The 47,298-nt window shown below is 70.5% G+C and carries 44 protein-coding genes (1 of these 44 cut by a window edge); 21 read left to right on the forward strand and 23 right to left on the reverse strand.

Annotated features, from left to right (window positions below):
* Both ABT130_RS02930 and ABT130_RS02935 read right to left on the reverse strand, forming a co-directional pair.
* Positions 1–2,262: the 5' portion of an ABC transporter permease gene (locus ABT130_RS02930; RefSeq protein ID WP_350952304.1), read on the reverse strand. 81 nt of this gene lie to the left of the window's left edge; the window shows 2,262 of its 2,343 coding nt (coding positions 1–2,262); its start codon is at positions 2,260–2,262; its stop codon lies off the left edge, out of view.
* Positions 2,262–2,993 (reverse strand): ABC transporter ATP-binding protein, encoded by a 732-nt coding sequence (locus tag ABT130_RS02935; protein ID WP_350912926.1) that lies wholly within the window; start codon positions 2,991–2,993, stop codon positions 2,262–2,264. Before ABT130_RS02935 ends, ABT130_RS02930 begins: the two co-directional genes overlap by 1 nt.
* 97 nt (positions 2,994–3,090) lie before the next feature.
* On the opposite strand from ABT130_RS02935, the gene ABT130_RS02940 reads away from it, so the two are divergent.
* Positions 3,091–3,699, forward strand: coding sequence for a response regulator transcription factor (locus tag ABT130_RS02940; protein ID WP_350952306.1), 609 nt, complete (start codon positions 3,091–3,093; stop codon positions 3,697–3,699).
* On the opposite strand, the gene ABT130_RS02945 is transcribed toward ABT130_RS02940, so the two are convergent.
* Both ABT130_RS02945 and ABT130_RS02950 read right to left on the reverse strand, forming a co-directional pair.
* On the reverse strand, positions 3,696–5,744 hold the full coding sequence (locus ABT130_RS02945) for a sensor histidine kinase (protein ID WP_350952308.1): 2,049 nt from the start codon (positions 5,742–5,744) through the stop codon (positions 3,696–3,698). The two genes, ABT130_RS02940 and ABT130_RS02945, sit on opposite strands and share 4 nt — an antisense overlap.
* A gap of 166 nt (positions 5,745–5,910) precedes the next feature.
* Positions 5,911–6,246: an ATP-binding protein gene (locus tag ABT130_RS02950; protein WP_350952376.1), complete on the reverse strand. Its 336-nt coding sequence runs from the start codon at positions 6,244–6,246 to the stop codon at positions 5,911–5,913.
* 66 nt (positions 6,247–6,312) lie between these two features.
* Here ABT130_RS02950 and ABT130_RS02955 point away from each other — a divergent pair, with 66 nt between their 5' ends.
* Entirely contained in the window at positions 6,313–7,797 is a 1,485-nt protein-coding gene (locus tag ABT130_RS02955; RefSeq protein ID WP_350952310.1) for an MFS transporter, read from the forward strand.
* Positions 7,798–7,904: 107 nt separating this feature from the next.
* On the opposite strand, the gene ABT130_RS02960 is transcribed toward ABT130_RS02955, so the two are convergent.
* On the reverse strand, positions 7,905–8,504 hold the full coding sequence (locus ABT130_RS02960) for a TetR/AcrR family transcriptional regulator (RefSeq protein WP_350952312.1): 600 nt from the start codon (positions 8,502–8,504) through the stop codon (positions 7,905–7,907).
* 136 nt (positions 8,505–8,640) lie between these two features.
* Between ABT130_RS02960 and ABT130_RS02965 the strand changes: the two genes are divergently transcribed.
* Positions 8,641–9,462 (forward strand): SDR family NAD(P)-dependent oxidoreductase, encoded by an 822-nt coding sequence (locus tag ABT130_RS02965; protein WP_350952314.1) that lies wholly within the window; start codon positions 8,641–8,643, stop codon positions 9,460–9,462.
* Between the two features lie 385 nt (positions 9,463–9,847).
* Here ABT130_RS02965 and ABT130_RS02970 read toward each other — a convergent pair whose 3' ends face one another.
* Both ABT130_RS02970 and ABT130_RS02975 read right to left on the reverse strand, forming a co-directional pair.
* Positions 9,848–10,345: an ATP-binding protein gene (locus tag ABT130_RS02970; protein ID WP_350952316.1), complete on the reverse strand. Its 498-nt coding sequence runs from the start codon at positions 10,343–10,345 to the stop codon at positions 9,848–9,850.
* A complete protein-coding gene (locus ABT130_RS02975; RefSeq protein ID WP_350952318.1) occupies positions 10,342–10,605 on the reverse strand; it encodes a hypothetical protein in 264 nt (87 codons plus the stop codon). The genes ABT130_RS02970 and ABT130_RS02975 overlap by 4 nt, the downstream gene beginning before the upstream one ends.
* 165 nt (positions 10,606–10,770) lie before the next feature.
* Here ABT130_RS02975 and ABT130_RS02980 point away from each other — a divergent pair, with 165 nt between their 5' ends.
* The 3 genes from ABT130_RS02980 (at position 10,771) to ABT130_RS02990 (ending at position 12,058) form a co-directional block, all read left to right on the forward strand.
* Positions 10,771–11,628 carry a helix-turn-helix domain-containing protein gene (locus tag ABT130_RS02980; RefSeq protein WP_350952319.1) on the forward strand — a complete coding sequence of 286 codons (858 nt, stop codon included), beginning with the start codon at positions 10,771–10,773 and terminating at the stop codon, positions 11,626–11,628.
* Between the two features lie 23 nt (positions 11,629–11,651).
* Positions 11,652–11,849: a DUF397 domain-containing protein gene (locus ABT130_RS02985; protein WP_350952321.1), complete on the forward strand. Its 198-nt coding sequence runs from the start codon at positions 11,652–11,654 to the stop codon at positions 11,847–11,849.
* Positions 11,850–11,944: 95 nt separating this feature from the next.
* Positions 11,945–12,058 (forward strand): DUF397 domain-containing protein, encoded by a 114-nt coding sequence (locus ABT130_RS02990; protein ID WP_350952378.1) that lies wholly within the window; start codon positions 11,945–11,947, stop codon positions 12,056–12,058.
* Between the two features lie 37 nt (positions 12,059–12,095).
* On the opposite strand, the gene ABT130_RS02995 is transcribed toward ABT130_RS02990, so the two are convergent.
* On the reverse strand, positions 12,096–12,647 hold the full coding sequence (locus tag ABT130_RS02995; RefSeq protein WP_350952323.1) for a hypothetical protein: 552 nt from the start codon (positions 12,645–12,647) through the stop codon (positions 12,096–12,098).
* A gap of 650 nt (positions 12,648–13,297) precedes the next feature.
* Between ABT130_RS02995 and ABT130_RS03000 the strand changes: the two genes are divergently transcribed.
* Positions 13,298–14,131, forward strand: coding sequence for an ATP-grasp domain-containing protein (locus ABT130_RS03000; RefSeq protein WP_350952325.1), 834 nt, complete (start codon positions 13,298–13,300; stop codon positions 14,129–14,131).
* A 127-nt stretch (positions 14,132–14,258) separates the two neighbouring features.
* Here ABT130_RS03000 and ABT130_RS03005 read toward each other — a convergent pair whose 3' ends face one another.
* Both ABT130_RS03005 and ABT130_RS03010 read right to left on the reverse strand, forming a co-directional pair.
* A complete protein-coding gene (locus tag ABT130_RS03005) occupies positions 14,259–16,790 on the reverse strand; it encodes a M14 family zinc carboxypeptidase (protein WP_350952327.1) in 2,532 nt (843 codons plus the stop codon).
* Positions 16,791–16,921: 131 nt separating this feature from the next.
* On the reverse strand, positions 16,922–17,683 hold the full coding sequence (locus tag ABT130_RS03010; protein WP_350952329.1) for an SDR family oxidoreductase: 762 nt from the start codon (positions 17,681–17,683) through the stop codon (positions 16,922–16,924).
* 238 nt (positions 17,684–17,921) lie between these two features.
* Between ABT130_RS03010 and ABT130_RS03015 the strand changes: the two genes are divergently transcribed.
* From ABT130_RS03015 to ABT130_RS03035, 5 genes are read left to right on the forward strand one after another with little or no spacing between them, the layout of a single operon-like run.
* The gene (locus ABT130_RS03015) at positions 17,922–19,781 is read left to right on the forward strand and encodes an ABC transporter substrate-binding protein (protein ID WP_350952331.1); all 1,860 of its coding nucleotides are present in this window, start codon (positions 17,922–17,924) and stop codon (positions 19,779–19,781) included.
* 6 nt (positions 19,782–19,787) lie between these two features.
* The gene (locus tag ABT130_RS03020) at positions 19,788–20,822 is read left to right on the forward strand and encodes an ABC transporter permease (protein WP_350952334.1); all 1,035 of its coding nucleotides are present in this window, start codon (positions 19,788–19,790) and stop codon (positions 20,820–20,822) included.
* Positions 20,819–21,700 (forward strand): ABC transporter permease, encoded by an 882-nt coding sequence (locus tag ABT130_RS03025; RefSeq protein WP_350952336.1) that lies wholly within the window; start codon positions 20,819–20,821, stop codon positions 21,698–21,700. Before ABT130_RS03020 ends, ABT130_RS03025 begins: the two co-directional genes overlap by 4 nt.
* Positions 21,697–22,677 carry an ABC transporter ATP-binding protein gene (locus tag ABT130_RS03030; protein WP_350952338.1) on the forward strand — a complete coding sequence of 327 codons (981 nt, stop codon included), beginning with the start codon at positions 21,697–21,699 and terminating at the stop codon, positions 22,675–22,677. The genes ABT130_RS03025 and ABT130_RS03030 overlap by 4 nt, the downstream gene beginning before the upstream one ends.
* Complete coding sequence (locus ABT130_RS03035) at positions 22,674–23,687, forward strand: ABC transporter ATP-binding protein (protein WP_350952340.1); 1,014 nt, start codon at positions 22,674–22,676, stop codon at positions 23,685–23,687. The genes ABT130_RS03030 and ABT130_RS03035 overlap by 4 nt, the downstream gene beginning before the upstream one ends.
* A 136-nt stretch (positions 23,688–23,823) precedes the next feature.
* Here the strand turns inward: ABT130_RS03035 and ABT130_RS03040 are convergent, their stop codons facing one another.
* On the reverse strand, positions 23,824–25,122 hold the full coding sequence (locus tag ABT130_RS03040) for a DUF2252 domain-containing protein (RefSeq protein ID WP_350952342.1): 1,299 nt from the start codon (positions 25,120–25,122) through the stop codon (positions 23,824–23,826).
* Positions 25,123–25,264: 142 nt separating this feature from the next.
* Here ABT130_RS03040 and ABT130_RS03045 point away from each other — a divergent pair, with 142 nt between their 5' ends.
* Positions 25,265–26,038 (forward strand): SDR family oxidoreductase, encoded by a 774-nt coding sequence (locus ABT130_RS03045; RefSeq protein ID WP_350952344.1) that lies wholly within the window; start codon positions 25,265–25,267, stop codon positions 26,036–26,038.
* A gap of 100 nt (positions 26,039–26,138) precedes the next feature.
* Here ABT130_RS03045 and ABT130_RS03050 read toward each other — a convergent pair whose 3' ends face one another.
* Positions 26,139–26,822, reverse strand: coding sequence for a TioE family transcriptional regulator (locus ABT130_RS03050; protein ID WP_350952345.1), 684 nt, complete (start codon positions 26,820–26,822; stop codon positions 26,139–26,141).
* 91 nt (positions 26,823–26,913) lie between these two features.
* Between ABT130_RS03050 and ABT130_RS03055 the strand changes: the two genes are divergently transcribed.
* On the forward strand, positions 26,914–28,071 hold the full coding sequence (locus ABT130_RS03055) for an erythromycin esterase family protein (RefSeq protein ID WP_350952347.1): 1,158 nt from the start codon (positions 26,914–26,916) through the stop codon (positions 28,069–28,071).
* A gap of 339 nt (positions 28,072–28,410) precedes the next feature.
* Entirely contained in the window at positions 28,411–30,978 is a 2,568-nt protein-coding gene (locus ABT130_RS03060; protein ID WP_350952349.1) for a glycosyl hydrolase family 18 protein, read from the forward strand.
* A 37-nt stretch (positions 30,979–31,015) separates the two neighbouring features.
* Here ABT130_RS03060 and ABT130_RS03065 read toward each other — a convergent pair whose 3' ends face one another.
* The 4 genes from ABT130_RS03065 to ABT130_RS03080 form a co-directional block, all read right to left on the reverse strand.
* Positions 31,016–31,312, reverse strand: a complete 297-nt coding sequence (locus ABT130_RS03065) for a hypothetical protein (RefSeq protein ID WP_350952351.1) — start codon at positions 31,310–31,312, stop codon at positions 31,016–31,018.
* Between the two features lie 96 nt (positions 31,313–31,408).
* The gene (locus ABT130_RS03070; RefSeq protein ID WP_350912987.1) at positions 31,409–32,188 is read right to left on the reverse strand and encodes an SDR family oxidoreductase; all 780 of its coding nucleotides are present in this window, start codon (positions 32,186–32,188) and stop codon (positions 31,409–31,411) included.
* Between the two features lie 26 nt (positions 32,189–32,214).
* On the reverse strand, positions 32,215–33,360 hold the full coding sequence (locus ABT130_RS03075; protein WP_350952353.1) for an acyl-CoA dehydrogenase family protein: 1,146 nt from the start codon (positions 33,358–33,360) through the stop codon (positions 32,215–32,217).
* A 23-nt stretch (positions 33,361–33,383) separates the two neighbouring features.
* Entirely contained in the window at positions 33,384–34,031 is a 648-nt protein-coding gene (locus ABT130_RS03080; RefSeq protein WP_350912992.1) for a flavin reductase family protein, read from the reverse strand.
* A gap of 227 nt (positions 34,032–34,258) precedes the next feature.
* On the opposite strand from ABT130_RS03080, the gene ABT130_RS03085 reads away from it, so the two are divergent.
* Complete coding sequence (locus ABT130_RS03085) at positions 34,259–35,416, forward strand: thiolase C-terminal domain-containing protein (protein WP_350952380.1); 1,158 nt, start codon at positions 34,259–34,261, stop codon at positions 35,414–35,416.
* Positions 35,417–35,419: 3 nt separating this feature from the next.
* Entirely contained in the window at positions 35,420–35,806 is a 387-nt protein-coding gene (locus ABT130_RS03090; protein WP_350952355.1) for a Zn-ribbon domain-containing OB-fold protein, read from the forward strand.
* Positions 35,807–35,992: 186 nt separating this feature from the next.
* On the opposite strand, the gene ABT130_RS03095 is transcribed toward ABT130_RS03090, so the two are convergent.
* Positions 35,993–36,346 (reverse strand): hypothetical protein, encoded by a 354-nt coding sequence (locus ABT130_RS03095; RefSeq protein ID WP_350952357.1) that lies wholly within the window; start codon positions 36,344–36,346, stop codon positions 35,993–35,995.
* Positions 36,347–36,482: 136 nt separating this feature from the next.
* Here ABT130_RS03095 and ABT130_RS03100 point away from each other — a divergent pair, with 136 nt between their 5' ends.
* The 3 genes from ABT130_RS03100 (at position 36,483) to ABT130_RS03110 (ending at position 38,885) form a co-directional block, all read left to right on the forward strand.
* Positions 36,483–37,229 (forward strand): GntR family transcriptional regulator, encoded by a 747-nt coding sequence (locus tag ABT130_RS03100; protein ID WP_350912998.1) that lies wholly within the window; start codon positions 36,483–36,485, stop codon positions 37,227–37,229.
* Between the two features lie 332 nt (positions 37,230–37,561).
* Positions 37,562–38,167: a GNAT family N-acetyltransferase gene (locus tag ABT130_RS03105; protein WP_350952359.1), complete on the forward strand. Its 606-nt coding sequence runs from the start codon at positions 37,562–37,564 to the stop codon at positions 38,165–38,167.
* A 43-nt stretch (positions 38,168–38,210) separates the two neighbouring features.
* Positions 38,211–38,885 (forward strand): copper homeostasis protein CutC, encoded by a 675-nt coding sequence (locus ABT130_RS03110; RefSeq protein WP_350952361.1) that lies wholly within the window; start codon positions 38,211–38,213, stop codon positions 38,883–38,885.
* A gap of 63 nt (positions 38,886–38,948) precedes the next feature.
* Here ABT130_RS03110 and ABT130_RS03115 read toward each other — a convergent pair whose 3' ends face one another.
* Positions 38,949–40,136, reverse strand: a complete 1,188-nt coding sequence (locus ABT130_RS03115; RefSeq protein ID WP_350952362.1) for a DUF6986 family protein — start codon at positions 40,134–40,136, stop codon at positions 38,949–38,951.
* 194 nt (positions 40,137–40,330) lie between these two features.
* Here ABT130_RS03115 and ABT130_RS03120 point away from each other — a divergent pair, with 194 nt between their 5' ends.
* Positions 40,331–40,822 (forward strand): hypothetical protein, encoded by a 492-nt coding sequence (locus tag ABT130_RS03120; RefSeq protein ID WP_350913007.1) that lies wholly within the window; start codon positions 40,331–40,333, stop codon positions 40,820–40,822.
* A gap of 59 nt (positions 40,823–40,881) precedes the next feature.
* Here ABT130_RS03120 and ABT130_RS03125 read toward each other — a convergent pair whose 3' ends face one another.
* From ABT130_RS03125 to ABT130_RS03145, 5 genes are all read right to left on the reverse strand, one after another.
* A complete protein-coding gene (locus tag ABT130_RS03125; protein ID WP_350913009.1) occupies positions 40,882–42,210 on the reverse strand; it encodes an FAD-dependent oxidoreductase in 1,329 nt (442 codons plus the stop codon).
* 273 nt (positions 42,211–42,483) lie between these two features.
* Positions 42,484–44,073: an AMP-binding protein gene (locus ABT130_RS03130; RefSeq protein WP_350952363.1), complete on the reverse strand. Its 1,590-nt coding sequence runs from the start codon at positions 44,071–44,073 to the stop codon at positions 42,484–42,486.
* Positions 44,074–44,094: 21 nt separating this feature from the next.
* Positions 44,095–45,243, reverse strand: coding sequence for a class I adenylate-forming enzyme family protein (locus ABT130_RS03135; protein WP_350952364.1), 1,149 nt, complete (start codon positions 45,241–45,243; stop codon positions 44,095–44,097).
* Positions 45,240–46,307, reverse strand: a complete 1,068-nt coding sequence (locus ABT130_RS03140; RefSeq protein ID WP_350913015.1) for an LLM class flavin-dependent oxidoreductase — start codon at positions 46,305–46,307, stop codon at positions 45,240–45,242. Before ABT130_RS03140 ends, ABT130_RS03135 begins: the two co-directional genes overlap by 4 nt.
* Before the next feature lie 119 nt (positions 46,308–46,426).
* The coding region (locus ABT130_RS03145; RefSeq protein ID WP_350952365.1) for an acyl-CoA dehydrogenase family protein at positions 46,427–47,298 on the reverse strand (872 nt) is incomplete at its 5' end.

The following is a 47,298-nucleotide window of genomic DNA, read 5'->3' on the forward strand; positions in this document are numbered from 1 at the left end:
TCCCGTCGCCACCGCGACCACCACCAGGTAGGTGACGGGAGACACCGACGGTACGGCGGAGCCGGTCATGCCCAGGCTGAAGGCCGACAACGTCGCCAGCGCGATCGCCGAGCCGAACACCGTGGCGATCAGCACCGCGGTCAGCGTCTCCAGGCGCAGCATGCGCAGCACCTGGCGCCTGGTGGTGCCCACCAGGCGGAGCAGGGCGAGCTCGCGCGATCGGTCCGAGGTCGACATGGCCAGCGTGTTGACCACGGCGATGGCGGCGAAGGCGATGATCAGGCCCATGGCCACGTAGTTCACCTCGGCGTTGCCCAACTGGATCTCCGTGGCCCGGATCGCCTTGAACCCGTCGAGTTCGGCGCTCCGGCCCGCGACCAGGAGCGACGGCCTCGGGTCGTCCACGTGCTCGGCCACCAGGCCGTGGGCGAGGGTGATGTCGCCGAAGCCCAGGCCGCGCGTATAGACCGCGGCCACCGTCAGCTTGGCCGGAGTGCCGTCGCCGAGGGTGAGCCTGACGGTGTCGCCGGGTTTGACACCCAGTTGGCCGGCGGTCGTGCGGCTCACGGCGAGAGAGTCCTTACTCAGGTTCCTGATCGAGCCCGCGGTCACGCCCAGGTCCATGGTCTGGTCCAGGCCTTCCGGAGTCACGGCCTGCGCGCCGTACTTCGTCAGCCCGATCCGCACCGAGGTGCGCACCACCTCGGTCACCGCCGTCACGCCCGCCACCTTTCTGACCGCCGCGGCCGAGCCACCGGGGATGACGTAGTCGGCCTTGGTGCCCGACTCGGCCTGGACCTGGGCGGCGTTCTGCATGGTGGTCTGGACGAACAGGATCGTGCAGGTCATCGCGACCATGAGCCCCAGAGGCACGATGACCGAGGCCAGGCGCTTGGCACTCGAGCCGAGGTTCTTGGCCGCCAGCCAGCCGCCCACCCGGGAGGTCCGCAGCGGCACGGACAGGACCGCCGTGGCCGTCCTGGCCAGCAGCGGGCCGAGCACCGCCACGGCGATTATCCACAGCAACGCGGTGAACATGGTCACCGGGCTCGAGGCCGCCTCGGTGGTCAGGCCCGACAGGAGCACGGTCAGCACCACGCTGCCGGCCACGATCAGCAGGCCGAGCACCAGCCGGCCCCAGGGCAGCCGCGCGCTCGGCAGAGCCGCGTCGCCCAGCGCCTCGACCGGGCGGATGCGCGTGGTACGGCGGGCCGAGACGCGAGCCGCGGCCCAGGCGGCGCCCACGGTCGCCAGAAGCGCCGCGAAGATCGGGAACGGACTGAGAACCAGGGCCAGATTCTCCGGCATCGCGCCCAGCGCCACGAACCTGGAGCGCAGCCAGAAGCCCAGCCCCAGCCCGGTGAGCGCACCCAGCGTGCCTGCGCCCAGGCTGACCATCAGCGCCTCACCGCCGATCAGCTTGCGGATCTGCCTCGGCGTCGCCGCGACCGCCCGCAGCAGGGCGAGCTCGCGCTGGCGCTGCTGGATCGACAGCGCGAAGGTGCCGACCACCACCAGGATCGCCACCAGCAGCGAGGTGCCGCCCATCGCGCCACCCAAGCTGATCAACTTCACCCGCGACTTCTCCGCGTCGATGAACTCCACGGTGCCACGATCGTCTCCGGTGTAGGCCACCGCGCCCGGCGTGGTCGCGACCGCCATCCGCGGGAAGACGCCGATGGCGCTCACCAGCCCGTCGCGCCCGGCCAGCCTGCGCGCCTCGGCGGTGCTGAAGAAGATCGTGTCCTGGCTCGGCAGGGCCTGCTCGGTGACACCCACGACGGTGTAAGCACCGATTTTCGCTCCCACAGGGATGTCCGCACGGGCGTCCACGACTACCTCGTCGTGGCCTTCCGGCGCCCTGCCCGCCTTGATGGTGAAGGGGGTGAGGGGCGCCGATTCCCAACCGTGCGCGAGGAAGTTCTGGAAGGGAAAGGTCACCTCGGTGACCACCTTGTCCACGCCGGGCGCCTGCTTCAGCCGGTCGGCCACGGTGGCCGGAATCCAGCGGCGTTCGGCCAGCGGCTTGGCCTTGGACTTGGTCTTGCCGTCACCCTTGTCGATCGTCTCGCGGACGAACTGGTCACCGGCCACGATCACCGGGGCGCCCGCGTACCGTTCGGGGGCCACGCGGCCCCGCAGTCCGGTCTCCAGCAGCATGCCGCAGGCCGCGACCAGCGCGGCCGCACAGAACAGGGCCACGAACGCCCCGGCGAAGGCGCCCTTGCGATGGCGCAAGGACTTCAGTGCGAAAGAGAACATCAGACCCACGCCCCCAGGTGCGTCATGCGAACGGCCACCTTGTCGGCGGTCGGCGCGGCCATCGTGTCCACGATCCGACCATCGGCCAGGAACAGGACGGTGTCGGCGTACGACGCCGCCACCGGGTCGTGTGTCACCATCACCACCGTCTGCCCCATCACGGACACCACGTCGCGCAGCAGGCCGAGCACCTCGCGCGCGGTCATCGTGTCCAGCGCGCCCGTCGGCTCGTCGCCGAAGACCACTTCGGGCCTGGTCACCAGCGCCCTGGCGATCGCCACCCGCTGCTGCTGCCCGCCCGACAACTGGGCCGGGCGGTGCGTGGTCCGGCCCTCCAGCCCGACCCGGTTCACAACCTCCGACAGCCAGGCCTGGTCAGGACGGACTCCCGCCAGTCGCAGCGGCAGCGTGATGTTCTCCAGCACGGTCAGCGAGGAGACCAGGTTGAACATCTGAAACACGAATCCGACCCGCTGCCTGCGCAGCTCGGTGAGCCTGGTCTCGTTCATCCCGGCCAGCTCGGTGCCGCCCAGCCGTACGGAACCGGAGCTCGGCACGTCCAGCCCTGCCGCGCAGTGCAGGAACGTGCTCTTGCCCGACCCCGACGGGCCCATCACCGCGGTGAAGGTTCCGCGCGGGATCGCCACCGACACCTCCCGCAGGGCGGCGACAGCGCTCTGGCCCTTCCCGTACACCTTGCTCACCGCGTCCATGCTCACTACATCTGTCATGCCCTCTACTCTGCTGAGCTGTGCTTTCTCCCTCCAGAGAGATCATCACGCGTTCGACATGACATCATCATGATTCGGACACTGGTAGACATTCCTTGTGATCAGAGTCCTTATCGCCGAAGATCAGCACGTCATCCGCGGCGCCCTCGTCGCGCTCCTCGGCCTCGAGGACGACCTGGAGATCGTCGACTCTGTCGACTCCGGTGACGCCGCCGTGCCCTCCGCCCTGGCCCACCGCCCGGACGTGGCCGTCATGGACATCGACATGCCGGGCACCCTGGACGGGCTGGCCGCCGCAGCCGAGCTCCACGCGCGGCTGCCCGGCTGCCGCATCCTGATGCTGACCGGGTACGGCAAGCCTGCCCACCTGCGCAGGGCGCTCGCCGCCCAGGTGGACGGCTTCCTCCTCAAGACCGCCCCACCCGAGGAGCTCGTCGCCGCGATCCGCAAGGTCGCCGCGGGGCAGCGCGTGCTCGACCCCTCCCTCGCCGTCACCGCCTGGGACCTGGCCGACAACCCCCTGACCGCGCGCGAGGCCGACGTGCTGCGCCTGACCGCCTCGGGCGCCGGCGCCACCGACATCGCGGCCCAGCTCTTCCTGAGCGCGGGGACCGTCCGCAACTACCTGACGACGATCACCACCAAACTCAACGCCCGCAACCGCACCGACGCCGTCCGCATCGCCACCGAAGCCGGCTGGATCTAACGGCTACCCACCGCGGCGTCCTCGTACGGAGCCCAGGCCGTCAGCTCGAACCGCCCTTCCCCGTGCGAGGTGGCGAGCCGCCCGCCCAGGGTCTCGAGCCGGGTGGTCAGATTCCCCACCCCCGCCGAACCAGGACGCCCCTTCACCGAGGTCACCCCGTCATTGCGGACGCGCAGCCGTACCCCCTTCCCCTCCGTCGCCGTCGCTATCGCGCAGTGTCGTGCGGAGCTGTGCCTGAGCACATTGGTGACCGCCTCACGCAGCACCGCGCTCAGCACGGTCTCGGCGCCGGAGGCGAGCGTCTCGTGCCCAAGTGACAACGACACCTCAATCCCCGCGGCCGTCAGCACGGAGCGCGCGGACTCCGCCTCGGCGGCGAGCTCCAACTCCAGCTGCCCACCGGACACGGCGCGCAGATCAGCCTTGGCCCGCTCGGCCATCTCCAGAGCCTCGGCGAGCTCCACCCGCGCCCGCGGAGCGTCGAGCCGCCTGGCCAGCTCGCACTTCAGCAAGATTGCCGCCAGGCTGTGCCCGAGCAGGTCGTGCAGGTCGCGGGCGGCGCGCAGCCGTTCTTCGACGACCGCGGTCCTGGCCAGCTCCTCCTTGGCCTCCCGCAACTCCTTCACTACCTGGGCGAGCCTGCTCAGGCTGTAGATGACCAGTCCCGTCACCAGTGTGCTCACCGTGTAGTTGACCACGACGGGTGTCGGCAGCCCGAGCAGGAAGCCGATCACCGCCACGCTGGCCATCACCCCCGCCACCAGGTGCAGCCCCCATGCCCACGGGAAGACGAGCAGCAGTGGCCCGGCCAGGAACCCGGGGATGCCCAGCCAGGCCTGGCCGAACAGCGCTATCGGCGCGTACGTCAGCGCCGCCATGACCAGCAGTCCCACCGTGTGCCGTCCCCTGACCGAGCGCAGTTGCACGAAGACGATCGCCGCCAGCAGGACGAGGCCGGGGATGAGCAGGCTGGAGGGGACCTGGAGCAGTGCCTTGGTGCTGAAGCCCACGAGGATGGCGGTCAGGAGGCTGATCGACAGAGCGTAGGCGTGCTCCTCGTCGTACAGGGTGGCGCTCTCTTCGGCCGGCTGCGGGAGCATGGCCTCGACGACATGGTGGCCCTGGGGTGACAGGCTGGTGGTGAGGGTGCCGCCTGCCTCCGCAAGCCGGGCGGGCAGGTCGCCGAGGAGTTCGTCGCCGGCGTTGGGCACGCCGTCGTTCGTTACACGGAGCCGTACCTGATGGGCGAGGACGCGGGTCTCGATCGCGCAGAAGGTGGCGCCGCCGTGCCGTACGACCTGGGTGACCGACTCCCGCAACACCGCCGCGAGCAGCGCCCCCGGGGGACCGAGCGGTTCGGTGTGGCCGATCTGGATCTCGACGGGGATGCCGGCGGCGCTCAGCATCGCCCGAGCCGTGGTGATCTCGGGCGCCAGCGAGGTGGCGCGGTAGCCGGAAGCCGCGGCCCTGGCCTCGGCCAGGGCCCGGCGCGCGGCGCCGACAACCTCGGCGATGGACTCACGGCTGGGATCCTCGGCCGACAACCCCTGGGTGATCCCTGTCAGGCCCCGGCCAAGACCGTCGTTGAGCTGGGCGGCAATGCGTAGCCGTTCCTCCGACACCGCTGCGGCGGCCAGGGCGAGCCTGGTGGCCTGCACCTCGTCGACCTGCTCGACGAGCCGCGTCAGACCGTAGATGACCAGCGAGATGAGGATCATGGAGATCGTGGAGTCGAGCGATTCACGATCGATGATCGCAGCGCTCACCGCGACGGGGATCGCCAGCGGCCAGAGCCGGGTCAGCAGCAGCGAGCCGCCGAGGAAGCCGAGCAGGCCGACCGACATGTCCAACCAGGCCGTGGCGGCGTAGGCGATCACGGTCTGGGCGGGAAGGAGGCGAGCGGGACGGGAGAGCCGCAGGACGTACGGCAGCTGCATGGCGAACATCGGGCCCGCCAGAAGGATGCCGTAGGGGGCGGCTAACACGTAGACGCTGGAGAACCCGGCGAGCACGGCGATGACGATCCAGCGTGCACGACGCGACACAACAACCCTCCAGAATCATGACGGATCGCTATATCACCACATGGGGGCGATGTTCCTCGCACAGGTGCCCTGGTTTCCGGCAGAACCGCGCCGTCGTGTGTCATCGCCTGGTTGTCGGACAAGACCTTCGCGCTCTTGGGTGTCGCCGTGGTCTCAGCGGCCGCCTTCAGGGGGAGGAAAGGGGACTGTGCCCGAGCTGGAACCAGACCGTTCCGCCGGTTTCGTCGTTCTGGCTGCTGCCCCATGTGCTCGCCAGGAGATTCACCCAGCTCAGGCCGCGCCCAGTGAGGCTGTCGTCGTCGGCCGTCCGGATCGCGGGCACGCTGGTGGCCGAGCCGTCGTCGATCACCTCGATGTGGATCAGGCTGTCGCCCAACCCCACCCGGACCGTCACCAGCCCGCCGGGCCTGGCCGAGTCGCTGTGCAGGACAGCGTTGGTCACCACCTCGCTGACCAGCAGTTCGAGCGTTTCCAGTGTCTCGGCGGTCGCATGGCCGTCCAGGTGTCAAGAAGCTCTCGGCCGCTCCGACTAACCGGCGAAACGTCGAGAGAACAGGGAGTTTCGGATATGCGAGTCAACCGGGCCTGGCTGGGACTGGTCATCCTCATACTGCCGACATTGCTCGTCGCGATAGACACGACGGCGTTGCTCCTCGCGCTCCCACAGCTGGCTGCCGACCTGGGTGCCACCAACGTCCAGCAGCTGTGGATCAGTGACGGCTACGGATTCATGGTGGCCGGCTTCGTCATCACGATGGGTACGCTCGGCGACCGGATCGGCCGCCGACGGCTGCTGATGATCGGCGGGGCGGCGTTCGCGGTGCTGTCGGTCGTGGCCGCCTTCGCGGTCAACCCGCTGATGCTGATCGTCACGCGTGCGCTGCTGGGCATCGCCGGCGCGACCCTGGCGCCGTCCACACTTTCCTTGATCACCAACATGTTCCGCGACGAACGGCGGCGCGGGCAGGCCATCGCGATCTGGGCGACCTGCCAGTTCACCGGTGGCGCGCTCGGACCCGTACTCGCCGGATTCCTGCTTCAGCACTTCTGGTGGGGATCGGTGTTCCTGGTCGCCGTGCCGGCGATGGCGTTGCTGCTGCTCGCCGGGCCGGTCCTGCTGCCGGAGTTCCGCAGCGACCAGGCCGGCCGGCTGGACCTGGCCAGCGTCGGGCTGTCGCTCGTGGCGGTGTTTTTGATGGTCTACGGCTTCAAGCAGCTGACCGTCGAGAGCGTGCCGGTCGTGCCGGCGGTGGCCCTCGTCGTCGGCGCAGCCATCGGATTCCTGTTCGTACGCCGGCAACTGCGGCTGGAGGCGCCGCTGCTGGACCTGCGACTGCTCCGCAACCGCCCGTTCACGGCCGTACTCGTCGGGCTGGCCTTCGCCGGCATCGCCATGGCCGGTACCGGCCTGCTGGTGACCCAGTACCTGCAGAGCGTGCTGGGCTTCTCGCCGTTCGCGTCGGCGGTGCTGTTCGCACCGATGGGCCTGGGCGTGGCGGTCGGCACCATGGCCGCGCCGGTGCTGGGCCGGCGGATGAAGCAGACGACCGCGATCGCCGGTGGGCTGGTGGGGTCGGCGCTGGGCAGCCTGCTGCTGGTCGGCGTCGACGGTGCGAGCGCCCTGCCGCTGGTGATGATCGGCATCACCGTACTGGCGCTGGGCACCGGCCCGCTGTTCGCGCTGGGCACCGGGCTGGTCGTCGGGTCCGTACCACCGGAGCGCGCCGGCTCGGCGGCGTCGATGTCGGAGACCGGCAACTACCTCGGTGGTTCGCTCGGTTTCGCGCTGCTCGGTGTGGTGGCCGCGGTGGTCTACCGCAGCCGGATGGACGGCACGTCCGACTCGCTGGCCGGCGCGGTCGCCGCCAGCCGGCACCTTCCCGCCGACCAGGGCGCGGAACTGCTGCACACCGCGCGGGAGGCGTTCACCGCCGGCCTGCACATGACCGGCGTCGTCGCCGCGGTCATCTTCGCCGGGCTGGCCGTACTGATCCTGACCATGCGCCCGGCAACCCGGACCGTCCCGGCCGCACTATCCACGTCGACTCGCTGAGCAGGCGCGAGACGGAGCTGTTGCGACAGCTCGCGCAGGGCTACTGATCGCGATGGAGGTAGCGGTGCCCGGCCGGAGCCCGCTTCGCTCCTCGCGCGGCCGGGGTCTCAGGGGCGGAACGCCTTGAGGGTGAGGTCCACGAGGGCGTCGGCGTACTCGGGCGTGAGCGGTCCGGAGCGGTGCAGCCAGCGCTGGTAGAGGGGGGCGTAGAGCAGTTCGAGTACCAGGTCGAGATCGGCGTCCGCCGCGATCTGGCCCGCTCGCTGCGCGCTGCGCAGCCGGGCCTTCTTGGCCTCGTCGACGGGGTCGGCCAGCTTCTCGCGGTACTGGGCGGCGAGGTCGGGATCGTTGATGATCTCCGTGTTGAGCGCCCGGATCGGCGCCTCGAAGTCCGGATCGGCGAACTCGGCGACGGTCGCGCGCATGACGACCTTGAGGTCGGCCTCGATGTCGCCGGTGTCGGGCAGCGTCATCCCCTCCCCGTGGGCCCCCTCGCTGAGCGCGAGGAAGGAGTCGAAGACCACGGCTCCCTTGGACCGCCACCACCGGTAGATCGTCTGCTTGCCCACGCCGGCCCGTGCGGCGATGGCCTCGATCGAGACCTTCGTGTACCCCACTTCGGAGACCAGTTCGCGCGCGGCCTCCAGAATCGCCCGCCGCGACCGCTCACTGCGGCGGGCAGGGTTCGGTTTCTTGGCGGTGGACATGCCGCTGAGGATAGCAGATGGACAAGACGAGACGGTCCGTCTTGACATGATGGGGAAGCGGGTGCAGATTAGGGATCGCAACATGACGAGACGTAACGTCTCGTCTTGAGAGGCGATCCAAAGGAGGTGAGGGCCTGTGACGAACGGCCGAGTATGGTTCATCACCGGCGCGTCCCGGGGCCTGGGCAGGGCGTTCACTGAGGCCGCACTGGCCGCGGGAGACCGGGTCGTGGCCGCTGCCCGCAATGTCGATCCACTCGCGGAACTGGCCGAGGAGTATCCGGGCAGCCTCGTACGGCTGCCGCTGGACGTCTCCGACCGCACGGCCGTGCGGGAGGGGGTGGACCGGGCGGTGGCGGCCTTCGGCAGACTCGACATCGTGGTCAACAACGCCGGCGGCCTGCTGTACGGCATGCTGGAGGAGGCCACCGAGGAGCAGATCCGGGCCCATTTCGACGTCAACCTCTTCGGTGCGGTCTGGGTCGCCCAAGCCGTCGTCCCGTATCTGCGGGCGCAGGGTTCCGGGCGCATTCTCCAGGTCACCTCGATGGGCTCCGGCGGCGGTTTCGCCTCAGTCGGGTTCTACGGGGCGGGCAAGGCGGCGCTCGACTCGGTCAGCGAGGCGCTGGCGATGGAGGTCGAGCCCTTCGGCATCAAGGTCACCATCGTCCAGATGGGCGGGTACGACACCGGGCTGTTCACGGTGGGCACCACGACGACACAGGCTCATCCGGCCTACGAGCCCCTGCGGGTCAAGCTGGCCGAGATGTGGGGCGAGGACGCCGGTCCCGCCCCCGGTACGGCCGCTCCCGTCATCATGGAGTTGGTCGACCTGCCGGATCCGCCGCGGCGGCTGATCGTCGGCGGTCACTCCTACGACCTCGTCCAGCAGATGGATCAGGCCCGCACCGAGGAGTACCGCGCCTGGGAACACCTCAGCCGCAAGGCCCCGGGCTGACCGGCGAACGCGAGGTGGCGCCGGCTGGGAATCCCCCGCACCGTGGACACCTCTTGTTCGTGGCCTTCCAGTCGCCGCCGGACGAGGTGGCCGCATTGGTCATGCGCGCTCTGGTCACCTTGTCTTCACCCGCGAGACCGGGCTCCACGATCACGCCTGCGCCCTGTCGGCAGCGATCCGCTGGTATCGCCCGCCGCCGCGCTCGCCTGGCTGACGGCGAGTTACCTCGACTCCGTACGAGGTCAGGTCCTGCGGTGATTCGTTCGATGTAGTCGGCGGCGACCCGCGCATCCGCTTGGGCGAGCAGATCACCGATCGATGAACGACCGGTTGCCGGACAAGACCGGCGCGCTCTTGGGGGTCACCATAGTCGCACCGACTGCCTTCACCGTGCGGGAAGGGGATTGTGTCCTGATGAGAGGGGGCTCTGCCCGAGCTGGAACCAGACCGTTCCGCCGGTTTCGTCGTTCTGGCTGCTGCCCCATGTGCTCGCCAGGAGATTCACCCAGCTCAGGCCGCGCCCAGTGAGGCTGTCGTCGTCGGCCGTCCGGATCGCGGGCACGCTGGTGGCCGAGCCGTCGTCGATCACCTCGATGTGGATCAGGCCGTCGTCCAACCCCACCCGGACCGTCACCAGCCCGCCGGGCCTGGCCGAGTCGCTGTGCAGGACGGCGTTGGTCACCACCTCGCTGACCAGCAGTTCGAGCGTTTCCAGCGTCTCGGCGGTCGCATGGCCGTCCAGGAGTTCCAGCACCCACTTGCGAGCGGCCCCCGCTGACTGCGCGATGCCGGGAAAGTCCCGCTGACCCACGATCCGAAGCCCGTCCCAGCGCTTGACCGCCGCGTCTGCCGCGCTGGGGCCGTCATGTCCCCGCGCGCTCACGCGGTCACCGCCGATGCGATCATGTCGGCCGCGTTGTCGGCCTCGGCCCAGATCCAGTCACGTCGCCAGATTACCGACCACCACGGCCGCCAGACGAAGACCCAGCCACAGGCCCGGCGGGTGACCTGGATCCGGAGCCGAACCCCGGTAGAAGACATGATCTCCAACACCGGCGCCCCGCCGACGGGAACGACCACCGAGGTGGCCACCCCAAGAACCCGCAGGTCCCAGCCAAGCCGTACGAGGTGGATGTACTGCACTTGTTGCGGATCGCGCTCTCGCCCCGGTATCTCCATCACCCCACCGCTTCTGTAGTCATTCGATTACACTCCGATAAGCTACCTCGGGCCGTATGTTCTTGGTAGTTACCTAAGGAAGTTTCCAAAGATAGTTTCCAGACGTAAGACCTCCAGGAAGGTGCGGCCATGGCTGCCGACACAAGTCCCACCGTCCGCAGGCGTCGCCTGGCGTCGGAGCTGCGCCGGTTGCGCGTCGAGCGCGGCCTGTCCATGCAGGAGGTGGCCGAACGTATGGAGCTGACGGCGGCCTCGATCAGCCGGATCGAGACGGGCCGTAGAGGCATCCGGCCGCGTGACCTCCGCGCCTTTCTCGACATGTACGAGGTCCCCGAGGCCGACCGGGATCCGATGCTGGCCCTGTCCAGGGAAGCGCGACAGCGAGGATGGTGGCAGAACTACGGGGACGTGCTGCCTGGCGAGTACGCGACACTCATCGGCCTCGAAGCCGAGGCTACATCCGTCAAGACCTATCAGCAGACGCTGGTCCCCGGTCTGCTGCAGACCGCGGACTACGCGCGGGCGGTTGTCGCGGCCACTCGTCCCGGAGACGCAGCAGAGGAGATCGAACGCAGGGTCTCCGTGCGGATGGAGCGTCAGAAGCGACTCGCGGACGACAACCCGCTGGAACTATCCGTAATTCTCGGGGAGGGCGTGGTGCGTCAGCACGTGGGAACAGCCGAGATCACTGCCAGTCAGCTCAAGCACCTCGCCGAAGCCGGCCGGCAACCCAACATCATGATCCAGATCCTCCCTTACCGGGCCGGCGCGCATCAGGCGATGACCGGATCATTTAACATTGTGGGCTTTCCTGCTCCGAGCGACCTGGACGTCATCTACCTGGAGAACATGTCCAGCGGGCTGTACCTGGAGGACAGCGCTGACGTCCGACGCTACGTCGCGGTGTTCGATTACCTCAGAGCAGCGGCACTCAGTCCGGCGGACACGATGGTTATGCTGATGAACGCGTCAAACAACCTGGTATGAGTGTCCAGCGGAAGGGCCATGCGATGTCCAACCCGGTAGACCTGACCAAAGCCGTGTGGCGAAAGAGTTCGCTCAGCGGAGGCAACGGAGACTGCGTAGAAGTCGCGAACCTGGGCGATGCAGTAGCCGTCCGGGACTCCAAGGACCCCGAGGGACCCAGGCTCGTCTTTGCCCGTAACACCTGGGCGGCATTCGTAGCAGACCTGAAAAACGGCGCGTAGACCGCGGCACCACCAGCCTTCCACATGGCGCAAGAGCAGCCGCAGTGGTGGCAATAGTCGGTGCGTCGGGGGTGGCCGGCAACCTCACCGGCATCGTGGCCGTTCGCGACAGCAAAAACCCACACGGCCCCGCGTTGGTCTTCTCGCCTTGGACTATCCGGAGGGCGGCGCGGCACACGACCTCGGGGCCTGGGCACGCGCAGGCCTGAGGTTTGTGCGTCACACGGCCTGTGCGGGCGGGAGGCCTCAGCCGGCGGTGACCCTGCTGTACTCGTAGAAGGTGCGACCGTTCTCATCCCCCTGGTGCTGGCGGCCGGTCATGACCAGAGGGGCGAACGCCTGCGAGGAGTGGTTGCTCTCCGTCATGGCCGCGGTCCACTGCCGGGAGGTGAGCCGCACCTGACTTCCGCGCCAGTGCAGCGTGCCGACGAGGTACCACGTCAGACCGTTCTCGTCGCCCTGATGCCTCCTGCCGATGAGGACCTGATCGGCAGGGGCGGAGAAGTACGAGTTGCTCTCCTTTATGCCGTAGCTCCAATTTCCGGTCTGCACGGTGACCGCTTCACCGTCGATGCGGATCTGGCCGCACCGGTAGCGGGTCCAGCCGTTCTCGTCCCCCCAGTGGGCGCGGTCGATCAGCACCTCTCCGGCTGAGCAGACGAAGGTGCTGTCCGGTTCCCTGAGGGTGATGGTGGGTCCGAAGATGGTCTCGATTGTCGGAGCCGCAGACGCGGGTGCCGGGGCCAGCGTGGACAGGACGGCCGCCGCCATCGCGACGGTCAGGGCCTTCTTGTACATTTCCATGTCCTCCGGTTCGCGTTCCGCTTCGTCCGATATGCACTGAGAGCGCATGCGCCGACAGCTCACGCCATCAGGTCTGGGGACAAGATTGCGGGCGGCACTGAAGATCGTCTTGGCGCTGACTTGCGGGTTTCTGGGAACGATCCGGCTTCCGTTCCTCACGGCATCGACCCTGCGCTGTGTCGGAGAGACACGCGTCAGCTACGGCGACCGGCTTTGAGTGGTCTCGTCGCGAGAGCTTCAGCATCGGACAGCCCACTGAGCGGTCGGGGAGTGAGCGACTACGGTTCGCACGCCGCACGGCGGGGTGGAAGGCGCGGAGGTGGGTGGGTGCTCCGGCCGGCGTATGAAAGCCCGCAACCGCCGCGCCCGAGCAGGCCGGAGGCCTGAAACACCGGGGATCGACTGAGACGGCCGGCCGGAGCACCCACCCACCGGAGCGCGGACATCGGATCCGCCATAGAGGCGTGAGCCGTGAGAACGCGACCGAGACAGCCGGAGCGCGCACCCGACCCGCCCGTAAGCCGTGCAGCATGAGCCGAGCTGACCCCTGAGAACACGACCCGCAGAGACCGGCCTGCGGTCGAAAACGCGACTATAGGTAAGGTGCCTTATGTCTAATTGGTGATGACATAAAGGGATACCTCATGGGCGTTTCTGCGGCGTACGTGACCTTCGCGGACCCGGACAAGCTCGACGACGAGAAGGGAATCGTCGTCGCGGCCTGGGCCGAGGTGGGAATCACCGGCCACATCGTGCGCTGGGACGATCCCGAAGTCGACTGGGCCGGGTTCGACGCCGTCGTGGTCCGTACCCCCTGGGACTATGTGACGAGGCGGACGGAGTTCCTCGACTGGGCCCGTCACGTCGAGTCCGTCACCCGGTTGTTCAACCCGGCCGCCGTGCTGGAACGCAACACCGACAAGGTCTATCTGAAAGACCTGAAGGCGCCGATCATCCCCACCTCCTGGGTCGCGCCGGGCGAGACCGCGAACCTCCCGCTCCTCGACGAGTACGTGGTCAAGCCGTCGATCTCGGCCGGAGCCCGCGACACGATCAGGACCGCGGACCGCGAACAGGCCGAGGAACACGCCGCCAAGCTGGCCGCCAACGGGCGGACCGCGATGATCCAGCCGTACCTGGACATGGTCGAGGGCGAGGGGGAGACCTCGATGCTCTACTTCGGCGGCAGGTTCAGCCACGCCGTCCGGCGCAACCCGATGCTGACCGAGAGTGCCACCAAGCCGGGGCAGGGCAACGACCACGGGGAGCTTCGCACCCCCGATCCCGACCAGTTCGCCCTGGCCGAGCAGGTGCTCGGCGAGTTTCCCGAACTGCTCTACGCCCGGGTGGACCTGGTCCGGCTGGCCGACGGCAGCCCGGCCCTCATCGAGATCGAGCTCACCGAGCCCTACCTGTTCCTGAGCTACGCGCCCGGCGCCGCCGCCAACCTGGCGACCGCCCTGGCCAAGGCGATCTGACGGCTCTCGGAGAACAAAGAACAAGCCTGCGGAAAACAAGCCCGCAGAGAACAGGCCCGTAAAGCAGGCCTACAAAGACGCACCGGAAACGGCGCGCGCCCCGCGAAGGGACGCGCGCCGTACCGGATTACTGCGGCAGCACCACCGCGAGCGGAGAGACTCCCGCGGCACGCAGCGCGTCGGGGACCTTCCGCGCCCAGGGGTGCTCGTGCGTGTCGAGACCCTCGGGGTTGGCCACGACGAACCGGACCGCGCCGCCGGAAGCGGCCTGCTCGGTCCAGGTGGCGCCGAAGCCGTTCAGCGCCGCGGCGGCCTTGTCACGCTCGGAGGCGGGAACCGTGACCCGGAGCGGTGACTCGTGCTCCGGGATGGCCGCGGCGGCCTGCGAGGCGTCCGGGGCCGGGGCGAGCGTCCGCGCCCGCGCCGAGGCGGACGGCAGGTCGGCGGTGATCGCGTTGGCGACGATCTTCGCCGTGCCGTCGCTGAAGGCACGGAAGTTCGGCTCGGCGGCGAACAGCACCGCGTGGCCGGTGCCCACCGGCTCGTCGACCACCGCCGCCGTTCCGGCGAGCTCCTCGGCGCCCAGCGCGAAACCGGACAGGAACCAGTCGGGCGAGTCGGCGGCCGGGTAGGAGGTCACCACGTGCGAGGGGTTCGAGGCCCGCATGACCAGGTCGTACGCGTAGAACTGCATGACGCTCGACCCGACGTCCTTGCTCAGCGGCCCCTGGGCCACGTTCGTCCGGAGGAGCGTGCCGGGGATGTCCGAGGTCGGCTCGGTCAGCGTCACGCTGGAGACACCGGCCAGGGCGGCCAGCCGGGCGCCGCCCGCCCAGCCGACGTAGCGCCCGCCGCCGCCGACCCAGTCGCGCAGCGCCGCGCGCCCGGCCTCGCCGAGGGCGTTGTTCGCCGAGTTGGACGAACCGTCCGGCACGAGCAGCACGTCCAGCCCGCCCAGCTTGCCCGCGGCGACGTCGGCCGGCGTGAGCACCTGGTAGGACAGCTTCCAGTCGCGGTCCAGACGGTGGCGGAGCCAGCCGGAGGACTCGGCCGCGTTCTGCGCGGTGCCACCGGACAGCTGCAGGACTCCGATCTTGCGGGAGGTGGTGACCTTGACCGAGGGGGCGTCCACCGCCTGCACCGGCGTCGCGGCGGGCAGCAGCACCTGGCCGGAGGAGCCGCCGGAGACGTTGCCGAGCAGCGGCAGGCTCCACGCGGTCACGTCGTAGAAGTAGGGGAACGGGGTGTAGGTGTCCTCGTTCAGCATGGACTGGACCCAGTGCTTCTGCGCCTGGGCCAGCGGGATCCAGTAGGTGCCCTTGGGCAGCGTGGTCTTCGCCTCGGGCCTGCCGTACGCCTTGAAGTCCTTGACCGTCAGCGGCGTGGCCAGCTTGTACACCTGGACGTCCATCCGCTGGAGCCGCCGCACGACGAGGTCGGTCTCCGCCTTCTTGGCCGGGTCGTCGGCGCGCAGGAAGTAGTGGCGCACCTTCCGGTCGGGCACCTGGGTGATGACCTCGTGGCCCGGGTTGTAGACCTGGTTCGGCTCCAGGTGGCCTTCGGTCCCCTGCTTGAGGGCGTCGGCGTACATGCCGTGCCAGGTGGTGAGGATCTCGGTCTTCTTGGCCGCCGCCGCCGAGAGCGAGACCCACTGGGTGAGCCACTGCTCGAAGGTCCGGGCCGCGATCGGGGAGGCGTTGCCCTTCTCGAAGGTCATGCCCGCCGCGTTGAACCCGCCTGCCGGGACCGTGTCGCCGTAGCCCATGTAGAACATGTCGTAGACGCTGCGGTTGAAGAACGGGATCCCGCGCTTGGTGAACTCGCCGATCATCGCGGCGCCGTAGGTGTTGTTGATCCAGTCGACCGTCGGCTCGGCGATGTCGTGGTAGATCGGGTCGGCGTTCGGCGGGAAGAAGTACTCGGTGCCGCCCATCTCGTGGGCGTCGATGAAGAGCTGCGGCGGATACTTCCGCATCAGCTCGATCTTGCCGTCGGTCTCCGGCTGGGTCCGCGCGAACCAGTCGCGGTTCATGTCGAAGGCGTAGGCGTTCCGCCTGGTGTCGGCCTCGCGGCCGTCGGGGTTCTGCGTCGGCAGGATCACCACGACGGCGTTGTCCAGGATTCGCCTGGCCGCGCAGTCGTCCCGCCCGGCCAGGTCGTAGAGGGTCTTCAGCGCCGCGTCGGTGCCGCTCTCCTCGCCGCCGTGCACGTTTCCGGCGACCCACAGGATCGCGGGCGTGTTCCTGGCGAGGACCTTCGCCGCGGGGGCGGGGGTGAGGGGGTCGCGCAGCCGCTTGATGGAGTTCTCGATCGCGCGCAGGTTCCGGATGTTCTTCGGGGTGCCGACGATCGCGTACTTCAGCGGACGTCCCTGGGCGGTGGTGGCCAGGGTGCCGGAGACGACCCGGTCGCTGGCCGCGTCGATCGCGGTCAGCAGCGTGTCGGACTCGGCCGAGGTGACCTCCCGCTCGCCAAGGTCGAAGCCGAGGACACTCTTCGGCGTCGGCACCTTGCCGTGGTAGACGGCGGGAGTCTGGGTGGCGTCACAGGTGGTCACGGGTGGTGCGGCCGGAGTGGGGTCCGCCTGGGCGGCACCGGCTGGGAGGGCGATGGCGACGGCCAGAACGGCCGGCGCCACCACCTTGAAGCGCTTCTGCATGAAGTAAAGCTGTCATCTGTGAGAAATGACAGCAAGAGGTAAAATTTTACACTTGCGTTACGAATGGTGCTTTTGGGGCAAACTGTGATTGAAGGACCGGATGATCCGGTCGTGGGTGGAGAGTCCGGGAGCTACGCGTGCCCGGAGATGCCGCCGTCCACCGGGATCACGGTCCCGGTGAGGTAGGCGCCGGCGCGTGAGGACAGGAAGATCGCGGTGCCCGCCATGTCGTCGGGGCGGCCGATCCTGCCCAGCGGGACGTGGGAGGCGACCGCCGCGCGCATCCTCTCGTCCTGGAGCGCGAAGGCCATCATCTTCGACTCGAACGGCCCGGGGGCGATCGCGTTGACTGTGATCGACTCCTTGGCGAGCCGCTGGGACAGGTGCCGGGTGAGCATGTGCACCGCCGCCTTGGCCGCGGAGTAGGCGTAGTTCTCCATCGCGGGCACCCGGATACCGTCCACCGAGCCGATATTGATCACCCTGGCCGGGGACTCGGGGCTCGCGGCGGCGCGGAGCAGCGGCAGGAACCGTTGGGTCAGGTAGAACACGCCCTTGACGTTGATCCCCCAGAGCTTGTCGAACGCCTGCTCGGGGTATTCCTCCAGCGGCGCGCCCCAGGTCGCCCCGGCATTGTTGACCAGCACGTCCAGCCGGGACTCCCGCTCCGCGACCGCCTCGAACAGGGTGGAGACCCCGTCCTCGGTGGACAGGTCGGCCGGGATGGCCGTGCATCCCAGTTCCGCGGCGGTTTTCTCGACCTCGGCCGCCTTGCGGGAGGAGATGTAGACCGTGGCTCCCGCGTCGACGAACCCGGCCGCGATCATCCGGCCGATTCCCCTGGAGCCGCCGGTGACGACGACGATCTTGCCTTCCACCGAGAACAGAGTCATGTTCTGTAGCATGCCGCACTCCGACCGCCCCGTCCATACCGGACGGTCGGTCCAGCATTCCGCGGTAACTCCCGGGTACACATAAGCCCCTTTGTGTCGATTCGTGCCGAAGGGAGTGAAAAATAATGTCGGCAAATAAAACGAGAGTGAAACAATCTTCCACCGCTCGTTGACACGCGCCGTTTGTATGGTGTGCCTTCGTTGTCAATAAGTCACCGATCCGAAGGTGGGGCACACCATGGTCAGAACGGGGACGCGCCTGGCGGCGCTGAGCCTGGCGCTGTCGATGGCGACACTTTTCGTGGCGCACGCATCACCCTCTGCCGCCCAGACCGCCCAGACCTCCCAGGGGACGGCCGTGCGGGCACCCCAGACCGAGAAGAGGATCGTCCGGCTGGGCGCGACGCAGAGCATGGACTCGATGAACCCGTTCCTGGCGGTCCGGGTGGTCTCCACGTCGATCCACCGCTGGATGTACGGCTTCCTCACGGTGCCCGATTCCAAGACCCTGAAGCCCAGCCCCGACCTCGCCGAGTCGTGGGAGACCTCACCGGACAAGCTGACCTGGACCTTCACCATGCGTGCCGGAGCCACCTGGTCGGACGGCAGGCCCGTCACCGCCCAGGACGCCGCGTGGACCTTCAACAAGATCATGACGGACGACGGGGCCAAGACGGCCAACGGCCCCGCCGTCGAGAACTTCGACACCGTGACCGCGTCCGACGACCGGACCCTGGTCATCAAGACCAAGAAGCCCCAGGCCTCGATGCTGGAGCTGCCGATCCCGATCGTGCCCAAGCACGTCTGGGAGAGCGTCCCCGACATCGGCACCTACGAGAACGAGGTCTACCCCGCCGTCGGCAGCGGCCCCTACATCGCCGTCGAGCACAAGAAGAACGCCTATGTGAGGCTCAAGGCCAACCCGTCGTACTGGCGCGGCGCCCCCGCCATCGACGAGCTGCACGTCATCTTCTACGAGAACCCCGAGGCGGCGATCGCCGGTCTGAAGAAGGGGGACATCGACTGGATCGGCCGCCTGCAGGGCCCGCAGTTCGAGGCCCTCGCGGGCGATGCGAACATCACGCAGTGGAACACCCAGGGCCGCAGGGCCAGCTACCTGCAGTTCAACCCGGGCGCCGCGACGGCCGGCGGCGAGCCGATCGGTGACGGGCATCCCGCGCTGAAGGACGTCAGGGTGCGCCGGGCCATCCATCACGCGATCGACAAGAAGGCCCTCGTCGAGCAGGCACAGAACGGTCTCGCCGTACCGGCGGACGGTTCGATCATCCCGCCGATGTACCAGGAGTTCTTCTGGAAGGCCGAGGGTGACAAAGCCGTCACCTTCGATCTGGCGGAGGCCAACCGCATCCTCGACGAGGCGGGCTACGCCAAGGGCGCGGACGGCGTTCGCACCATGCCCGACGGCGGGCGCAAGCTGGAGATGCGCTTCAGCATCCACACCGACGAGCCCGTCGAGGACAAGATCGCCCAGTTCCTCACCGGCTGGCTGAAGGACATCGGCATCCAGCTCACCACCCGCAGGCTCGACTCCAACAAGTTCACCGAGGAGACGGGCAGCACGGCGCTCTACGACATCGCGATCAGCGGCTGGTCGGTCAACCCGGACCCGGAGGAGATCCTGGCCACCCACCTGTGCAGCCGCAGGCCCACCGCGAGCGGGCAGGGCGGCGGCACCGAGTCGTTCTTCTGTGACAAGGAGTTCGAGAGGCTCTACCAGGCGCAGCTGGCCGAACTCGATCGAGCCGCCCGGGTCGAGCTGATCAAGCAGATGCAGGAGCGGCTCTACACCGAGGCCCCCGTCGTCGCGATCTACTATCCCAACAACCTGGAGGGCTACCGCAAGGACCGGATCGCCTCCATCACCCCGATCCCCGAGGACAAGGGCATCCTGTACGGCGGGAGCAGCTACTGGCCGGTCTACTCGCTGCGTGCGGTGGAGCGCGCCGCCGCCCCGGCCGGGAGCGGTTCGGGAAGCGGCACCGTGGTGGCCGTCGTGGTGGCCGCCGTGGTGGTTCTCGGCGCCGGGGGCTTCTTCCTCCTGCGGCGCCGCCGCGCCGCCGCCGACGACCGCGAGTAGCGGCCGATGCTCACATCGCCGCAACAGGCGAGGGGCGACACCGAGGAGGGCGGTGCCCGCCGGGCCGTGGCGCGCTACGCGCTGGTCAAGCTCGGCGGGGCACTGCTCAGCATCGGACTGGTGATCGTCGCCACGTTCTTCCTGTTCCGTCTGATCCCCGGCGACCCCACCATCGCCTACACCCGCGACGTGCCGGTGACCCCGGAACAGCTCGCCTTGCTCAGACGGCAGATGGGCCTGGATCGGCCGCTGGGCGCGCAGTTCCTGGACTTCGTGGGCCGGACCCTGCGGCTGGACCTGGGCACCTCGTACGAGTACCGCAGACCGGTCGCCGAGCTCATCGGCGACCGGGTGGGGCCGACGTTGCTGCTGGTGGGCACCGGGCTGGCCGTCGCGGTCGGCCTGGGCATGTGGCAGGGCACCAGGGCCGCCTGGCACCACGGCGGCCGCTTCGACCGCCTCTCCACCGGGACCGCGCTGACCCTGTGGTCGGTGCCGACCTTCTGGCTGGGACTGCTGCTGCTCATGGTCCTCGCCGCGGGGATCGGCCCGGTACCGGGCCTGTTCCCCACCCGGGGCATGGAGGATGTCGACGCCCCCGACGGGCCGCTCTACCTGCTGCACGTCGCCCACCACCTGGTGCTGCCCTGCCTCACCCTGGTCGCCGTCGTCTACGCGCAGTACCTGCTGGTCATGCGCTCCTCGCTGCTGGAGGAGATCGGCCAGGACTACGTGACCACCGCCCGCGCCAAGGGCCTGCGCGACGACGACGTCCGGCGCCGCCACGCGGTGCCGAACGCGCTGCTGCCGACGGTGACCCTGGTCTTCATGCAGATCGGGTTCGTGGTCGGCGGCGCGGTCTCGGTGGAGTTCGTCTACTCCTGGCCCGGTCTCGGGCTGCTGTTCGTCGAGGCGATCAGGGGACCCGACTACGCCGTGATGCAGGGCACCTTCATGCTCGTCTGCGTCGCGGTGATCGTCATGAACACGCTGGCCGACGTGGTCTACCACGTCCTGGACCCGAGGGTGAGGTCGGCTTGAGCACGATCGCCCGCACCCGCCGCCGCGCCGCTCTGGCGCGGTTCTGCCGCCGGTACGCCAGGCAGCGAGCCGGGCTGTACGGGGCGGCGATCCTGCTGGTCGCCGTCCTGGCGGCCCTGCTCACGCCGCTGCTCACCGACCCGTCAGGGATGGACGTGACGAAGGCGACGGGCGCCAGGATGGCACCGCCGAGCATGGAATTCCCGCTCGGCACCGACGAGTCCGGCCGCTCGGTGGCGCTCATGCTGCTGTGGGGCGCGCGGGTCTCGCTGCTCATCGGGTTCATGTCGGCGCTGCTCAGCATGGTGATCGGCACGGTGTTCGGCATCGCGGCCGGGCACTTCAGGGGCTGGGTGGCCGCCGTGCTGATGCGCGTCACCGACTGGTTCCTGGTGCTGCCCGCGCTGGTCCTGGCCATGGTGCTCGCGGCCATCCTCGGCGGCAGCCCGTTCACGATCATCCTGGCGATCGGGGTGACCTCCTGGGCGTCCACGGCGAGGCTGATCCGGGCGCAGACGCTGGCGGTCGAGGCCAGGCCGTACATCGAGCGGTCCAGGGCACTGGGCGCCGGGCACTGGCACGTCATGACCCGGCACGTGCTGCCGAACGTCGCCCCGCTGGTCCTGGCCAACACCACGCTCATGGTGGCCAGCGCCATCGTCACCGAGTCCACCCTCGCCTTCCTGGGCGCGGGCTCCGGCCAGGTCTCGTGGGGCAGCATGCTGCGCGGCTCCTACGACTGGGGCGCGGCCACCTCGGGAGCCTGGTGGTACGTGCTGTCGCCCGGCCTGTGCATCGTGGCGGTGGTCCTGGCGTTCACCCTCTGCGGGCGCGCCCTGGAGACCGTACTCAACCCGCGGCTGAGAGGAGCCTCGTGACCCTGCTCGAACTGCGCGACCTGGCGGTGACCTACCGGGGCGAGGCCGGGGACGTGCCCGCCGTGCGCGGCGTCTCGCTCGGCCTGGAGGCCGGTGAGGCCCTCGGCGTGGCGGGGGAGTCGGGGTCGGGCAAGTCGACGCTGGCCATGTCCCTGCTGCGGCTGCTGCCCAGGAACGCGCTGGTGTCCGGGGAGATCCTGCTGGACGGCGAGGACGTCCTGGCGATGAGCTGGGGGCGGTTGCGTGCGGTCCGGTGGGCCTCGGCCTCGCTGGTCTTCCAGGGGGCCCAGCACGCGCTGAACCCGGTGCGCCGGATCGGCGACCAGATCGCCGAGCCGCTGCGGGTGCACGGCATGGCGGCCGGGGCCGAGGCGCGGCGCAGGGTGGCGGAGCTGCTGGAGCAGGTCGGCCTGCCGGCCTGGCGGGCGCGCGGCTACCCGCACGAGCTCTCCGGCGGCCAGCGCCAGCGGGTGATGATCGCCATGGCGCTGGCCTGCTCACCCCGCCTGATCATCGCCGACGAGCCGACCACCGCGCTGGACGTGATGATCCAGGCGCAGGTGCTCTCGCTGATCCGCTCGCTCATCGCCGAGCACGGGATCGGCCTCGTCATGATCTCCCACGACCTGTCAGTCCTGGCGTCGACGTGCGACCGGCTGGCGGTCATGTACGCGGGCCGGGTGGTCGAGTCCGGCCCCTCGCGCGAGGTCTTCACCGGCGGGCGGCACCCCTACAGCAGGGCGCTGGCCGAGGCGTTCCCCACCGTGGGGGACCCCGCCTCCAGGATGGCGCCCAGGGGACTGGGCGGTGACCCGCCCGACCCCGCGCACCTGCCCGCGGGGTGCTCCTTCCACCCTCGCTGCCCGGTCTCGCTCGTCTCGTGCGCGTCGGAGCCGGTCGAGTTGCGGGCCGCGGGCGACGGCACCGGAGCGCCGCACACCGCCGCGTGCGTCCACGTCAGTGAGGAGAGCCGATGACCCTGCTCGAAGCGCGGGAGGTGCGGGTGGAGTTCGCCTCGCGCGGGCGCCGCGCCCGTGCGGTGGACGGGGTGAACCTCGCCGTGGGCGAGGGGGAGATCGTCGCGCTGGTCGGCGAGTCCGGCTGCGGCAAGACGACACTGGCCAGGACCCTGCTCGGCCTGGAGCGGCCCACCTCGGGGTCGGTCCGCTACGGCGGTGTCCCGCTGGCCTACTCGTCGCGCGCCCTGCGGGCCCACCGCCGCGAGGTGCAGCTCGTGCTCCAGGACCCCACCGGATCGCTCAACCCCCGGCACACCGTCTACGAGGCGGTGGCCGAGGGGCCGCGCATCCATCGCCTGCCCGGCGAGGGCGACCTGGTCGCCTCCGCTCTGTCGAGGGCCGGGCTGCGTCCTCCCGAACGGTTCTTCGACCGCTACCCGCACGAGCTGTCCGGTGGCCAGCGCCAGCGCGTCGTCATCGCTGGAGCCCTCGCGCTGGAGCCCAGGGTGCTGGTCGCCGACGAGCCGGTGGCCTCGCTGGACGCGTCGGTACGCGGCGAGATCCTCGCCCTGCTGCTCCGCCTCCGCGCCGAGCTGGGCCTGTCGGCCCTGGTCGTCACCCACGACCTCGGGCTGGCCTGGAACATCGCCGACCGGGTCGCGGTGATGTATCTCGGCAGGATCGTCGAGTCGGGGCCGGTGGAGCGGATCCTCACCTCGCCCTCGCACCCGTACACCCAGGCACTGCTGTCGGTCCTGCCGGAGTCGCGGTCGCCCGTGGTGCTGGGCGGCGAGCCGCCGGACCCCACCCGGATCCCGGCAGGCTGCCGCTTCCACCCGCGCTGCCAGGTGCTGGCCTCGGGCGCGGCGGCCGAGGCGGGGGTCGAAGGGCTGTGCGCGTCCGGGGAACTGCCGGTCCTGCCGTCCTCGGCCGGGGCCCAGGTCGCCTGCCACCACGCCGAGGCCCGCTCCGCCCGGCGCGAGGCGGAGTCGGAAACGGAGTCGGAAACGGAGGCGGAGCGGCGGTGAGATGAGGCGACCGGCCCCGGGCGCGGCCCTTCCCGAAGGACGTTCACGGAGAACGGTTCCGGAGCCCGGCTTTCGAGGCCGATCACAGGGGCCGATCTCGGGGGCCGATCTCGGGGGCCAGGCCGGCAGGCCGGGCTCAGAGGCCGGGGAGGAGGCCGTTCCTGAACAGGTCGACGAAGAGCCCGTGGTCGGCCCTGGCCCGTGCCCCGTAGGCGTGCGCGAAGTCGACCAGGGTGCGGGTGAAGCCCTCGGTGTCGCCGTCGATCACGGCCACGATCGCGTCCTCGGTGGAGAAGTCGACCAGGTCGTGGCTGGACTCGTCGTCGGCCACCGAGTGCATCCTGGCCACCGCCCGGCCCAGGTCGCGAATCACCGAGGCGAGCTCGTCCGGCTCGTTGACGTCGCCCCAGTCCAGGTCGGCGGTGTAGGGGGAGACCTCGGCGACCATCTGGCCGACGCCGTTCAGCGTGGTGTAGCCGAGCCACGGGTCGGCGTACGCCTGCAGGGCCCGCTGCGATTCGGCGGTGCGGTGGCCCTGGTGCTTGAAGTAGCCGTGCACCTTCTCGTCCGTCACGTACCGCGCCACGGCCGGGACCTGGGCCTGCTTCATGTAGAGGATGACGTCGTTCTCCAGGGCCTGGGTGTGGCCCTCAAGCAGCATGTTGTACGAGGGCAGCCCGGCCGAGCCGATCCCGATGCCGGTGCGGAGCGCGAAATCCTTGATCTTGTGCTCGACCGCCGAGACGGTGGGAAGGGTCGTCAGGTAGTCCTGGAAGGCCGCCTCCACCAGCTGCCGGGTCTCCTCGTCGACCGGGTAGCGGCCGTCCATGACGGCGAACCTGCGGTCGAAGTTCTCGACGGTGGTCTCCAGCTCCAGCAGCGCCACCCGGGTGTTCAGCCGGGCGTGCTGCAGCACCCGGTGCAGCACGCCGGTGGTGGTCTCCAGGGTCAGCGAGCCGATCGCGTCGTCCCCACCCTCGGAGATGCCGGTCAGCTCGGCGAGGTAGGCGCCGGCGAACTCGGTCACCAGGGCGGTGATGACGTCGTCGGACAGCGCCTTGGCGTACCCGATGAGCGCGATGCTGGCCGAGAACCGACGCAGGTCCCAGATGTACGGTCCGACGTAGGCCTCGTCGAAGTCGTTGACGTTGAAGACCAGCACGCCGGAGGCGTTCATGTAGGTACCGAAGTTCTCGGCGTGCAGGTCGCCGTGGATCCAGACCCGCCTCGTCTGGTCGTCCAGGAAGGCGTCGTCGGCGAACTCGCCGGTCATGTCCGCGTAGAACAGGCAGGCGCTGCCCCGGTAGAAGGCGAACGGCGAGGCGGCCATCTTCCGGAACTTGCGCCGGAAGGCGGCGGGATCGCGCTTCATGGAGTCGCCGAACTCGGTGATCAGGACGTCGAGAATGTGCGCCGAGCGCCCATCGATGGTCATGGTCCGCACGCTAGGGCGTACGACCGAAACTCCGCCAGTTCTCCGAGATTACAGATCTGGAACGCACCAATGGCCGGGCACGGCCCGCGCGGCGTGGCGGGCGTCGACAGCCGCACTGGGCGATCGTAGATTCGACGATGAGATGAGGTCCGCGAGGGGAGTGGAGGTCGATATGGCGGTGCTGGAGGGCAAGGCGGCGGTGGTCACCGGGGGGTCGCGGGGCATCGGCCGGGCGATCGTGGAGCGCCTCGCCCGCGACGGGGCGGACGTGCTCTTCAGCTACGCGAGCGATGCCGGCGCCGCGGCCGAGGTCGAGCGGGCGGTCAAGGAGGCGGGCGGGAGCGCTCGCGCCGTCCAGGCCGACCTGGCGGAGCCGGGCGCCGCCGAGCGGCTGATGGAGACCGCGGAGGAGTTTCTCGGCGGCCTCGACATCCTGGTCAACAACGCCGCGCTGAGCTTCACCCCGACCCCCGTCGCGGAGACCGGTGAGGAACTGTACGACCGCGTCATGGCGGTCAACGCCAGAGCCGTCTTCCTGACCATCCGATACGCCGCCAGGCACATGCGCGACGGCGGGCGCATCGTCAACATCTCCACACTCAACACCGTCCGCCCGGCACCCGGCATCGCCCCCTACGCGGCGAGCAAGGGCGCGCTCGAACAGCTGACCGCCGTCACGGCCCGCGAGCTCGGCGGCCGGGGCATCACCGTCAACACGGTCTCGCCCGGTGCCACGGACACCGATCTGCTGCGCGGCACCAACCCCGCGGCGGCCCTGGCCCAGGTCGCGGGCATGACCTCGCTCGGCCGCCTCGGCGAGCCCTCGGACATCGCCGACGTCGTGGCCTTCCTGGCGGGCCCCGACGGCCGCTGGCTCACCGGCCAGAACCTCCACGCCAACGGCGGCCTCGGCTGAGGGTGAGGATGTAGGCGGGCCTCTCCCGGCCGCCCGCCCGGTCGCGACCGCTGTCAGCGGCCCGGCCTTCCTGTGCCGTTGCGCTGTGCCGTGTTCGGCCTCAGGGTTCGCGGGCGCAGAGGTACACGTCCAGGTCGGCGGCGCCCTTGAGCATGGCGCGGCCCCGGGCGGACAGGCGGGCCTGCCAGTCGCGCAGGGTCGACTCCAGCGGGGCGACGCCTCCGGCGGAGCGGACCTGAGCGATCAGCGGGGCGATCTGCTCCAGCAGGTAGCCGCCCCGCCTGAGCTGGTGGGTCAGCCGGACGTCCCGTATGTCGGCGGCGCTGTAGATCCGGTAGCCCGTCTGCGGATCGCGGCGCGGCCGGACCAGCCCGGCGTTCTCCCATTTGCGCAGGGTGGCAGGGCGGATGCCGAGCCTCCTGGCCAGCGGGCCGATGAACGTGTCGCCGCGCTCCTGCGGCACGGGCGCCAGATCGCGGAGCGCGGCTTCGACGGCCTGGAGGGTGCGGCGGTCGTCGAGGAGTTGGCCGTGGCTCTCGTCGATGAGCCGCAGCGCGTCCTCGGTGGCACCCCGGTTGACCGCCTGCATGATCGACGTGGCCGTCTGGTGACCGTGCCCGGGTATGAGGGCGAGGAACGCGCGCAGGGCCTGCGCGTGCAGCGGCGTATAGGTGCGATAGCCGTGGACGGTGCGTTCGGCGGCGGGCAGGATGCCGGCGTCCTCGTAGTTCCTGATCGCCTGGGTGGACAGGCCGTGCTCGCGCGCCAGGTCCACTGGCCTCATGGATGCATCACCGATTGAAGGTTCGTCGCGATGAGAGCGGGGATTTCCACGGAAAAGTTTACACCGTAGGTTCAACGATACCGTTAAAGGTATGGATATCAAGGACACGGCCCGGCCGTTCGACGGCACGGGTGTCTCGGCGTTCCTGCGGTCGCTTCCCGCCAAACCCCTGCTGCTCGGCCTGGGCGAGGCCAGGCACTTCGTGGGGGAGCTGGGCGAGTTGCGCAACGAGATCTTCCGGCATCTGGTCGAGCACGAGGGCTACCGGTCGTTCGCCATCGAGAGCGACTGTCTCATGGGCCTCGTGGTCGACGACCACATCACGACGGGCACCGGCACGCTCGATGACGTCATGGAACGCGGCTTCAGCCACGGCTTCGGCGCGTCACCGGCCAACCGCGAGCTTGTGCGCTGGATGCGGGCGTACAACGAGGAGCATGACGAAAAGCTCCGGTTCTTCGGTTTCGACGGCCCTCTGGAGTATTGGGCGGCGAGCCCGCGCCAGGCGCTCACCGCCCTCTACGCCCTCCTCGACGGCCCGCTGCCCTGCACCATGGAAACCCTCGACGCGCTGCTGGGCCCGGACGACCGGTGGTCGAACGAGGCCACGGTCATGGATCCGTCCCAGTCGATCGGCCGGTCCGCCGACGCCCAGCGGCTGCGCCTGATCGCCGACGACCTGGTGGCGCTGCTCGACACGCAGGCGCCGCGGCTGAGCGCGGAGGACAGGGAGCGGGCGGCACTGTACGGGCGCACCGCCGTCGGCCTGCTCCGCTACCACCACTGGATGGCCGACACGTCCCCGGCCCGGATAGCCAGGCTGTCGGGCCTGCGGGACGCGATGATGGCCGCCAACCTGCGTGCCGTCGCCGAGCGCGGCCCGGCCCTGGTCTTCGCCCACAACCTCCACCTGCAGCGGAACAAGAGCCTCATGTCGTTCGGCGACCAGCAGTTGGAGTGGTGGAGTGCGGGGGCGATCGCCGAAACGCACCTGGGCGACCGGTACGCCTTCCTGGCCGCGGCCTTCGGCACGGTCGGCGACGACACCCCGCCCCCGGACACCGTCGAGGGCATCCTGTCCACGCTCCCGTGGGACCACTCTCTCATCGACGCCCGCCGCCTGGCCGAGGCCGTCACGAAGCCCGCCCCGCGCATCTCCCACGATTTCGCCTATTTCCCGCTGGATCCGGCCCAGCTCGACATGATCGACGGCGTCGTCTTCCTCAAACAGGCTGTCAGGCTGGGTTGACAGGCGCGTGCGTGTCAGGCTGTGCCGACACGCACGCGCATCGATCACACCATCCACGCCCGCCCCCTCACCGAAGGCGGCGCCCGGGATCGCCAGGCGATCGCCGCTGTGCGGGCTGGTCGCCGGGCCGCTTTGACGGTAACCGGCTGCGCCGGCAAACCGAGGGCTTCCCCTGTCGGTGGCCTGTCCTGACCGGCCTTCCGCTCCCGGGCGGTCAAGCGGGCGGCCGTACGGTTCGAGCCGGGCGGGAGGCGTTGTTTTGGGCCTTGTAGGCATCCGGCGCCGGGGTTACGATCCGCGTAATTATTAGGAAACTTTCCTAAATGGAAAGGCATTTACGTGCGCCGATTAGCCTCCATGCTGCTGGTTCTCGCCATGGCAGCCACTCTCGCCGCTCTCTCGTCCCCCGCCTCGGCCGCCGCCCGGCTCACCGCGGCCTTCACCCTCACCGGCACCCAGGGCAAGTTCGTGGTGAGCAACCCCGGCACCACTCCGGTCACCGGCTGGTCGATCACCTTCGACCTGCCCGCGGGCATCACGGTCAGCGGTGCCCAGAACGCCACCACCACGCAGAACGGGACGCGGGTCAAGCTGACCCCCGCCTTCTACATCAACACGGTACGGGCGAACGGCAACACCGAGCCGTACAGCCCCACCTTCACGCTCAGCGCGGCGGCACAGCCGGTGAGCTGCACGATCAACGGCGCCAACTGCGACGGCAGCGGCGACCCGCCACCCCCGGACGCGCCTGTCACCGCGACCTACTCGGGGAGTGGCACCCAGGGCAGATTCGTGGTCGCCAATAACACCGACACCGCGCTCAACGGCTGGTCGATCACCTTCGACCTGCCCGCCGGGGTCACCGCGAGCGCCGCGCAGAACGGGTCGCTGAGCCAGAGCGGGCGCCAGGTCACGCTGAGCCCGGCCCACTACAACACGACCGTGGCGGCACGCGGTACCACCGAGCCGTACAGCCCCGCGTTCACGCTCAGCAGCGCGTCCGCCGAGCCGGAGAACTGCAGGATCAACGACGTCAGGTGCGACGGCGCCGCCGACACGCCGCCCGGCGCGCCCGGCAACCTGCGTTCGCCGGTCAAGACCACCAGAACCGTCTCGCTGGCCTGGGACGCCGCGACCCCGGGCAGCCTGCCGATCTCCGGCTACCAGGTCTACCGGGGCGCCGACCTCGCCGCGACGGTCACCGGGACGAGCACCACCGTCACCGGCTTGACCTCGAACACCGAGTACACGTTCACCGTGAAGACCAGGGACCGGACGGGAACCCTCTCCCCGGCGAGCGCCGCGCTGAAGGTGACCACCAACAACGCCGGTGACGACACCCAGCCGCCGACCGTGCCCGCGAACCTGCGCGTCACCGGCAAGGACTCCTCCAGCGTCTCGCTCGCGTGGAACGCCTCGACCGACAACAAGGGCATCGCCGGGTACGAGGTCTACACCGGCGCCACCCTGGCCACGACGGTGACCGGCACCTCCGCCACGGTGAGCGGGCTGTCGCCGTCCACCGAGTACACCTTCACCGTGAAGGCCCGCGACCTGTACGACAACACGTCGGCGGCGAGCACCGCGCTGAAGGTGAGCACCGACGACATCATCGGCAGCGGATACGCCAGGATCGGCTACTTCGTCCAGTGGGGCATCTACGGCCGCCAGTACTTCGTGCGCAACCTCGACACCACCGGTGCCGCCGCGAAGCTGACCCACCTCAACTACGCCTTCGGCAACATCGACCCGGTGAACCTGACGTGCCTGCAGGGTGTCACCAAGGGCACCACCGCGAACCCGCAGGACCCGAACCAGGGCGACGGCTCCGGCGACGCGGACGCCGACTACGGCAGGCCGATGAGCGCGGCGCAGTCGGTGGACGGTGTCGCCGACACCGGCTGGGAGAAGCTGCGCGGCAACTACAACCAGCTCCGCAAGCTCAAGGCGAAGTATCCGAACCTCAAGGTGCTGATCTCGCTCGGCGGCTGGACGTACTCGAAGTACTTCTCCGACGTGGCGGCCACCGACGCGGCGCGCAAGAAGTTCGTGAGCTCCTGCATCGACACGTACATCAAGGGGAACCTGCCGGTCTACAACGGCGCGGGCGGCCCCGGCAGCGCCGCCGGGATCTTCGACGGCATCGACCTGGACTGGGAGTGGCCGGGCTCGGAGGGGCACGCGGGCAACCACATCGGCCCGAACGACAAGGCGAACAACACGCTGCTGATCGCCGAGTTCCGCAGGCAGCTCGACGCGCTGACCCAGGAGACCGGCAGGCGCTACCAGCTCACCGCCTTCACCCCCGCCGACCCGGCGAAGATCGCCGCCGGCTGGGACCTGCCCGAGGTCGCCAGGTCCCTGGACATCTTCAACGTCCAGGGCTACGACTTCCACGGCGCGGGCAGCGACAACTCCTGGGAGCCCAACCGGGCCGGACACCAGGGCAACCTGTACGCCGACGCCGAGGACCCGTACCCGTTCCACTTCAGCGTCGAGAACTCGGTCGACGTCTATCTCCAGGCGGGGGTGAACCCACGCAAGATCACCATTGGTCTCGCGTACTACGGGCGGGGCTGGCAGGGCGTCGCCGACGGAGGGAGGTTCGGCGAGTGGCAGACGGCCACCGGCGCGGCGCCGGGGCAGTTCCCGGACGAGGCGGGCACCCGCGGATACGCCAACCTGCTGGCCTCCGTGCCGGGATGCGCGGTGAGACACGACGAGCAGTCGGTGGCGACCTACTGCTACACCGGCAACGGCGGTCAGTGGTGGACCTTCGACGACGTCTGGTCGATCGGGAAGAAGACCGCGTGGCTCCGGAGCAAGGGCCTGCTCGGCGCGATGGTCTGGGAGATGTCCGGTGACCCCGGCACCCTGACCACCGCCCTGGACGCGGGTCTGCGGTAACCGTTCCGCCCGGCTCGCCGGGACGTCGCCCCCCGGTTCACCGCGGGGCGACGTCCCGGCCCATCACCCCCGCCAGGCGCAGGGCGCCCCTGGTAGCGCTCGGGCATGCCGGGGCGAGGAAGGGGAACTCGTGGACGGCGTCGATCGCGTACAGGTCGGCGGACCTGTCGGGCATCGCGCGGTGGAAGTCGTCGACCAGGAGATCGGCGGCCACCACCTCCCCGGCACGGGCGAGCAGCAGGCCCGGCAGCGCCCGCAGGGCGGGCCCGCCGACGCCCACCTCGCCACCGTCGTCGTGCCACACCCGCGTGGTACCCAGGATCCCGAAACGCACGGGGGCAATTGTCGCCCTTCGCGAGGCTCTCCGGCTTTCCGCGGGAGTCGCGGTGTTTCACCGAGGTCCGCGTACGTCGTACGACCCGGCGCCTCCCTAAGGGTGCCGGTTGGAGACCGAGACGACCTCGCCGGTCATGTACGTGGAGTACTCGCTCGCCAGGAAGACGATCACGTTGGCCACCTCCCACGGTTCCGCCGAGCGGCCGAAGGCCTCGCGGGAGGTCAGTTCGGCGAGCAGCTCGTCGGTGGTGACCTTGGCCAGGAAGGGGTGCATGACCAGTGAGGGGGCCACCGCGTTGACCCGGATGCCGTGCGGGGCGGCCTCCAGGGCGGCGCACCTGGTCAGGGCCATCACCCCGGCCTTGGCGGCCGCGTAGTGCGACTGGCCCTCCTGGGCGCGCCAGCCGATCACCGAGGAGTTGTTGACGATCACTCCGGAACCCTGGGGGACCATCAGCCGCAGGGCGGCCCTGGTACAGCGCATCGTGCCGGTGAGGGTCACCCCCAGGACGGCGTCCCACTGCTCGTCGGTCATCTCCACCAGCCGCGCCGTACCGCCCAGGCCCGCGTTGTTGACCACCACGTCCACCCGCCCGTGCGCCTCGGTCACCGCGTCGAACATGGCGCGCACCTCGGCCTCGGAGGTGACGTCGCAGGGCACCGCGAGCGGCTTGACCCCACTCAGCTCGGCCAGCGCCTCGGCGGCCTCGCCGAGGCGCCGCTCGTGCCGGTCGGAGACGACCACGGTCGCGCCCTCCTCGGCGCAGCGCCTGGCGGTGGCGTACCCGATGCCCGTCCCGGCCGCCGCCGTGACCAGGACGACCTTTCCGTCAAGCAGGCCGTGGGCACGGGGGTAGGGGGGAGGTGTCGCCATACGGGCTCCGTTCCGGTGGTCGTGTCTCAGCCCTTGGGCAGGCCCAGGGTGCGCTCGGCGATGATGTTGCGCTGGATCTCGCTGGACCCGGCGTAGATGGTGTCGGCGCGGCTGAACAGGTAGAGCCGCTGCAGCGCGTTGAGGTCGTACGGCGGGGCGTCGGCGACCAGGCCCGCGCGCCCCTGGACGGCCTGGGCCAGCTCACCCAGCCGCCGGTGCCACTCCGACCAGTACAGCTTGCCGATCGACACCTCGGGTCCCGGTTCGCCCGCCGACAGTGAGGTCATGGTGCGCAACGCGTTGAGCCGCATGATGTCCAGCTCCAGCCACGAGCGCACCAGCCGGTCGCGGAGCACCGGGTCCTCGGCGGCCCCGGTGCGCCTGGCGGTGGCCACCACCTCCGCGAACTCCCGCTGGAAGCCGATCTGCTGGCCCAGGGTGGAGGCGCCGCGCTCGTAGCCGAGGGTGGCCATCGCGATCCGCCAGCCCTCGCCGGGAGCGCCCAGGATGTTGCCCGCCGCGGTGCGGGCGCCGTCGAGGAAGACCTCGTTGAACTCGCTGGTGCCGGTCATCTGGAGGATGGGCCGTACCTCGATCCCCGGCTGGTCCATCGGGACCAGCAGGTAGGACAGGCCGCGGTGGCGTGCCGAGCCGGGCTCGGTCCTGGCGAGCACGAAGCACCAGTCGGCCACGTGGGCCAGCGAGGTCCACACCTTCTGGCCGGTGATGACCCACTCGCCGTCGTCCAGGCACGCTCGCGTCTGGACGCCTGCCAGGTCGGAGCCCGCCTCCGGCTCCGAGTAGCCCTGGCACCACAGCTCCTCGCCACGCTGGATGGGCGGCAGGAAGCGCCGCCGCTGCTCCTCGGTGCCGTGCTCCAGGATGGTCGGCCCGATCAGTCCCTCGCCGATGTGCCCGACCCTCGCCGGGGCGGCGGCACGGGCGTACTCCTCGTGGAAGGCGACCTGGTCCTCCAGAGTGGCGTCCCGGCCTCCGTACTCCCTGGGCCAGCCCAGGCAGGTCCACCCGGCCTCGCCCAGCCGCCGCTCCCAGGCGAGCCGGACCTCGTGCCCCTCGTGCTCGCGGCCGGGCCCGCCCAGTCCCCGGGCGTGCGCGAACTCGCCCGTGAGGTTCTCCTCCAGCCAGGAGCGTGCCTCCTCGCGCAGGGTCATGGAATACCTCCGGTGTGGGGACGTCAGGCGTGGAAACGGCCGTAGCCGCCCCTGAAGAAGAGCAGCGGGCCGCCGTCGCCGTGGACACCGAGCCGGTGGACCCTGGCGACGACGATGACGTGGTCGCCCGCGGGATGCTCCGCCTCGATTGAGCAGTCGATCCAGGCCAGGCTCTCCTCGATCACCGGGTTGCCACCCGGGGAGACCGTCCAGTCGAGCCCGGCGAACTTGTCGCCGCCCCGGCCGGCGAGCGCGGCGCAGACCGGTTGCTGGTGCTCGGCGAGCACGTTGATCGTCTGGGTTCTGGCGGCGCGCAGGCGCGGCCAGCTCGTGCTGCTGTGGGCCACGCAGAAGGCCACCAGCGGCGGGTCCAGCGACACCGAGGTGAAGGAGTTGGCCGCCAGGCCGCACGGCTCGCCGGTGTCGGGGTCGATGGCGGTGATGGCCACCACGCCGGTGGCGAAGTGGCCGAGCACGGAGCGGAACCACCGGCCGTCCACGGCGCCGCCCTGGTGCGTGGCCCCGTTGATCTCAGGTCTCTCGGCTCCGTTGGACGGGCCCTGCGAAAGGCCACTCTGCATGGCGACTCCGTTGGCGGTGGTGCCGCGCCCGGCCAAGGTGGCGCGGGGATGGTCGGCGGTCTCCAGCAGCCGGGCCGCGTGAGTGCTCATGGTGCTACTCGCCTCCTCAATCGCGCCCGATCGGCCTCCGAGGGGGTTCGGCGGCGGACGGCGTCCTCCACCGTCTGGCGCCATCTTACCAAGCGCTTGCTTGGATTGTAGGGGAGTGCCGGAAAAAGTCCCCGGTCGCCGTCGGCGGCGCGCGCCCGTCGTTGACATCCGCGATTCGCCCGGCCTAGCCTCTGGCCAAGCGCTTGCTTGAGATCGGAGGCTCGTACGTGGGTGGTTTCCGGGACCGCACGGCCGTGGCGGGCGTCGGGTACACCCGGTTCTCCAAGGATTCCGGGGTCAGCACCCTCACCCTGGCCTGCGAGGCCGTGCTGGCGGCCCTGGACGACGCGGGCCTGACCGTCGACGACGTCGACGGCATCGCCACCCACCGGGTCGGCGACTCCGCCGCGCCCTGCCTGGTCGGTCCCGCGCTCGGCATCCACGAGCCCTCCTGGTACCTCGACCAGTTCGGCGGCGGCAGCGTCTCCCACTCGGTGGTCGGCCAGGCGGCGCTCGCGGTCGCGGCGGGCGTCGCCGAGACCGTCGTCTGCTATCGGGCGATCAACGCGCGCTCGGAGTTCCGGATGGGCGGGACCGGCCGGGGGTTGCCGGTCAGCCCCGAGGTCCAGTACCAGGCGCCGTACGGCTATTTCGCGCCGCCGCAGCAGTACGCGATGTTCGCCCGCGCTCACATGTCGAGGTACGGCACCCGTCCCGAGCACTTCGGCGCGCTGGCGGTCGTCCAGCGCGCCAACGCGGCCAAGAACCCCCGGGCGCTCATGCGCACCCCGATCACCCTGGACGACTACCTGGCGAGCCGGTGGATCGCCGAGCCGTTCCGGCTGCTCGACTGCTGCCTGGAGACCGACGGCGCCTGCGCGCTCGTCGTCACGAGCGCCGAGCGGGCCGCCGACCTGCGCAGGCCGCCGGTGCTCATCTCCGCCGCCGCGTGGGGAGGCGGCGACTCCTTCCTGTCCGGCGGCCGGGCGGACACCACGGTGACCAGCGCGGCCGAACTGGCCCCGCGCCTGTACCGCCAGGCGGGCATCGGGCCCGCCGACGTCGACGTGGCCGAGATCTACGACTGCTTCACCTACTCGGTGATCGTGCAGCTGGAGGACTACGGCTTCTGCGCCAAGGGCGAGGGCGGCCCGTACGTCGCCTCGGGTGCCGTCGCGCCGGGTGGTGAGCTGCCGGTGAACACGCACGGCGGGTTCCTGTCGGAGGGGTACGTGCACGGCGTCAACCACATCGCCGAGGCCGTCTCACAGCTGAGGGGGGACGCGGGGGACAGGCAGGTGGAAGGGGCCGAGGTGGCGCTCTCCACGGCCCAGCCCGGCTACATCCTGCCCGCCACCTCGGCGCTGATCCTGCGGAAGGGGTGAGGGGTGCGTCCGGTTGCCGATCGCGACTCGGCGGAGTGGTGGAGGCGGACCGCCGGCGGGGAGTTCGTGCTCCAGCGGTGCGACTCCTGCGCCACACCGCGCTTTCCCGCCCGCGCCTACTGCCACCGCTGCAGGACCCGCGAGTGGCACTGGGAGCCCATCGCCCCGGCCGGCCGCGTCGAGAGCTGGATCGTCAGCCACCAGCCCTTCCTGGCCGGGGTGAGCGAGCCGTACACGGTGGTGATGGTACGGCTGGACGAGGCGCCCGAATGCGTCATGTACGGCAACTGGCGCGGTGCGGAGCCGCCGGTCGCGGGCCTGCCCGTCCGGGCGTGCTTCAGGAGGGTGGACGAGGAGCTGTCGCTGATCGACTGGCGTCCGCTCGGCTGAGGCGCGTTCGCGGTGAGGCTCATCGCCGGGGCCGAGTCACGGGTGCGTCCCGGCGGGTCCCGTTCCCGCCGATCGCGCTCCGGAGATGGGGAGCGCGCCCTGGCGGGCGTGGGGGACCCGCCAGGACGCGTTCCGCTCCGGCGCGATGGGCGGAGGACCCCGGCGAGGGGTGGGGTCCTCCGCCGGCTAGTCGCGCTCGGAGTCTGTGTCGGCGAAGGCGCGGACCTGGTGGTCCGCCTCCTTCTCCGCGAGGTCGTCGTCAGGCGTGGGCCGCCGGTAGTGCTGCGAGATGAGGCGGGCCGCCCCAGCCGGGTCGTCGGCCGGATGCGAGGACTCAACGCCGTCCTCGTTCCAGACAAAGAGCCCGTTCTTGCACCAAACGGTTAGATCGGTCAGCACCGAGAGTACGGACATCCCGCTTCCGTTGCTCTGGTAGGTGTGGGTGAACCCCTGGCGGTGCAACGCGTAGCGCAGTAAACGCGTCGCCTCGCGGGGGTCGCGCCAGGGCAGGTACGGCGCATCCACGCGGACCGACAGCACCGGCCTCCACCCCCTCGCTGGCCTTTCGATGGATTTGTACCAACGATTGGATGATGCGGGTCTTGGGAGGTTGGGTCAAGGGGCTGTTCCCCGCTAGAACCAGATCGTCTAGTTTTGTTGGCACAAAGGGGACTTAATGGCGCGGTCAACGCTGTATCAACTGGTGGCCTCCGATCTGAGGAGGACCATCTACTCCGGTGCGCTCGGACCGGGGGATCAGCTGCCGACCGAGGCGGAGCTCATGCTCGTGCACCAGGTGAGCCGGAACACCGTGCGGCTGGCTCTCGGCGAGCTGGTGAACGAGGGCCTGGTCACCCGCACCCCCCGCAGGGGCACCGTCGTGCGGGAGCGCCGTCCGCTGCTCATGCACCCCCAGCGCGAGCTGCAGCCGCGGGGCGAGGAGACCCTGGAGGCCTTCGCCTGGGCGGTCTCGCAGGAGGGCCGCGCGCCGAGCCAGGAGATCGAGGTCTCGATCGTGCACCCGGCCGAGGAGATCGCCAGCAGGCTGGAGCTCGCGGACGACGAGCTCGCCGTGGTCCGCCGCAGGCTGCGCTTCGTGGACGGCCAGCCGTACAACACCAACGACTCCTACTTCCCGCTGGCCCTGGTCGCCGACTCCGAGATCACCCGTCCCGGCGACATCAGGCGCGGGGCCAACAAGGTCCTTGAGGAGCTCGGCCACCGGCAGGTGCGGATGGTGGACGACATCTGGGCGCGGATGCCCAACAGCGCGGAGACCGAGCGGCTCCAGCTCCAGCTCGGCACGCCGGTCGTCGTCTACGTCCGAGTCGGTTACGACGTGGAGGACACCCCCGTGCGCGTGGCGGTGTCGGTACTGCCCGCGGACAAGCACCTGATCAGGTACGAGCTGGAAAGCCGTTGACATCTCGGTAACCGCCCTGACGGGCCGGCCCTCACTCCGTCCGCGCCGCGGGCGCCCGGCGGGCCGCGCCCGCAGGGCGGCCGTTCTCCTTCCGGCCGGCGCACTCCGGGCCGGGCCTTCCCCGGGCCCGGCCGTCTCGTCCGAGCTCCCCCCGTCCGGCGCCCTCCCGCCGGGCCCTCTCGCGCCGCCCGCGCCTCTCACCCCGACCGGCGTCTCCCCGCCGCTCGCCCCCAGCCCCTAGGCATCCGCCTAGCCCGACATGGGTGCCGTGCGCCATCAGGCGGCCACGCTCCGTGTCAACTCGCGTACCGAACGCAACGAAGGGATGAACCATGCACTCGAACACCGCCAGTCCCACCACCGTGCGCCCGTTCACGCTGCGCAGGGCCACGGACGGTGATCTCGACGGGGTGCTCGCGCTTCTCGCCGAGACCGCCGGGTGGCTGAACCGCCGCGGCGTGCGGCAGTGGCCCGCCGCCGGCTTCCCCGCCGAGCGCATCACCCCGCTGATCGACGAGGGCGTCATGTACCTGCTGGACGGGGAGGGCGGGCCCGCCGCGACCCTCGCCCTGGACGCTCACGCCGACCCCGAGTTCTGGGCTCCGGGAGACGACCCCGGCTCGGCGCTCTACGTCCACAAGCTGGCCGTGGCGCGCGCCCACGCCGGCCGGGGGCTGGGAGAGGCGCTGCTTGACTGGGCGGGCCTGCGGGTCCTGGCCCTGGGGAGAAGATGGCTCAGGCTTGACTGCTCCAAGGACAACGCGCGGCTCCAGGACTACTATCGGGGACAGCGTTTCGCGCATCTCCGCACGGTCGACCTGTCGCATCGCGCCTCCGGCGCCCTGTTCCAGCGGCCGGGGGGCCTGCGCGCCCACGCGTCCGGCCTCGCGCCGTCCTTCTCGGACCGGCGCGGGTCGTCCGTCCCCGAGCATGTCTGAACCACGGCGATCCCAGGGCAAACCCATCCGATAGCCTCCATTCATGACCGGATCCTTGCTTGAGGTGATCACGCTTGACGTGCGTGATGCCGTCGCGGCCGAAGCCGGTGGCGCCGATCGCCTGGAGGTCGTCGCCGACATGGCCGTGGACGGGCTCACCCCGGCTGCGGAGACGGTCGCGGCGATCTCCAAGGAGTGCGCGCTGCCGCAGATGGTGATGCTGCGTGGCGAGGCCTCGTTCCTGGCCACGCCCGAGTCGCTGAAGACCCTGAGCCGCGAGGCCAGGGCACTCGCCGACGCGGGCGCGGCCGGGTTCGTGTTCGGGTTCCTCGATCGGGCGGGGGCGGTCGACCTGGCCGCCACCGAGGCGCTCATCCATGCGGTCGCACCCCTGCCCTGGACTTTTCACCGGGCGGTGGATCACGCGGCCGACACCCAGGCGAGCTGGCGTGCCGTCCGCCTGCTGCCCAACCTCGCCACCGTGCTCACCTCGGGTGCGCCTGGTGGCGTGGCGGACGGGCTGCCGCTGCTCAAGACCCGGTGCGAGGCGGGCGACGGCCCGCTGATCATGGCCGGGGGCAGGTTGAGGCCCAGCCATGTCGGGGTGCTGCTGGAGTACGGCGTGCGGGCCTTCCACGTCGGCAGCGCCGTGCGGGCGTCCTGGTCGGACCCGGTCGACGAGCGCCGGGTCCGCCAGTGGCGCGCCCTGATCGACTGAGGCGCGCCAGGTCTCGCGGTGATCGGCCTGGGCGCCGGGAGCCGGGGGGACCGGCGATCGAGGTCAGGCCGGTGGAGCCGGGGCGGGGCCCAGGGCCAGGTCGGCGCGGCGCAGGGCGGCGGTCATGGTCTTGATCGTGGCGGGCTCGTCCATCACGCCCCCGCCCGCCTCGCGCCGCTCCTGCCAGGTGCGCACCCGGTCGGCGTACTCCTGGTAACGGGACAGGTGGAAGGCGTAGACCGTCGCGTACCGGCTGACCAGGTGTGACGGGTGCATGTCCCAGCCCTGGTAGAAGCCATGGCCCAGGGAGTGCCCGACCAGCTCCGCGTGGCGCCGCCACAGCTCCTGCACGGCCCGCCTGTCATCCGAGGCGGGGGAGGCCGCCAGCGAACCGTCCGACAACTCCACGCCGGTCCCGGCGAAGACCGTCTGCATGACGTTCCTGGCGTGATCGCAGACGGGATGGTCCAGCCGCTGCTCGTGCGGGGGCAGGGCGCAGCTCGCCGTGTAGTCGAAGACGCCGAAGTGCGCCGCGGCCAGCCGGCCCCGCAGGGAGGCGACCAGAGCGGAGTCGAGGAACAGCACCGTCTGCGGCGCCTCGACCTGGATCTCGAACCGGAGCGCACCCTCGTCGAGGCCCAGCCCGTCCTCCAGCGCCCGCAGGCAGTCGGCGAACTGGTGGAGGTAGGCCCTCATCAGCACCTTCGGGAAGGTGACCACGAATCCCCCGGGCAGTCGCCCGACCCGCTCGACCACGCCGGTGAGAAAGCCGTCCAGCGTCCTGAGGGAGCGGACCGGGTCGCCGTCGGCGAACGACTTCACCCGCAGACCCCAGCGGCGGGGGAGCGTTCCGGCCGCGTGCATGGCCGCGATCGCCTCGGCGGCGGTGGAGGCGTGACCGTCCTCCTCCGCGGGACGCGGCCCGTACCCGTCCTCGAAGTCGACGCGCAGGTCCTCGACGGGCTCCTCGCCGAGCTTGGCGGCCACCCGGCCGTGCACGGCTCCGGCGAGGTCCCCGCCCACGCCGAGGATCGCGGCCAGATCGCCCTGTGGCAGGTGCCGCCGCATCAGCTCCAGCGCGGCGTCACCCCACGCCCGCACCGTCCCGGCGTCGAGGCGGTCCGCGGGGACGTAGACCGTGTGCACCGGCTGCCACCCGGCCGGCCCGTACGGGTACAGCGCCGACTGCTCGCGGTGGACCCGCTCGAAGCCCGGGATCAGGGCGGACGGGTCGGCGAGCGTGACGCGCATGCTGGTGCTCCTCTGTGGACGTGCCGATATGGACGTGCCGTTTCGAACGCACCTTAGCCGCAGCCCTCCGCCGCCGGTCCCCCCTGCCACCGTCGCCCCACGCCGATCAGTGGACTCAGCCGGTCCCAACCGGATCACAAGTCACCATGGCTAAACTTTGCCATCGAAGTTCGATCACTCGGCGATGGGATGACATGAACAGACTCAAGGGGCTCTCCGCGCTGGCCGGGTCCCTGCTGGCCGTACTGCTGATGACGCAGGCGGCTCCGGCCGCCGCGGCGGCCGCGCCCGCGAAGCCCAAGGTGGCCGTGGCGGTGAAGGCGGGTCCGGCCAAGCACACCGGTAAGTGCCCGGTGACCGTCGGCTTCACGGCGAAGATCAAGGTGAGCGCGCCCACCGTGGTGGCCTACCGCTGGCTCAGGGGCGACGGCTCCAAAAGCGCGGTGAAGACCGTCAAGGTGAACGGGACGAAGATCCTGAAGGATCGCGCCACCTTCCGCGGCAACCTGAAGGGCTGGCAGGCGCTCGAGGTGCTGAGCCCGCGCAAGGTCGTCTCCAAGAAGGCGACCTTCGCGATCTCCTGCGCGCCGCAGAGCGGCGGCGGTAACGGTGACAACGGCGGTGACGGTGGCGTCGACCCGCAGGGCCCGGCGGAGGGCCAGGGCGGCACCGAGAACGGCGAGTAGCGCGAACAGCGCCCCGGCCGCGGCCACCCTCCGGTTCTCCGGGCGTGGCCGCGGCCGTGTCATTGACGGCCGCAGGCGGTGAGCATGGCGGCGATGCCGAGGAGTTTCACCCGCTCGCCCCGGTCGAGGGACCTGGCCAGCGCCGCCTCGGCGGCCTCGATGGCCAGCCAGTGCTCGTAGGTGATCGGCGAGATGCCCCGGGAGGCGAGGAGCTCGTCCGGGTCCGTGCGGTGTACCGGATCGCGGCCGGCGAGATCGGCGAGGAGGGTGCGGACCGTCTCGGCGGCGTCGGACTTGTTAGTGCCGATCACACCGCTGGGGCCGCGCTTGAGCCAGCCCGCCACGTACTCGCGGTCGCGGACCCGGCCGGCCTCGTTCGGCACGGTCATGGTGGCCTCGGAGAAGGGAACGCCGGGTAGCGGCACGCTCTGGTAGCCGACCGAGCGCAGCACCATGCCGACCGGGAGGGTCTCGAACTCGCCGGTGCCGACCACCCGGCCGTCCAGCAGCCGGGTTCGCTCCAGCTTGAGCGCCTCCACCCGCCCCTCGCCGAGGATCTCCACCGGGCGCATCCAGAACCGCACGTCCAGCCGCCGGGGACGGCCCGTCAGGCCGCGGGCCGCCCAGCTCTGCAGGACCTCGACGTTGCCCCTGATCTGCCGGGACGCCGTCGAGACGTCCGCGGCGCTCTCCTCGGGCCGCACCCGCACGTCCGCGTTGGTCAGCTCGCCCAGCTCCCTGAGCTCCTTCAGGGTGAACTTGGCGTGCTCGGGCCCCCGGCGGCCGATCATGTGGATGGCCTTCACCTCGCTGGCGGCCAGCCGGTCGAGGACCTCCTGCGGCACGTCGGTGGCGCGCAGCTCGTCGGCGGTCTTGGCCAGGATGCGCACCACGTCGACCGCCACGTTCCCCACGCCGATCACCGCGACCTCGGGGCTGTCGAGGACGAAGCGGTCACCGGGCATGTCGGGATGGCCGCAGTACCAGTTGACGAAGTCGGTGGCGGCCACGCTGCCCGGCAGGTCCTCGCCGGGGATGCCCATCCGCCGGTCCACCATCGCGCCGGTGCAGTAGACCACGGCGTCGTAGCAGTCGAGCAGATCGGTGACGCCGATGTCCCTGCCGAACTCGACACCGCCGAGGAACCGCACGTCCGGAAGCTCCAGCACGCCGCGCAGGTAGCCCGCTATCGACTTGATCGAGGTGTGGTCGGGGGCGACCCCGTAGCGCACCAGCCCGTACGGGGTCGGCAGCCGCTCCAGCACGTCCACCCGCAGGGGCACGGTGGCCTGTTTCCTCAGGGCCTCGGCCGTGTAGATCCCGGCGGGCCCCGACCCCACGATCGCGACTCGCAGCGACACATCGCCTCCCAGGGTGCTGGCTGTCATGACGCGATTCTCCATTACCGGTGCCCGCCGGGCCAGTCTCGGCGGTCCGTTGTGATCGAACCGGTCATCCGGCACGGGGCGTCCGGCGGATACGTTTCCAATATTTCCGAACATTCCCTGCGAACACGGTGTTCCCGGCGGGCCTGGTCCTCCGTGGGAGCACGTGCCTCGGAGGTTCTCTGCATTTCCCGCGAACACGGTGTGCCCGGCGTGCCCGGTGCCCCGTGAGAGGACGTGCTCGTGCGCCCGCCCACGGGGTCGCTCGCGCGCTGTCTACGGGGTCGTCCGCGCGCGCAGGGCGCGTTTGTCTATCTTCCCGTTGCCGGTGACGGGAAGGGCGTCGACCACGATCACCCGCCTGGGCACCTTGTAGTTGGACATGTTGTCGCGGGCCCAGGAGATGACCTTCTCCGGCTCGACGGCCGCCCCCGGCCTCGGGACCACGAACGCCCAGCCGACCTCGCCCATCCGCTCGTCGGGTACCGAGACCACCGCGGCCTGGGCCAGGGAGCCCTCCCGCAGCAGGAGCCCCTCCACCTCGGCGGGGGAGACGTTGAACCCCCCGGCGATGAACAGCTCCTTCTTACGGTCCACGATGGCGAGGTCGCCGCGGGTGTCGAGGGCGCCGATGTCGCCGGTGTGCAGCCAGCCGTCCCTGATCACCTCGGCTGTTCTTTCCGGCTCGCCCCAGTAGCCGCGCATGACCCCGTACCCGCGGACGAGGACCTCGCCGCGCTCGCCGCGCGGCACCTCCAGGCCGTCGTCGCCGACGATCCGCACCTCCATGCCCGGCACGGGGCGGCCCGTACTGCCCGCGATGACCTCCACGGGGTCGTCGGCCCTGGTCATGGAGACCACCGTGCCCTCCATCAACCCGTACGCGTTGATCATGCGTTCCAGGCCGATCCGCTCCAGCAGCCTGCGTACCAGCTCGGAGGGGACGGAGGCCGCCCCGCAGATCGCCACGCGCACCGAGTGCTCGCCGATCTCGGTCTCCTCGAGCAACCGGTGGAACAGCGTCGGGGGCCCGGCCAGGATCGTGATCCCGCCGTCGCGGATCAGGCCGGCCAGCAGGTCGGGGCCGAACGTGGCGATCGGCATCATCGTGGCCCTGCGCATGACCGAGGCCAGCAGCCCGGCGTTGAGCCCGAAGCCGTGCGCGAAGGGGGCGATCACCGGGTAGCGGTCGCCGGGGCCGAGCGTGACGATCTCCGCCCAGTCCCAGTAACCGCGCAGCATCCGGTCGTGTTCGAGCATCACGCCCTTGGGCGTGCCCGTGGTGCCCGAGGTGGAGATGATCTCGCACAGGTCGTCAGGTCGTACGGCCAGCGCGCGCTCCTCGGCCTCGGCGCGCCCGATGAGGGAACCGGCGGCGAGCACCTGCGAGGGCTGCGCAGAGCCGGGCCGCTCCAGCCCCTCGGGCACGATCGAGTGCCGCAGGTCCGGCAGGCCGGCGAAGGGCAGGCCGCCGCCCGTCTCGCCGGCGGCCTCGGCCAGCAGGTCGGCCAGCACGGCGCCGTCGTGACCGTGCCCGGTGATCAGCACGCTCGCCCCGGTCGAGCGGAGCGTCGCGGCGGCCTCGATGCCCTTGTAGCGCGACGACAGCGGCACGAGCACCGCGCCGGCGTCCCAGACGCCGAACGCGGTGATCACCCAGTACGCGTCGTTCGGGCCCCAGACGGCGACCCGGTCGCCCGGCAGCACGCCCAGCGCGATCAGGCCCCTGGCGACCTCGCCCGCCCGGTCGCGCAGCTCGGCGAGGGTCAGCCGGACCGTCCCGTCGTCCACGACGACGTCCGAGGGGTGATCGCCGGACAGGGCGCGGAGCATGCGGGGAATCGTCCGCCAGCCGGGTACTTCCATAGCGGTCGCGCCTTTCGTGGATCAGCGGGCGATGGCTGTGCGATCCCTGCCCAGGTGGTGGCCTCGCGTGTCGTTCACCACGCCGGGGGAGACCGTCTCCGAGATCCGGTCGGAGATCTCGACGGCGATCGTGACCGGGGTGAGCGCCTTGAGCGACTGCTGGAGGCGCGACCTCCACATGGGATTCCCGACGAGGCTCTCCCGCTTGAAGGTCACGGTCAGGACCGCGGCGTCGAGCGTGCCCTGCCGCGAGACGCCCAGCTCCCAGCCGGAGACTCCGTCGATCTTGTTGAGCGCCCGCTGGATCCGGTTCAGCGACACCCACACCCCGCGCACCAGCACGTGGTCGCCGACCGTGTGCTCGGGGGCGGGGATCGCCTCCCCGCCGGAGACCCTGACCACCTGGCCGGTGCGCACCGCCTCCCCGGCCCGCGCGCCGGCGACGACCAGTTCGGCCGGCCCCGAGGCGTACGGCGGTGCCTGCAGCTCGTCCTTCTCCAGCGGGGCCAGGCCCACCGAGCCGGGTACGAGCAGGGTCAGCGGCGCCGACTCCGAGGACCGCCAAGCCAGCGGCGTCGCGGTGAACGGCGAGCAGTAGACCTCCGTCACCCGTGCCCCGAACTCCGTCGCCAGATGCGACATCGTGCGGCGCGAGGCGATCTCCCCGGTCAGCACGACGTGCCGCAGGCCCAGGTCCAGCGGGTCCAGCAGGAATTCCAGGTGTAGCCGGGCCAGCAGGTCCATCGCGCCGGTCGGCGTGATCACCAGGGTGGTCGCGCCCAGCGACTCCAGCGCGTGGTGCAGCCTGAGCCTGCCCCGGGGGCCGACGGAGGCACCCGCCCCCGCCACCTCGGCGGCGGCGCGCGCCCACTGCGGGCCCGCCAGCTCGCCGTCGCCCGACAGCGCCGCCACCACCCGGTCCCGCCCGTCCACGCCCACCGCCCGCAGTGCGGCGGCGTAGGCGGCGGTCAGCTCGCCGAGCTCGCCCGCGGGGGTCACGCTGCCGGCGTCGGCGGAGACCAGCAGCAGCCCGGACGCGCTACGGCTCCCGGCGGCGAGGTCGTCCCTGGTCAGCCATACGGAGGGCGCACCGAGCGGGGCGGCTCCGGCGGGCGCCGCGTTCGGGGCGGGCGCGGCGCCGTCGCCGCCGGCCGCCGGGTTCGTCGTCAATTGATCACCTCGGTCATGAAAAGCCGCATCGACTCGCAGACGTGTTCGTGGGCGAGGCCGCCCACCTGTGCCTGCAGGATCAGGTCGGTGGCCCCGGCCTCGGCGATACGGGCCGCGGCCTTCCGGGAGCCCTCCACGTCGTCCACCACGACCATGTGGTGCTCGCGGAGCGTGGCCATGGCCTCCTCGGGGGGCATGCCGGCCGCGAGCTGGCCCAGGACCTTGTGGGTGGCGTGCCGGGCGTCGTAGTAGTCGGGAGGGGTGACCAGGTTGACCTGGCGCCGGATGTACCACAGGACCGGATCGGAGGCGATCTCGAACGCCCGCTCCCTGGTGCCGCCGACGAACCACGGGATCATCAGCGCGATCCGCCGGCTGTCGGGGTCGAAGCCGTTGTCGGCCAGGCACTGCCGGTAGCTCGCGATGTCCTCGGCGACGTCGTCGAGGCCCTTGAGCATCGTCATGCCCAGCAGGTTGTAACCGTGCCTGGCCGCGGCCAGGTAGCCCTCCAGGGAGGTGGACGCCACCCACACGGGAGGGTGCGGCACCTGGGCCGGTCGAGGGTAGACGGAGACGTCGGGGATCTCGAAGAACTCGTTGGACCGGCTGATCGGCTCGCCGTCGGCGTTCCAGATGGCGAGGGTGGCCTCCAGCGAGTCCTCCCAGATCTGCCGTGACTTCTCGAAGGGCTTCTGGAACGCCTGGTACTCCAGCGGGGAGGCGCCCCGTCCGGTACCGAACTCCACCCGGCCGCCGGAGATGACGTCGAGGGTCGCGACGCGTTCGGCGGTCCTGATGGGCGACTGGAAGGGCAGCAGCACCACGCCCAGGCCGAGGTGGATCCGCTCGGTGCGCTGGGAGATGGCGGCCAGCACGAGGTCGGGGGCCGATGAGTGGGAGAAGCCCCGGGTGAAGTGGTGCTCGACGAACCACGCGGTGTCGAAGCCCAGCCGGTCTCCGAGGACCACCTGGTCGATCACGTTGCGGAACGTCTGCTGTTCGACCTCGCGGGAGCGTCCGCGGACCTCCAGCTCGTAGCCCAGGCTGATCCTTAGGGACGTCATCCACGCCTCCGTTGTGTCCATCCGACCCCCGGCCGAGGCCTTCCACTTAACCAAGCGCTCGCTTGGCGAGATTACCAGCATGCCGGGACGTCAACAAGCCGACCCGTGAGGCGCCCTCCCTACAGGCCCGCGGCGGCGGCCAGGCGGGCGCGGTGCGCCTGCGGGGTGCCGAGGAGCTGGGCGTCCGCGGTGGCCCGCTTGAAGTAGCGATGGGCCGGATGCTCCCAGGTGACGCCGGTGCCGCCGTGGACCTGGATGCTCTCGCCCGCGGCGGCCAGGTAGGCCTCCGTGCAGTAGGAGCCCGCGACGGCGGCCCGGACGGGAAGCTCCTCCGGCGGGGCGCCCGCGGCGGCCAGGGCGGCCGAGCGGGCCGACTCGACCAGCAGGAGCACGTCGGCGAGCTTGTGCTTGATCGCCTGGAAGGAGCCGATCGGGCGGCCGAACTGGTGGCGCTGTCTCGCGTGGGCCACCGCGGTCTCCAGGCAGCGGGCCGCCCCGCCCACCTGCTCGGCGGCCAGCGCGGCGACCGCCAGGTCGCGGACCCGCTCGTACGCCGTGCCGGAGCCGATCCGGACGACGGGGACGGCGTCGAAGGCGAGCGCGGTGAGCGGGCGGGTCTGGTCCAGGGTGGGCAGCGGCGCGCGGGAGGAGGGGGCGGCCTCAAGGAGCGCGCCGCCCGCGTAGGCCAGCACCAGCTCGCCGTCCAGGGCGTGCCGGGCGATCCCGGTCAGCCGGTCGCCGTCCAGCACCAGCTCGGCGTCGCCGGGGAGCAGCACGGTCGCGGTGACGGCGCCTTCGGCGATGCCGGGAAGCAACCTGGCCATGGCCGCCCGGTCGCCGGTGGCCTTGATCGCCTCCACGGCCAGCACCGCGGTCTGCAGGTAGGGATGGGGTGACAGGGCGCGGCCGACCTCCTCGCACACGACGGCCGTCTCGGCCATGCCGCAGCCCGCGCCGCCGTACTCCTCGGGGACCGCCAGGCCGGCCACGC

Origin of the sequence: Streptosporangium sp. NPDC001681 (assembly GCF_040298085.1) — a bacterium.
Taxonomy (GTDB): domain Bacteria; phylum Actinomycetota; class Actinomycetes; order Streptosporangiales; family Streptosporangiaceae; genus Streptosporangium.

Coding starts and splice junctions, on each gene's coding strand:
- ABT130_RS03125 (WP_350913009.1), bottom strand. CDS start 42,210: ATGACAGCCAGCACCCTGGGAGGCGATGTGTCGCTGCGAGTCGCGATC.
- ABT130_RS03045 (WP_350952344.1), top strand. CDS start 25,265: ATGAGGTCCGCGAGGGGAGTGGAGGTCGATATGGCGGTGCTGGAGGGC.
- ABT130_RS03130 (WP_350952363.1), bottom strand. CDS start 44,073: ATGGAAGTACCCGGCTGGCGGACGATTCCCCGCATGCTCCGCGCCCTG.
- ABT130_RS03105 (WP_350952359.1), top strand. CDS start 37,562: ATGCACTCGAACACCGCCAGTCCCACCACCGTGCGCCCGTTCACGCTG.
- ABT130_RS03035 (WP_350952340.1), top strand. CDS start 22,674: ATGACCCTGCTCGAAGCGCGGGAGGTGCGGGTGGAGTTCGCCTCGCGC.
- ABT130_RS02995 (WP_350952323.1), bottom strand. CDS start 12,647: ATGTACAAGAAGGCCCTGACCGTCGCGATGGCGGCGGCCGTCCTGTCC.
- ABT130_RS03055 (WP_350952347.1), top strand. CDS start 26,914: ATGGATATCAAGGACACGGCCCGGCCGTTCGACGGCACGGGTGTCTCG.
- ABT130_RS03010 (WP_350952329.1), bottom strand. CDS start 17,683: ATGACTCTGTTCTCGGTGGAAGGCAAGATCGTCGTCGTCACCGGCGGC.
- ABT130_RS03075 (WP_350952353.1), bottom strand. CDS start 33,360: ATGACCCTGCGCGAGGAGGCACGCTCCTGGCTGGAGGAGAACCTCACG.
- ABT130_RS03015 (WP_350952331.1), top strand. CDS start 17,922: ATGGTCAGAACGGGGACGCGCCTGGCGGCGCTGAGCCTGGCGCTGTCG.
- ABT130_RS03050 (WP_350952345.1), bottom strand. CDS start 26,822: ATGAGGCCAGTGGACCTGGCGCGCGAGCACGGCCTGTCCACCCAGGCG.
- ABT130_RS02955 (WP_350952310.1), top strand. CDS start 6,313: ATGCGAGTCAACCGGGCCTGGCTGGGACTGGTCATCCTCATACTGCCG.
- ABT130_RS02985 (WP_350952321.1), top strand. CDS start 11,652: ATGTCCAACCCGGTAGACCTGACCAAAGCCGTGTGGCGAAAGAGTTCG.
- ABT130_RS03120 (WP_350913007.1), top strand. CDS start 40,331: ATGAACAGACTCAAGGGGCTCTCCGCGCTGGCCGGGTCCCTGCTGGCC.
- ABT130_RS03115 (WP_350952362.1), bottom strand. CDS start 40,136: ATGCGCGTCACGCTCGCCGACCCGTCCGCCCTGATCCCGGGCTTCGAG.
- ABT130_RS02960 (WP_350952312.1), bottom strand. CDS start 8,504: ATGTCCACCGCCAAGAAACCGAACCCTGCCCGCCGCAGTGAGCGGTCG.
- ABT130_RS03020 (WP_350952334.1), top strand. CDS start 19,788: ATGCTCACATCGCCGCAACAGGCGAGGGGCGACACCGAGGAGGGCGGT.
- ABT130_RS03070 (WP_350912987.1), bottom strand. CDS start 32,188: ATGGCGACACCTCCCCCCTACCCCCGTGCCCACGGCCTGCTTGACGGA.
- ABT130_RS03040 (WP_350952342.1), bottom strand. CDS start 25,122: ATGACCATCGATGGGCGCTCGGCGCACATTCTCGACGTCCTGATCACC.
- ABT130_RS03100 (WP_350912998.1), top strand. CDS start 36,483: ATGGCGCGGTCAACGCTGTATCAACTGGTGGCCTCCGATCTGAGGAGG.
- ABT130_RS03000 (WP_350952325.1), top strand. CDS start 13,298: ATGGGCGTTTCTGCGGCGTACGTGACCTTCGCGGACCCGGACAAGCTC.
- ABT130_RS03005 (WP_350952327.1), bottom strand. CDS start 16,790: ATGCAGAAGCGCTTCAAGGTGGTGGCGCCGGCCGTTCTGGCCGTCGCC.
- ABT130_RS02980 (WP_350952319.1), top strand. CDS start 10,771: ATGGCTGCCGACACAAGTCCCACCGTCCGCAGGCGTCGCCTGGCGTCG.
- ABT130_RS03080 (WP_350912992.1), bottom strand. CDS start 34,031: ATGAGCACTCACGCGGCCCGGCTGCTGGAGACCGCCGACCATCCCCGC.
- ABT130_RS02935 (WP_350912926.1), bottom strand. CDS start 2,993: ATGACAGATGTAGTGAGCATGGACGCGGTGAGCAAGGTGTACGGGAAG.
- ABT130_RS03140 (WP_350913015.1), bottom strand. CDS start 46,307: ATGACGTCCCTAAGGATCAGCCTGGGCTACGAGCTGGAGGTCCGCGGA.
- ABT130_RS03110 (WP_350952361.1), top strand. CDS start 38,211: ATGACCGGATCCTTGCTTGAGGTGATCACGCTTGACGTGCGTGATGCC.